The organism is Agreia sp. Leaf335 (genome assembly GCF_001423605.1).
Taxonomy (GTDB): Bacteria; Actinomycetota; Actinomycetes; order Actinomycetales; family Microbacteriaceae; genus Agreia.
In genome coordinates, this window is the sequence record NZ_LMOQ01000002.1 from 284,721 (window position 1) to 340,792 (window position 56,072).

General features: G+C 66.2%; 54 protein-coding genes, 3 tRNA genes, 1 other RNA gene and 1 pseudogene (2 of these 59 cut by a window edge). 17 read left to right on the top strand and 42 right to left on the bottom strand.

All coding sequences use genetic code 11. From position 1 onward, the window contains the following. The 3 genes from ASF79_RS07400 to ASF79_RS07410 all read right to left on the bottom strand — a co-directional run. A protein-coding gene (locus tag ASF79_RS07400) for a bifunctional [glutamine synthetase] adenylyltransferase/[glutamine synthetase]-adenylyl-L-tyrosine phosphorylase (protein WP_055853489.1) crosses the window boundary here: on the bottom strand, window positions 1-1,734 show its 5' portion. Its footprint begins 1,254 nt before the window's first position; 1,734 of the gene's 2,988 nt are visible here — the first part of the coding sequence; the start codon lies at window positions 1,732-1,734; its stop codon lies off the left edge, out of view. Between the two features lie 53 nt (window positions 1,735-1,787). Further along, window positions 1,788-3,125, bottom strand: coding sequence for a glutamine synthetase family protein (locus ASF79_RS07405; RefSeq protein ID WP_044438472.1), 1,338 nt, complete (start codon window positions 3,123-3,125; stop codon window positions 1,788-1,790). A gap of 71 nt (window positions 3,126-3,196) precedes the next feature. Continuing rightward, entirely contained in the window at window positions 3,197-5,107 is a 1,911-nt protein-coding gene (locus tag ASF79_RS07410; RefSeq protein ID WP_055781131.1) for an alpha/beta hydrolase, read from the bottom strand. A gap of 129 nt (window positions 5,108-5,236) precedes the next feature. On the opposite strand from ASF79_RS07410, the gene panB reads away from it, so the two are divergent. Further along, complete coding sequence (panB, locus tag ASF79_RS07415; protein ID WP_055853491.1) at window positions 5,237-6,070, top strand: 3-methyl-2-oxobutanoate hydroxymethyltransferase; 834 nt, start codon at window positions 5,237-5,239, stop codon at window positions 6,068-6,070. 23 nt (window positions 6,071-6,093) lie between these two features. Here the strand turns inward: panB and ASF79_RS07420 are convergent, their stop codons facing one another. Continuing rightward, window positions 6,094-6,282, bottom strand: coding sequence for a hypothetical protein (locus ASF79_RS07420; protein WP_055781124.1), 189 nt, complete (start codon window positions 6,280-6,282; stop codon window positions 6,094-6,096). A gap of 166 nt (window positions 6,283-6,448) precedes the next feature. Here ASF79_RS07420 and ppgK point away from each other — a divergent pair, with 166 nt between their 5' ends. Continuing rightward, entirely contained in the window at window positions 6,449-7,267 is an 819-nt protein-coding gene (gene ppgK / locus ASF79_RS07425; protein ID WP_055781122.1) for a polyphosphate--glucose phosphotransferase, read from the top strand. Window positions 7,268-7,303: 36 nt separating this feature from the next. On the opposite strand, the gene rnpB is transcribed toward ppgK, so the two are convergent. The 3 genes from rnpB to ASF79_RS07435 all read right to left on the bottom strand — a co-directional run bounded on the left by rnpB (window position 7,304) and on the right by ASF79_RS07435 (window position 9,333). Further along, window positions 7,304-7,687, bottom strand: an RNA gene (gene rnpB, locus ASF79_RS10290) — RNase P RNA component class A. A 36-nt stretch (window positions 7,688-7,723) separates the two neighbouring features. Then, window positions 7,724-8,458, bottom strand: coding sequence for a zinc ribbon domain-containing protein (locus ASF79_RS07430; RefSeq protein WP_055853493.1), 735 nt, complete (start codon window positions 8,456-8,458; stop codon window positions 7,724-7,726). Between the two features lie 56 nt (window positions 8,459-8,514). After that, the gene (locus ASF79_RS07435; protein ID WP_442853855.1) at window positions 8,515-9,333 is read right to left on the bottom strand and encodes a Nif3-like dinuclear metal center hexameric protein; all 819 of its coding nucleotides are present in this window, start codon (window positions 9,331-9,333) and stop codon (window positions 8,515-8,517) included. A 127-nt stretch (window positions 9,334-9,460) separates the two neighbouring features. On the opposite strand from ASF79_RS07435, the gene ASF79_RS07440 reads away from it, so the two are divergent. Together ASF79_RS07440 and ASF79_RS07445 are read left to right on the top strand one after the other, a co-directional pair. Further along, window positions 9,461-10,102 carry an SAM-dependent methyltransferase gene (locus ASF79_RS07440; RefSeq protein ID WP_055853495.1) on the top strand — a complete coding sequence of 214 codons (642 nt, stop codon included), beginning with the start codon at window positions 9,461-9,463 and terminating at the stop codon, window positions 10,100-10,102. Between the two features lie 74 nt (window positions 10,103-10,176). Then, the gene (locus tag ASF79_RS07445) at window positions 10,177-10,707 is read left to right on the top strand and encodes a hypothetical protein (protein WP_055853498.1); all 531 of its coding nucleotides are present in this window, start codon (window positions 10,177-10,179) and stop codon (window positions 10,705-10,707) included. Between the two features lie 18 nt (window positions 10,708-10,725). On the opposite strand, the gene ASF79_RS07450 is transcribed toward ASF79_RS07445, so the two are convergent. The 3 genes from ASF79_RS07450 to ASF79_RS07460 all read right to left on the bottom strand — a co-directional run bounded on the left by ASF79_RS07450 (window position 10,726) and on the right by ASF79_RS07460 (window position 12,608). Beyond that, window positions 10,726-10,798: transfer RNA gene (locus ASF79_RS07450), tRNA-Val, on the bottom strand. 74 nt (window positions 10,799-10,872) lie between these two features. Further along, a complete protein-coding gene (locus ASF79_RS07455) occupies window positions 10,873-12,126 on the bottom strand; it encodes an alpha-amylase family glycosyl hydrolase (protein ID WP_055853499.1) in 1,254 nt (417 codons plus the stop codon). 8 nt (window positions 12,127-12,134) lie between these two features. Then, window positions 12,135-12,608 carry a peroxiredoxin gene (locus ASF79_RS07460; RefSeq protein WP_055781107.1) on the bottom strand — a complete coding sequence of 158 codons (474 nt, stop codon included), beginning with the start codon at window positions 12,606-12,608 and terminating at the stop codon, window positions 12,135-12,137. Window positions 12,609-12,848: 240 nt separating this feature from the next. On the opposite strand from ASF79_RS07460, the gene aceE reads away from it, so the two are divergent. The 6 genes from aceE (at window position 12,849) to ASF79_RS07490 (ending at window position 20,590) form a co-directional block, all read left to right on the top strand. Then, window positions 12,849-15,575, top strand: a complete 2,727-nt coding sequence (gene aceE, locus ASF79_RS07465; RefSeq protein ID WP_055781102.1) for a pyruvate dehydrogenase (acetyl-transferring), homodimeric type — start codon at window positions 12,849-12,851, stop codon at window positions 15,573-15,575. Between the two features lie 63 nt (window positions 15,576-15,638). Further along, a complete protein-coding gene (locus tag ASF79_RS07470; protein ID WP_055781100.1) occupies window positions 15,639-16,859 on the top strand; it encodes a PucR family transcriptional regulator in 1,221 nt (406 codons plus the stop codon). 90 nt (window positions 16,860-16,949) lie between these two features. Then, window positions 16,950-17,870, top strand: coding sequence for an ACP S-malonyltransferase (locus ASF79_RS07475; protein WP_055853502.1), 921 nt, complete (start codon window positions 16,950-16,952; stop codon window positions 17,868-17,870). Window positions 17,871-17,905: 35 nt separating this feature from the next. After that, entirely contained in the window at window positions 17,906-18,913 is a 1,008-nt protein-coding gene (locus tag ASF79_RS07480) for a beta-ketoacyl-ACP synthase III (RefSeq protein WP_055781093.1), read from the top strand. An 86-nt stretch (window positions 18,914-18,999) separates the two neighbouring features. Beyond that, the gene (locus ASF79_RS07485) at window positions 19,000-19,248 is read left to right on the top strand and encodes an acyl carrier protein (RefSeq protein ID WP_044438497.1); all 249 of its coding nucleotides are present in this window, start codon (window positions 19,000-19,002) and stop codon (window positions 19,246-19,248) included. A 103-nt stretch (window positions 19,249-19,351) separates the two neighbouring features. Continuing rightward, window positions 19,352-20,590 (top strand): beta-ketoacyl-[acyl-carrier-protein] synthase family protein, encoded by a 1,239-nt coding sequence (locus ASF79_RS07490; RefSeq protein ID WP_055853504.1) that lies wholly within the window; start codon window positions 19,352-19,354, stop codon window positions 20,588-20,590. Between the two features lie 72 nt (window positions 20,591-20,662). On the opposite strand, the gene ASF79_RS07495 is transcribed toward ASF79_RS07490, so the two are convergent. After that, entirely contained in the window at window positions 20,663-21,166 is a 504-nt protein-coding gene (locus ASF79_RS07495; RefSeq protein ID WP_055781089.1) for a DUF3145 domain-containing protein, read from the bottom strand. A gap of 206 nt (window positions 21,167-21,372) precedes the next feature. On the opposite strand from ASF79_RS07495, the gene ASF79_RS07500 reads away from it, so the two are divergent. After that, on the top strand, window positions 21,373-21,924 hold the full coding sequence (locus ASF79_RS07500; RefSeq protein WP_055781088.1) for a PadR family transcriptional regulator: 552 nt from the start codon (window positions 21,373-21,375) through the stop codon (window positions 21,922-21,924). Here the strand turns inward: ASF79_RS07500 and ASF79_RS07505 are convergent. The 4 genes from ASF79_RS07505 to ASF79_RS07520 form a co-directional block, all read right to left on the bottom strand. Beyond that, window positions 21,921-24,209: a transglutaminase TgpA family protein gene (locus ASF79_RS07505; RefSeq protein WP_162239072.1), complete on the bottom strand. Its 2,289-nt coding sequence runs from the start codon at window positions 24,207-24,209 to the stop codon at window positions 21,921-21,923. The two genes, ASF79_RS07500 and ASF79_RS07505, sit on opposite strands and share 4 nt — an antisense overlap. Then, complete coding sequence (locus ASF79_RS07510; protein WP_055853509.1) at window positions 24,206-25,522, bottom strand: DUF58 domain-containing protein; 1,317 nt, start codon at window positions 25,520-25,522, stop codon at window positions 24,206-24,208. The genes ASF79_RS07505 and ASF79_RS07510 overlap by 4 nt, the downstream gene beginning before the upstream one ends. Window positions 25,523-25,537: 15 nt before the next feature. Continuing rightward, window positions 25,538-26,470, bottom strand: coding sequence for an AAA family ATPase (locus tag ASF79_RS07515; RefSeq protein ID WP_082466362.1), 933 nt, complete (start codon window positions 26,468-26,470; stop codon window positions 25,538-25,540). A gap of 163 nt (window positions 26,471-26,633) precedes the next feature. Next, the gene (locus ASF79_RS07520) at window positions 26,634-27,158 is read right to left on the bottom strand and encodes a hypothetical protein (protein WP_055781080.1); all 525 of its coding nucleotides are present in this window, start codon (window positions 27,156-27,158) and stop codon (window positions 26,634-26,636) included. A 253-nt stretch (window positions 27,159-27,411) separates the two neighbouring features. On the opposite strand from ASF79_RS07520, the gene ASF79_RS07525 reads away from it, so the two are divergent. After that, window positions 27,412-28,968: an SPFH domain-containing protein gene (locus ASF79_RS07525; protein WP_055781077.1), complete on the top strand. Its 1,557-nt coding sequence runs from the start codon at window positions 27,412-27,414 to the stop codon at window positions 28,966-28,968. Window positions 28,969-29,040: 72 nt separating this feature from the next. On the opposite strand, the gene ASF79_RS07530 is transcribed toward ASF79_RS07525, so the two are convergent. The 3 genes from ASF79_RS07530 to ASF79_RS07540 form a co-directional block, all read right to left on the bottom strand. Next, a tRNA-Ile gene (locus tag ASF79_RS07530) sits at window positions 29,041-29,114 on the bottom strand. A gap of 55 nt (window positions 29,115-29,169) precedes the next feature. Beyond that, entirely contained in the window at window positions 29,170-30,429 is a 1,260-nt protein-coding gene (locus ASF79_RS07535) for a glycosyltransferase (RefSeq protein WP_442853836.1), read from the bottom strand. 68 nt (window positions 30,430-30,497) lie between these two features. Next, window positions 30,498-31,415, bottom strand: a complete 918-nt coding sequence (locus ASF79_RS07540) for a DMT family transporter (protein WP_055781071.1) — start codon at window positions 31,413-31,415, stop codon at window positions 30,498-30,500. Between the two features lie 42 nt (window positions 31,416-31,457). On the opposite strand from ASF79_RS07540, the gene def reads away from it, so the two are divergent. Further along, the gene (def, locus tag ASF79_RS07545; protein WP_055853511.1) at window positions 31,458-32,024 is read left to right on the top strand and encodes a peptide deformylase; all 567 of its coding nucleotides are present in this window, start codon (window positions 31,458-31,460) and stop codon (window positions 32,022-32,024) included. A gap of 13 nt (window positions 32,025-32,037) precedes the next feature. Here def and ASF79_RS07550 read toward each other — a convergent pair whose 3' ends face one another. From ASF79_RS07550 to ASF79_RS07615, 15 genes and pseudogenes are all read right to left on the bottom strand, one after another. Further along, window positions 32,038-32,343, bottom strand: coding sequence for an AzlD domain-containing protein (locus ASF79_RS07550; RefSeq protein WP_055853513.1), 306 nt, complete (start codon window positions 32,341-32,343; stop codon window positions 32,038-32,040). Then, window positions 32,340-33,065 (bottom strand): AzlC family ABC transporter permease, encoded by a 726-nt coding sequence (locus ASF79_RS07555; RefSeq protein WP_055854568.1) that lies wholly within the window; start codon window positions 33,063-33,065, stop codon window positions 32,340-32,342. The genes ASF79_RS07550 and ASF79_RS07555 overlap by 4 nt, the downstream gene beginning before the upstream one ends. Before the next feature lie 24 nt (window positions 33,066-33,089). Next, complete coding sequence (locus ASF79_RS07560; RefSeq protein ID WP_055781062.1) at window positions 33,090-33,404, bottom strand: hypothetical protein; 315 nt, start codon at window positions 33,402-33,404, stop codon at window positions 33,090-33,092. A gap of 69 nt (window positions 33,405-33,473) precedes the next feature. Continuing rightward, window positions 33,474-33,546 (bottom strand) — tRNA-Asn (locus tag ASF79_RS07565). A gap of 68 nt (window positions 33,547-33,614) precedes the next feature. Continuing rightward, window positions 33,615-33,905 (bottom strand): annotated as a pseudogene (locus tag ASF79_RS07570) (NAD(P)-dependent oxidoreductase); the annotation flags it as partial. Between the two features lie 54 nt (window positions 33,906-33,959). After that, window positions 33,960-34,772, bottom strand: a complete 813-nt coding sequence (locus ASF79_RS07575) for an ATP-binding cassette domain-containing protein (RefSeq protein ID WP_082466269.1) — start codon at window positions 34,770-34,772, stop codon at window positions 33,960-33,962. An 11-nt stretch (window positions 34,773-34,783) separates the two neighbouring features. Continuing rightward, a complete protein-coding gene (locus tag ASF79_RS07580) occupies window positions 34,784-36,508 on the bottom strand; it encodes a dipeptide ABC transporter ATP-binding protein (RefSeq protein ID WP_055853517.1) in 1,725 nt (574 codons plus the stop codon). After that, complete coding sequence (locus ASF79_RS07585; RefSeq protein ID WP_055853519.1) at window positions 36,505-37,566, bottom strand: ABC transporter permease; 1,062 nt, start codon at window positions 37,564-37,566, stop codon at window positions 36,505-36,507. The genes ASF79_RS07580 and ASF79_RS07585 overlap by 4 nt, the downstream gene beginning before the upstream one ends. Window positions 37,567-37,568: 2 nt before the next feature. Beyond that, window positions 37,569-38,669 (bottom strand): ABC transporter permease, encoded by a 1,101-nt coding sequence (locus ASF79_RS07590; protein ID WP_055781047.1) that lies wholly within the window; start codon window positions 38,667-38,669, stop codon window positions 37,569-37,571. A 107-nt stretch (window positions 38,670-38,776) separates the two neighbouring features. Next, window positions 38,777-40,408 carry an ABC transporter substrate-binding protein gene (locus ASF79_RS07595; protein ID WP_055853522.1) on the bottom strand — a complete coding sequence of 544 codons (1,632 nt, stop codon included), beginning with the start codon at window positions 40,406-40,408 and terminating at the stop codon, window positions 38,777-38,779. Window positions 40,409-40,603: 195 nt separating this feature from the next. After that, the gene (dnaG, locus tag ASF79_RS07600) at window positions 40,604-42,499 is read right to left on the bottom strand and encodes a DNA primase (protein WP_055853524.1); all 1,896 of its coding nucleotides are present in this window, start codon (window positions 42,497-42,499) and stop codon (window positions 40,604-40,606) included. After that, complete coding sequence (locus ASF79_RS07605; RefSeq protein WP_055853526.1) at window positions 42,499-43,776, bottom strand: deoxyguanosinetriphosphate triphosphohydrolase; 1,278 nt, start codon at window positions 43,774-43,776, stop codon at window positions 42,499-42,501. The genes dnaG and ASF79_RS07605 overlap by 1 nt, the downstream gene beginning before the upstream one ends. 4 nt (window positions 43,777-43,780) lie before the next feature. Continuing rightward, the gene (gene dusB / locus ASF79_RS07610) at window positions 43,781-44,986 is read right to left on the bottom strand and encodes a tRNA dihydrouridine synthase DusB (RefSeq protein WP_055853527.1); all 1,206 of its coding nucleotides are present in this window, start codon (window positions 44,984-44,986) and stop codon (window positions 43,781-43,783) included. Window positions 44,987-45,053: 67 nt separating this feature from the next. Beyond that, entirely contained in the window at window positions 45,054-45,197 is a 144-nt protein-coding gene (locus ASF79_RS17310) for a hypothetical protein (RefSeq protein WP_156366182.1), read from the bottom strand. Then, window positions 45,194-45,901 carry a DsbA family oxidoreductase gene (locus tag ASF79_RS07615; RefSeq protein WP_082495753.1) on the bottom strand — a complete coding sequence of 236 codons (708 nt, stop codon included), beginning with the start codon at window positions 45,899-45,901 and terminating at the stop codon, window positions 45,194-45,196. The genes ASF79_RS17310 and ASF79_RS07615 overlap by 4 nt, the downstream gene beginning before the upstream one ends. Before the next feature lie 92 nt (window positions 45,902-45,993). Between ASF79_RS07615 and ASF79_RS07620 the strand changes: the two genes are divergently transcribed. Then, window positions 45,994-46,482, top strand: coding sequence for an aminoacyl-tRNA deacylase (locus tag ASF79_RS07620; RefSeq protein ID WP_055854576.1), 489 nt, complete (start codon window positions 45,994-45,996; stop codon window positions 46,480-46,482). Between the two features lie 20 nt (window positions 46,483-46,502). Here ASF79_RS07620 and ASF79_RS07625 read toward each other — a convergent pair whose 3' ends face one another. From ASF79_RS07625 to recO, 3 genes are read right to left on the bottom strand one after another with little or no spacing between them, the layout of a single operon-like run. Further along, window positions 46,503-46,904, bottom strand: a complete 402-nt coding sequence (locus tag ASF79_RS07625) for a hypothetical protein (RefSeq protein ID WP_055781029.1) — start codon at window positions 46,902-46,904, stop codon at window positions 46,503-46,505. A gap of 9 nt (window positions 46,905-46,913) precedes the next feature. Next, window positions 46,914-47,720, bottom strand: a complete 807-nt coding sequence (locus tag ASF79_RS07630; protein ID WP_055853529.1) for an isoprenyl transferase — start codon at window positions 47,718-47,720, stop codon at window positions 46,914-46,916. Continuing rightward, the gene (gene recO, locus ASF79_RS07635; protein ID WP_055781024.1) at window positions 47,717-48,472 is read right to left on the bottom strand and encodes a DNA repair protein RecO; all 756 of its coding nucleotides are present in this window, start codon (window positions 48,470-48,472) and stop codon (window positions 47,717-47,719) included. The genes ASF79_RS07630 and recO overlap by 4 nt, the downstream gene beginning before the upstream one ends. 77 nt (window positions 48,473-48,549) lie before the next feature. Here recO and ASF79_RS07640 point away from each other — a divergent pair, with 77 nt between their 5' ends. After that, complete coding sequence (locus ASF79_RS07640; RefSeq protein ID WP_235480615.1) at window positions 48,550-49,254, top strand: trimeric intracellular cation channel family protein; 705 nt, start codon at window positions 48,550-48,552, stop codon at window positions 49,252-49,254. Window positions 49,255-49,273: 19 nt separating this feature from the next. On the opposite strand, the gene leuA is transcribed toward ASF79_RS07640, so the two are convergent. Continuing rightward, a complete protein-coding gene (gene leuA / locus ASF79_RS07645; protein WP_055853531.1) occupies window positions 49,274-51,040 on the bottom strand; it encodes a 2-isopropylmalate synthase in 1,767 nt (588 codons plus the stop codon). Between the two features lie 205 nt (window positions 51,041-51,245). On the opposite strand from leuA, the gene ASF79_RS07650 reads away from it, so the two are divergent. Continuing rightward, window positions 51,246-52,166 (top strand): TIGR01777 family oxidoreductase, encoded by a 921-nt coding sequence (locus tag ASF79_RS07650; protein ID WP_055853532.1) that lies wholly within the window; start codon window positions 51,246-51,248, stop codon window positions 52,164-52,166. Between the two features lie 7 nt (window positions 52,167-52,173). On the opposite strand, the gene ASF79_RS07655 is transcribed toward ASF79_RS07650, so the two are convergent. Both ASF79_RS07655 and dapB read right to left on the bottom strand, forming a co-directional pair. Further along, window positions 52,174-52,590, bottom strand: coding sequence for a tetratricopeptide repeat protein (locus ASF79_RS07655; protein WP_055854581.1), 417 nt, complete (start codon window positions 52,588-52,590; stop codon window positions 52,174-52,176). Between the two features lie 61 nt (window positions 52,591-52,651). Continuing rightward, the gene (gene dapB / locus ASF79_RS07660; RefSeq protein ID WP_055853534.1) at window positions 52,652-53,401 is read right to left on the bottom strand and encodes a 4-hydroxy-tetrahydrodipicolinate reductase; all 750 of its coding nucleotides are present in this window, start codon (window positions 53,399-53,401) and stop codon (window positions 52,652-52,654) included. A gap of 43 nt (window positions 53,402-53,444) precedes the next feature. Here dapB and ASF79_RS07665 point away from each other — a divergent pair, with 43 nt between their 5' ends. After that, window positions 53,445-53,930, top strand: a complete 486-nt coding sequence (locus ASF79_RS07665; RefSeq protein ID WP_055853536.1) for a GNAT family N-acetyltransferase — start codon at window positions 53,445-53,447, stop codon at window positions 53,928-53,930. Between the two features lie 31 nt (window positions 53,931-53,961). Here the strand turns inward: ASF79_RS07665 and ASF79_RS07670 are convergent, their stop codons facing one another. The 3 genes in view from ASF79_RS07670 to ASF79_RS07680 are tightly spaced (at most 15 nt apart) and all read right to left on the bottom strand, a layout consistent with a single transcriptional unit that may run on beyond the window. Then, window positions 53,962-54,564: a histidine phosphatase family protein gene (locus tag ASF79_RS07670; protein ID WP_055853538.1), complete on the bottom strand. Its 603-nt coding sequence runs from the start codon at window positions 54,562-54,564 to the stop codon at window positions 53,962-53,964. After that, the gene (locus ASF79_RS07675; RefSeq protein ID WP_055853539.1) at window positions 54,561-55,958 is read right to left on the bottom strand and encodes a M16 family metallopeptidase; all 1,398 of its coding nucleotides are present in this window, start codon (window positions 55,956-55,958) and stop codon (window positions 54,561-54,563) included. The genes ASF79_RS07670 and ASF79_RS07675 overlap by 4 nt, the downstream gene beginning before the upstream one ends. A 15-nt stretch (window positions 55,959-55,973) precedes the next feature. Beyond that, a protein-coding gene (locus ASF79_RS07680; RefSeq protein ID WP_055853541.1) for an aldo/keto reductase crosses the window boundary here: on the bottom strand, window positions 55,974-56,072 show its end. It continues 834 nt past the right edge of the window; the window shows 99 of its 933 coding nt (coding positions 835-933); its start codon lies off the right edge, out of view; it ends in the stop codon at window positions 55,974-55,976.

A 56,072-nucleotide genomic window follows, 5' to 3' on the forward strand; every position in this document is an offset into this window, starting at 1 on the left:
GTCGCTGAGACGCCGGAACGCCAGCAGTCCGTAGTCGGGGTCTGCGCCGTCCGCGAACCACTGCAGCATCACGGGCAGAAGATGCCTCTGAATGCTGGCCTTTCGAGAAACCCCGGAGGTCATGGCTTCGATGTGTTTGAGCGCTCCTCGCGGGTCGATGAACCCGATGGCTGCGAGGCGCGCCTCGGCCTGAACGCTCGTGAGAGCCACCTCGTCGGCCGAGAGGCCAGCCACGGCGGCGAGCAACGGGCGATAGAAGAGCCTGACGTGAAGGCTGCGCACACGGTGCTTGATGCCGTTCCACCGCTCGATGAGCTGGGCTGCGGACGGTTCGAGATCGGCGGCGCGCGCGAGCACGCGCTGGCCCAGTTCGTCGCGGGGCATCAGGTGGGTGCGTTTGAGAAAGCGGAGCTGCAGGCGGTGTTCGAGAAGACGAAGGATGCGGTAATCCTCCGCGAACTCGATCTGCTCGGCCCGGCCGATGTAGCCCCGGTCGGCCAGCGCCGTCAGTGCGGCGATCGTACCGGCTTGGTGGATCTCGTCGTCTGTCTGGCCGTGCACCAGCTGCAGGAGCTGAACCGTGAATTCGATGTCTCTGAGCCCGCCCGGCCCGAGCTTGATCTGGTAGTGAACGTCGTCGGACGGGATGTGCTCTGTGACGCGCTCCCGCATCTTCTGCGCCGATTCGACGAAACCCTCTCGTGACGCGCTCGACCAGACGCGCGGCGCGGTGGCCGCGACGTACGTCAGGCCGAGCTCGAGGTCACCGGCGAGTGGCCTGGCCTTGAGCAGCGCCTGGAACTCCCAGCTCTTCGCCCAGCGGTCGTAGTACGCGATGTGCGAGTCGAGCGAGCGCACGAGAGCGCCGTCCTTGCCTTCCGGACGGAGGTTGGGGTCGACCTCCCACAACCCGGGTTCGAGCCCGGACTCGTTGATTCCCCGCATCGTGAGCATGGCCAGTCTCGTGGCGATCTCGATCGCGCGCTCGGGCGGCAGTTCGCTGTCGACCCGCGCCTCGCCGACGAAGATCACGTCGACGTCGCTCACGTAGTTGAGCTCGCGCGCTCCGGCCTTGCCCATTCCGATGATGGCGAGCCGGGTGTCGGCCACGCTTTCGCGCTCGAAGCACCAGAGACCGAGTCCCTTGGTCGACAGGGTCGTGCGTGCAACGCTCAGCGACGCTTCGAGGGCGGCCGCGGCCAGGTCGGCGAGCACCGCGGCGATGCGGTCGAGCCCCGCGACCGGGTCGACCTGCTCGAGGTCGTACGCGGCCACTCGGGCCAGCAGAGACCGATAACGCACGCGGAGCGCTGTCCACCCGTCCTCCCCCGACGACGACGCAAAGCCGTCGTGCGATCCGACCGCGTCGAGCAGAGCCGTACGAGCCTCTTCGGCCGTGGGCAGCACCAGGCGCGGATCGGCGAGGACGGAGAGTTCAGCAGGATGACGGGAGAAGAAGTCTCCGAGCCCCTTCGACGCACCGAGCACGCGCACGAGACGCACCCGATAGCGCTCCTCAGCAAGAATCGCCGAGACATGCTCGGGAGAGCGGCGGAGGAGGATAGCCAGCAGTGACAACGCCTGGTCCGGATCCGCGGCAGCGGGGATGGCGGCGATCAGGTCGTCGACGTCGAGGCTCGCCAGCGAGGCGACGACACGCAGTTGTTCGTCTGCCCACTCAAGATCTGCGAAGCCCATTCGGGCCAGGTAACTAAGTGATCTCGATTCGCGCATGATCCTCCGGACGAGGGATGCGACGACCCCGTCGCATCCCTCGTGCGTCTCGGTTAGAGCATCTCCAGATTGCTCTTGAGCTCGAATGGCGTCACCTGTGCACGGTAGGCCTGCCATTCCTGACGCTTGTTGCGCAGCACGTAGTCGAAGACGTGCTCCCCCAGTGTCTCTGCAACGAGCTCCGAGCCTTCCATCAACGTGATGGCGCGGTCGAGGCTCGCGGGCAGCGGGTTGTACCCCAGAGCGCGACGCTCGGCCTCGCTGAGGCTCCACACGTTGTCTTCCGCCTCCGGCGGCAGTTCGTAGCCTTCCTCGATGCCCTTCATACCCGCGGCGAGAAGCAGCGAGTACGCGAGATACGGGTTGGCGGCCGAGTCGATGGCGCGGTACTCGATGCGCGAGCTCTGGCCCTTGTTGGGCTTGTAAAGCGGAACGCGCACGAGCGCGGAGCGGTTGTTGTGACCCCAGCAGACGAAGCTCGGGGCTTCGTCTCCGCCCCAGAGCCGCTTGTACGAGTTGACGAACTGATTGGTGACGGCCGTGATCTCGGGCGCGTGGTGCAGCAGTCCGGCGATGAACTGGCGGCCGATCTTCGACAGCTGGTACTCGGCTCCGGCCTCGTAGAAGGCGTTGCCGTCTCCTTCGAAGAGCGAGAGGTGGGTGTGCATGCCCGAACCGGGATGACCTGCGAGTGGCTTCGGCATGAACGTGGCGTAGACGCCCTGCTCGATGGCGACCTCTTTGATCACGGTGCGGAACGTCATGATGTTGTCGGCCGTGGTCAGCGCGTCGGCGTAGCGCAGGTCGATCTCGTTCTGACCGGGACCAGCCTCGTGGTGGCTGAACTCGACGGAGATGCCGAGGTCCTCGAGCATGCGGACCGACCGGCGTCGGAAGTCGTGCGCCGTGCCTCCGGGCACGTTGTCGAAGTACCCGGCCGAGTCCACGGGCTCGGGGCCCGCGGCGCCGTACTGCGACGACTTCAGCAGGTAGAACTCGATCTCCGGATGCGTGTAGAACGTGAATCCGCGGTCCGCGGCTTTCGCCAGGGTGCGCTTCAGGACGTTGCGAGGATCGGCGACGGCCGGCAAGCCGTCCGGTGTCGTGATGTCGCAGAACATGCGCGCGGTCGGGTCGATCTCGCCCCGCCACGGAAGGATCTGGAACGTCGTGGGATCGGGATGAGCCAGAACATCGGCCTCATACGATCTCGTCAGGCCCTCGATCGCGGAGCCGTCGAACCCGAGACCCTCGGTGAAGGCTCCCTCGACCTCGGCGGGTGCGATCGCTACTGACTTCAGAGTTCCGACCACGTCGGTGAACCAGAGCCTGATGAACTTGATGCCACGTTCCTCAATGGTGCGAAGAACGAAGTCACGCTGCTTATCCATCTATGGGGACTCTCTTTCGAACGGGGTCTTTCAACCAGTTACAGGTTAGTGCACGCCCTCGATCCGGCGGGTCAGCTGGGAACGAGCACGATCCAGGCGAACCAGGCGAGCATGCCGAGCCAGACGATCACTGCGGCCGAGGCGAGGAGTGCCGCACCTCTGCTGCCGAGCTTCCAGACGACGATCAGTGCGAAGAGGCCGACGGCGAGCAGGATCCCGAGGTAGGGGAAGTACGACGGAACGCCGACGAGCGCCAGGGCGGGCTGCGTAGCCGTGGCCGAGGCCATGCCGAGAGCGAGGATGCCGCCGAAGATCAGACCGGAGACGGGCGAGATTCCCGAGGCGATGAGCAGGCCGAGTCGTTCGCGCTGGATGCCGCGCACGATCAGGGTGATGACCCATCCGATGAACCAGAGCGCGCAGAACCCGAAGAAGATGATCGGGATCAGCAACTCGAACCAGTTCACCTCGTCGACGGCGCGCACGACCGACGCGGCGCGGGAGGTCTCGTGGATGGATGACGCCGTCACGAAGGGGATCGTCGCGTCGTCGTGGTCGCATACCGTCGAGACGTCTTCTCCGGGCTTGTCGAGCCAGGCGACAGCGGTCTTGGCGGCGCAGTCGCTCGTGTCGAGCACTTCGTGGCCGGCGCCGGTGAACGAGACGAACTGGCTTCCGGCGATGGATGCGGCGGCGGCCTGAGCGGTCGCTGCGGACGAGATCGGATCATTCGATCCGGCGAGGATGAGGGTGGGTTGCGTGAACGTCGGGGGCACGCGCAGCTCCGTGCCCGCGGGCGTGATGCCGGCCTGCGCGCACACGGCATCGGTGAGCGAGTAGGTCACGAGCAGCGGCGGATCCACGGGCACGACGGGTTCTTCGCCCTCGGCCGGAGCGGCGGCCTCGGGCGCAACGGGATCGGGCGACCAGTTCGCCTTCTGATCGAGACAGGTCGAGGTCAGGTACTGGCCCCAGTCGACGGTGCCCACAGCATCGGCACCCAGAGCGACAAAGGGAGCGAGCGCGCCGGTGTCGCCCGCCTCGAGCCGATCGAACAGGAGTGGCAGGGTGCTGGCGACCGCGGGGTCGGTCAGGAGCTGCTGCACCAGGCTCACGAAGTCGTTGCCCTCGAGTTCGACGAAGCGCTGCCTGTCGGTGAACGGGTTCGTGACGGGGCCCTTGAACGGATCGTCATCGAGATCCGATGCAATCTGGGCGACCGTTGCCGCGTAGTCGGTGCCCTCGACGTCGGAGCGAGTGGACAGCTCACCGAGCGACGCCGTGAGCGCGGCGTAGGCCTCGCCCTTGATGTCGGCCGCTGCGGGGCTGTACGAGTCGAGGAGTACGGCGTCGCTTCCGGCCGCGTCGAGCCCGGCCACGGCCGTCATCACCTTCGACGACCAATCCGAACCGAACAGGGTCCAGGTCGGGATCTCGAGCTTGTTCCGCAGATCGACTACGTCTGCCGCAGTCTGGGCGATGGTGTAGCCGTTCGGGTCTCCCCCGGCGTCGATGAAGTCGGCCAGACAGTCGGAGAGTTCGAGTCCCACGGCGGTGCCCTCCGCCTCGACCGTGTCATCGGTCGAGGTGAAAGACTCGACCCACGCGTTCGTCGCTCCGGGGCAGTCCAGGTTCGGCGTGGATGCGGAGCCGCCGCGCTGTTCGAGCACGACGACGTCTCTGTGGGCCCCGAACCCGAGGTCGCGCGACAGGTGCTGGCCCACCGACGCAGCCGACTCACCGAGTCCGGGCGCCATGACGACGATGGGTGTGCCCGTGGCTTCTGCGCTGGCCGGTATGACGGCGTAGGGGATGTCGATGGTTCGACTGGCAGGGTTCAGCCGGTTCTCCGGAACCGTCAGCACGCCGCACTCGGCGTCGCCGCTCGACGGCTTCGGACACCCATCGTCTGCTGCCGCGTTCGCGACACCAGGCGCGCTCAGGGCGAGCAGCACACCCGCCACAAGGGCGATGGACGGCATTCGCAGCCGACTTGATCTTTTCACTTCACATCACCGTCACTATCGAGTCAGGCACACGATACCGTGATCGCTCGCCTCGGCCAGCAGCGCCCCGCAGGGTGTTTCACTCTGCGTCGATAGACTGGCCCGATGTCAGAGACGCCGCCGTCCGTGCCCCCTTCTGCTCCGAAGCGCGTGCGCACGCGCCATTTCCAGAACGCTAAATCGAGCGGAACCCCGATCACCGGACTGACGAGCTACGACCAGCTGTCTGCCCGAATATTCGACGAGGCCGGCATCGACTTCCTCCTCGTCGGCGACTCCGCCGGCAACACGGTCTTCGGCTACGACACGACCCTTCCGGTCACCGTCGATGAGCTGATTCCGTTGACCCGCGCCGTCGCGCTGGCCGTGCAGAGGGCCTTCGTCGTCGCCGACATGCCGTTCGGCTCCTACGAGAGCGGCCCCCTCGAGGCGCTGCACACGGCGGTGCGCTTTATGAAAGAGACGCACGCCCATGCCGTGAAACTCGAGGGAGGCGTGCGCAGCGTCGAGCAGATCCGACGCATCGTCGGCGCCGGGATTCCGGTGATGGCGCACATCGGCTTCACCCCCCAGAGCGAGCACGGGCTGGGCGGTCACATCATCCAGGGTCGCGGTGAGGGACTGGACCAGCTGATGGCGGATGCCCTCGCCGTCGAGGAGGCCGGCGCCTTCGCCGTCGTCCTCGAAATGGTGCCGGCGGAGGCTGCGCGTCTGGTCACCGAGAGGCTGCGCATTCCCACCATCGGAGTGGGTGCGGGGCCGCATGTCGATGGCCAGCTTCTGGTCTGGACCGACTTCGCGGGGTTCTCGACGGGCCGCATCCCGAAGTTCGTGAAGCAATACGCCGATCTTCGAGGGGTTCTGACCGACGCCGTCACCCGGTTCCGATCAGACGTCGCAGACCGAAGCTACCCCGGTCCAGAGAACTCCTACGAGTGATCGGCAGCGACGAGCACGCTGGTTCAGCGCTGCTCGTCGGCCTCTTCTTCGGCCCACTTCGCGCTGTTGGCACGAAGCTTCTCGAGGGCGTGCGAGGCCTCCGCCTCGGTAGCGAACGGTCCGACCCGGTCGACGACCGAGGACTCGTAGCCATGCTCCACCTTGCCGGTCTTCATGTTGTACCAGTACTGCTTCGAGGCGTCTTCCGACATGTCAACTCCCGGGATCTCGCACAGACCTTCGACGATCGGCGCTTCGGCTACGTCAAATCCTAGGCCCAGTTCCGCGAACGCCGCAGGGGCTCGTCTGCCCTAGGCTCGATAGGAAACGCAGAGGCGCGCCCGACGCGTCGACGGTGATAGTTCGAGGAGACCGACCATGAGCACCCCAACCGCATCCGACGTGGCCATCGGCATCGACATCGGTGGCACCGGCATCAAAGGGGCGATCGTCGATCTCTCTTCAGGCGAGTTGCTGAGTGACCGCGTCAAGCTCTCCACCCCCGAGGGCGGCAAGCCGAAAGACATCGTGGGCACGGTCACGAAGATCCTCGAGAAGCTGACGGATGCACCCGACGATGCGCCCATCGGAATCTGCTTCCCCGCGGTCGTGCGGAACGGACGCACGATGTCGGCCGCCAACGTCTCGAAGAAGTGGATCGGCCTCGAGGCAGAAAAACTCTTCGAAGACGCCCTCGGCCGAGACATCTTCTTCGTCAACGACGCGGATGCCGCGGGGTACGCCGAGGTGCGATTCGGCGCGGCGCGAGACCGGTCGGGTCTGGTCATGATGACGACGCTCGGCACCGGAATCGGCACGGCGATCATCTACAACGGGGTGCTCGTGCCGAACGCCGAGCTCGGCCATCTGCAGATCGACGGGGGCGACTACGAGCTGAAGGCCGCCTACTCCGCCAAGGAGCGCGAGGACCTGTCGTGGTCGAAGTGGACCGAACGCCTGCAGAAGTACTATTCCGAGCTCGAGAAGCTGCTCTCCCCCGACCTCTTCATTGTGGGCGGCGGCGTCTCGAAAAACTATCAGGAGTTCCTTCCCCTGCTCGACCTGACGACCGAGATCGTGCCGGCCGTTCTGCGCAACAACGCGGGCATCCTCGGGGCGGCAGCCCTCGCTGCCCAGCCCCGCGTGGTCGCGGGCTCCGACGACGCGCCCACCGAGCATCCGGCCGCCGAGCTCTGAGCCCTTCGGCGCTCTGCGCCGCGGGTGGCCGGGGTGTGAATGGGCCGGCCGTACGCCGGGTTCTGTCCGCATCAGCGTTGCCGCCGACCCGTGACGGCCATCTATCTCGGGACTACGTTGCCGCAGCCCTCTAGCGGTCTACCCGGGAACTCGACGAGCAGTCTCGAGCGTTCCCTGTCTGACCTTGCTCCGGGCGAGGTTTACCAAGCAGGCCAGGTCACCCTGGCCTCTGGTGGTCTCTTACACCACCGTTTCACCCTTACCGCAGGCGTGAGCCTGAGGCGGTCTACTTTCTGTGGCACTGTCTCGCGGGTTGCCCCGGGTGGGTGTTACCCACCGCCCTGCTCTGTGGAGCCCGGACGTTCCTCGGCAGCCGAGCATCCGAAGATGTGCGACTGACGCGACCGTCTCACCGACCCATTCGTGTGGAAGTCTACGGCAGAACGCCGCAGCAGATCACAGGCCGGACTCCTCCGTACGCACCAGGATGCAGTTGCTGTCGGGGTCGAGGACCACGTCGTCGGGAGCGGCCGCTCTGATGACCGCGAGATCGGACTCGTGGAGCTTGACGTGACTTCCGCCGGAGACGCCGCGGGTCAGCAGCGCCGCACCTATGCCGTAGCGCGAACGCTGCTTGTCGTACAGGGCGACGAGCTCGGCACTGATCGCAGAGGCGATGCGGGCCCGGCGTTCGGTCACCTGCGCGATCTCGGCGTTGATCTGCTCGAGCTTGTCGTCGCGGTCTGCGGTCAGCTCCTTCTCTGTCACCAGGAGCTCGTCGAGGCGGGCGGATGCGGCCTGAAAACGACCGTCGATCTCCTCCTGGCGCTCCATGACGGTGAGTTCGATGTCTTCGAGGTCGGACTGGCGCTTCAGCAGCGAGGCCAATTCGTGTTCGAGACCCTGGATGTCTTTCGGTGACGAGCTGATCGCGAGCCGCTCACGGTCGCGGGCGATGCGTGCCGCCACGACCTCGATATCGGACTCGACACGACCGATCTCGACCTTGGTGTCTTCGAGTTCGCCGCGAATGGACGCGGAGAGCGCTCGAGAACGGGCGACGTCTTTCGCCAGCTCTGCGAGTGCGAGCGACTGCGGAAGCGTCTTGGCGGTGTGCGCGAGCTGGTCGAGTCGCGTGTCTGCAGCCTGCAGATCGAGAAGTGCTCTCTGCTCGGTGATCGGTGCCTTCATGGGTGCCTTCCTTGGCTGAGCGTGGTGGGTGCCGTGAGACGGCGAGGCGGATGAGACTATTGGGTGACGACGAAGTCCCACGGGTCGGTGCGAAGCTCGCTGACCGTGAACGTGGCATGGGGCAGTTCGGCAGCGAGCGCTGACGAGGCGGAGTCGAGCCACAGCCACTCGCTGGCCCAGTGCGACACATCGATGAGAGCGGGGCCCGCCGACAGCATCGATTGCTGCCTCGATTCCGATGCGGGATGGTGTCGCAGGTCGCTCGTGATGTAGACATCGGCCGAGGCCACGGAGGGGTCGGCCAGCAGGGAGTCGCCGGCGCCCGCACAGAGGGCCACCCGAGAGATCTGCTGCTCGTAGGCTCCCGACACCCGGATGCCCGTGGCGGTCGCCGGGAGAATCTCGCCGAGGGCGAGGGCCAGCCGACCGAGGGTCGTGGGCTCGGCCAGGTCTCCGACGCGGCCGAGGCCGGTACCGGAGCGCTCGCCGGCCACGATGGGCGTGGACTCGACGAGTCCGAGACGCTTGGCGAGAACCGACGAGGTGCCGTCGTCGACGATGTCGGCGTTCGTGTGGGCGGCGACCAGCCCGCATCCGGAGCGGATGAGACGCGTGAGCAGGGCGCCCTTGTAGCGATCGGTGGCGACCGACGTGACACCGCGCAGCAGAAGCGGGTGATGCACGTAGAGCACGTCGGCGCCGAGCTCGATCGCCTCATCGACGGTCTCGGCCACGGCGTCGACGGCCAGGTGAACGCGCATGGCAGGCTGCATCGCGTCTCCGGTGCTTGTTCCCGGTCGATCCCAGTCTTCGGCGAACCGTGTCGGCCAGAGTCGTTCGACCGCGGCCTCGAAATCCTGGAGCGTGTGCATCACCCGCCCAGCCTACCGGCGGGGTGCCTGTGTGAATCCGGCACTCGTGCGGATCGAGACCCGAGGCATCCGTCTTGCCGAAGCTGCATGCCGAGTTGCGCCGCGGATGCGCTCGACCCATCGTTGTGTCATGACCGATCACGAGCAGCAGTCGCCGGCGTCTTTCTGGGAGTCGCGTTACCGGGAGTCCGACAGGACCTGGAGCGGGCGAGCCAACGTCGCGCTGGAGCGTGAGGCCGGCGGGCTGGCCCCGGGTCGAGCCCTCGACCTGGGCAGCGGCGAGGGTGGCGACGCGCTGTGGCTGGCGTCACGCGGGTGGAGCGTGACCGCCGTGGACATCTCTCCGACGGCGCTTGCGAGAGGGCGCTCTGCGGCCGAGTCCGCAGGGCTCGGTGATCGCATCTCGTGGGTGGAGGCGGATCTGGCGGCGTGGGCTCCGGAGGGCGAGTACGACCTCGTGTCGGCGCACTTTCTGCACTCCCCCGTCGAGCTTCCGCGCGACGAGATCCTTCGGCGCGCCGCCTCGGCCGTCGCTGTCTCCGGGGTCTTGCTCATCGTCGGCCATGGCGCCTTCCCGCCGTGGTCGGCGCACCGGCACGAAGGTCCTCCGCTGCCCGGGCCCGATGAGGTGCTGAAGAGTCTCGCGTTGCCCAAGTCGGAGTGGACCGTGCTGACGAGTGCCCTGGTCGACCGCGACGCCCGATCTCCGTCGGGTGACACGGTGGTCATGACCGACGCAGTACTCATGTTGAGACGCACTGTCTCAGTGTGACGCGGTGTCGTGACGTCTCGCTGTCGGGGGCTCTCGCTATCGTCGATGGCAGGGGCGAATAACAGGAGAGCACCATGATGAACGACGCGCAGTCCGTAGCCGAATTGGTGCGATGGGCGGCTGAGAATGCGGCGCACCTCGCGTGGCAGCGGGTCGACGAGCAGTCGATCGAATTCGATGTCGCGGCACCGTTCTCCGTACGCCTCGTGGCCGTCTCGGGCACGTGGCAGCTCGTGACGGTGTCGGGTCAGGGTGCCCGAACCACATCGCTGGGGGCTCTCGACATGCCGTTCGACGATGTTCTCGAGTCGCTGCGCGATCGCCTCTACGGCACGGCTACCGACGAGTTCGACGACACCGATCGATCGGGCGGTCAGGCCCTCGCGCAGGTGCTTCGAACCTCGTCAGACGAGCAGCGCGACCGCATCTGGTGCGCTCGGGCGGCCACCCTGCTCGCCGGGCACGCCATCAAAGACGGCTACGGGCTGCAGGCGCGCATGAGGTTGGAAGAGGCGGCCTCGCTCTTCGCGGCGGCGGGCGATATCGATGCCGAGAGCCGCATGCTGCAGACGCTGGCATCGCTTCCCGAGCTGCTGCGGGCGTGAGGCCCGGTCTGCGAGGGGTGGGCCCTACCGGGCTCGAACCGATGACATCCACGGTGTAAACGTGGCGCTCTACCAACTGAGCTAAAGGCCCCTGCATCACGAGAAATCGCTCTCTCGTGCGGTGAACAGATTACACGCTCGCGGCGCAAAGCCGGAATCCGAGAGTCAGTCCGCGAGCAGGTAGCCGTGGGCCGGCACCGCGATTCCGCGCAGGGCGACCTCGGCATCCGTCAGATTGAGCGCCAGCGTCGCGCGGCCCTCGCCGGAGCGTGCCGTCGCCTCGAGCAGAAGAGTCTCGTTCGCCAGTTCGAGCACCTCGACGCGCGCGTCGTGCAGCCACGCGTGCTGTCGCCGGAACGCGATCAGGCGCTGATGCAACTCGAAGACCTCGTTGCGCTGCCACTCAGGTGCCCCACGATCGGCCCGCGGCCTCACGGCGTCGTCTCCCCCGGCCCTGTCTTCTTTCTCGCCGGTCAAACCGCGCTCGTCGCCGTAGTAGACGCTCGGAACGCCGGGCAGGAAGAACAGCAGGGCGTGCGCGAGCTGTGAATGTCGCCCGTCGGAGACGAGCGATGCGATGCGGGTGACGTCGTGGTTGCCGACGAAGGTGAGCGGCGCGAAACGCTCCACGAATTCCTGGTGCCGCTCGAGCGACCACGCCAGTTCGAAGAAGTTCTTCTCGTTCAGCGAGTTCCAGACTGCCTTCCACAGCTCGTACTGAGTCACCGAGTCCATGCCGGACTGGTCGACGATCGAGGCGTAGTCGCCGTGGATGACCTCCCCCACGATCCACACGTCGGGGTGCGTCGAGCGGACCGCGTCGAGGATCGGCCGCCAGGCATCCGGTGCCACGGCGTACGCCGCGTCGAGCCGCCAGCCGTCGGCGCCGCGGTCGAGCCAGTGCCGCATGACGCCCGTCACGTAGTCGGCGGCGGGCGGATGCGCGAGGTCGAGTTCGACGAGGTGGCCGTGGCCCTCGAAGACGGCGGGCTTCAGTTCGCCGTCTGACGCTTGATCGGCGTCGAGACGGAACCACGCCGCCTCGGCCGAGCCGGGGCCGGCTGCGACCGCCGCCTGCCAGAGCGGGTTGCTGCGGGCGACATGGTTGAACACGCCGTCGAGCAGGAGTCGGATTCCCCGCTCTCGGCACGCCGCGACCAGAGCATCGAAGTCGCCGACGTCGCCAAGTCTCGGATCGATCGATAGATGGTCGATCGTGTCGTAGCCGTGGGTCTCGGAGTCGAAGATCGGACCGAGCGCGAGCCCGTTCGCACCGAGGTCGACGATGTCGTCGAGCCACGGAACGATATCGCCGAGTCGATGCTCAGCGGGGGCGTGCGGATTCGACGTGGTGTCAGCGCCGACGAAGCCCAATGGGTAGATGTGCCACCAGATGACGTGCTCTGTCCATGCGGGCATGCGTCGACTCAGGCCGCGACAGAACGCATCTCGTCGAGAGCTGCCCTGTATGCCTCGATCGAACGAGCCTCTCCGGGGGCGGTGATGAAGCTCTCGCGGATGATGCCGTCGATGTCGATGAGGAAGGTCGCGCGATTCGCGAAGCCCTTGCCGTCGAGGAACACCCCGTACTCCTTCGCCACGGCACCGTGCGGCCAGAAGTCGGCCAGCAGCGTGAAGTCGTAGCCCTGCACCTCAGCCCACGACCGCAGGGCCGACTTCGAGTCGACCGAGATGCCGAGAAGCTCGACGTCGTTGTCCTTGAACAGGTTGAGGTTCTCTTCGAGCGCGCAGAGTTCGCTCGTGCAGGTTCCGGAGAATGCGAGAGGGAAGAAGACGAGAGCCACGGCCTTCTTGCCGCGGAACTGGCTCAACCGGATTCTCTCGCCGAACTGGTTGGCGAGGTCGAAATCGGGAGCGCGGGTGTCGTTCTCCAAAGCCATGATTGTTCTGATTCCTTTCGCGAGCGGGGATGGACGCCGTGTAGGCCCGACCTGGGTGCCCGTTCGCTGAACGTCGCCGATCCTACGCCTGATCCCGGGGAGTACCAACCGGGTCGCGGCCAGAGTGCCCGGAACATTCACTAGGCTGGAGGATGGCGCGCATCCCGACGCTCGGACACGAATCCGGGCACGGCTCGCACCGGCACTAGAAAATCTGTCACCCACAGAAAGAGGTCGACGTTGACTGTCAACGACCAGGACCCGTACTCGGTTAGCTCGACCGATTCCGATCCCGAAGAAACCGCGGAGTGGAACGAGTCACTCGACCAGCTGGTTGCGGCTCACGGCCACGGGCGTGCGCGCGAGATCATGCTGAGCTTGCTCAAGCGAAGCAAAGAACTGCACCTCGGTGTGCCGATGGTTCCCACCACCGACTACATCAACACGATCGCTTCTGAGAACGAACCCGACTTCCCGGGCAACGAGGAGATCGAGCGCCGTTACCGCGCGTGGATCCGGTGGAACGCCGCCGTGCTCGTGCACCGTGCGCAGCGCCCCGGCATCGCCGTCGGCGGCCACATCTCGACCTACGCGTCGAGCGCCGCCCTCTACGAGGTCGGTTTCAACCACTTCTTCCGTGGCCAGGACCACGCGTCCGGCGGAGACCAGATCTTCGTCCAGGGCCACGCCTCCCCCGGAACTTACGCCCGAGCCTTCCTCGAGGGTCGCCTGGGCGAGAACCAGCTCGACGGCTTCCGCCAGGAGAAGTCCCACGTGGGCGGCGGACTCTCGTCGTACCCGCACCCGCGTCTGATGCCCGACTTCTGGCAGTTCCCCACGGTCTCGATGGGTCTCGGCCCGATCAACGCCATCTACCAGGCCCAGTTGGCCAAGTACGTCACCAACCGCGGCATCAAGGATGCATCGGACCAGCAGGTCTGGGCGTTCCTCGGCGACGGTGAGATGGACGAGGTCGAGAGCCGCGGACAGCTGCAGGTCGCCGCGAACGAGGGCCTCGACAACCTCAACTTCGTGATCAACTGCAACCTGCAGCGCCTCGACGGCCCTGTGCGAGGCAACGGCAAGATCATCCAGGAGCTCGAGAGCTTCTTCCGTGGTGCAGGCTGGAACGTCATCAAGGTCATCTGGGGCCGCGAGTGGGACTCGCTGCTCGCCAACGACACCGACGGTGCGTTGCTGAACCTCATGAACACCACGCCGGATGGCGACTTCCAGACGTACAAGACAGAAGACGGCGCCTACGTGCGCGAGAACTTCTTCGGTCGCGACCCCCGCGCTCTCAAGCTCGTCGAGAACTACACCGATGACGACGTGTGGAACCTCAAGCGCGGTGGACACGACTACCGCAAGGTGTACGCGGCGTTCAAGGCTGCGGCCGAGCACAAGGGCCAGCCCACCGTCATCCTCGCCCACACGATCAAGGGCTACGGCCTGGGCAAGAGCTTCGAGGGCCGCAACGCGACCCACCAGATGAAGAAGATGACGCTCGACAACCTCAAGGCGTTCCGCGACGAGCTCCGGATTCCGATCACCGACGCTCAGCTCGAGGAGAACCCCTACCTTCCGCCGTACTTCAAGCCGGCCGAGGGTGACGAGGCCATCGAGTACCTGCACGAGCGTCGACGCGAACTCGGAGGCTATCTGCCCGAGCGTCGTTCGAAGTACGAGCAGTTCGATCTGCCTGACGACTCCGCCTACCAGACCCTCAAGAAGGGATCGGGAACGCAGGAGATCGCCACGACCATGGCGTTCGTGCGCCTGCTCAAAGACCTGACCCGCTCCAAGGGCTTCGGTCACCGCATCGTGCCGATCATTCCCGACGAGGCCCGCACCTTCGGTCTCGACGCGTTCTTCCCCACCTCGAAGATCTACAACCCGAACGGACAGAACTACACCTCGGTCGACCGCGATCTGCTGCTCGCCTACAAGGAGAGCCCGCAGGGAACGATCATCCACGTGGGTATCAACGAGGCCGGCGCGCTGGCCGCGTTCACGGCTGTCGGCACCTCGTATTCCACCCACGGTGAACCGCTCATCCCGGTCTACGTCTTCTACTCGATGTTCGGATTCCAGCGCACGGGTGACGCCCTGTGGGCTGCCGGTGACCAGATGGCCCGCGGCTTCGTCATCGGCGCGACCGCCGGACGCACCACGCTCACGGGTGAGGGACTGCAGCACGCCGACGGACACTCCCTGCTGCTGGCATCGACCAACCCCGCCGTCGTCTCGTACGACGCCGCCTACGGTTACGAGATCAACCACATCGTGCGCGACGGACTCGAGCGCATGTACGGCGGCTCGCACAGCGACCCGAACGTCATGTACTACCTGACGGTCTACAACGAGCCCCACGTGCAGCCGGCCGAGCCCGAGGGACTCGACGTCGACGGTGTCCTCCGCGGCATCTACAAGCTGAAGAACGGCACCGTCGAGGGTCCGAAGGCGAACATCCTCGCCTCCGGCGTCGCGGTTCCGTGGGCTCTCGAGGCGCAGCAGCTGCTGGCCGACGACTGGGGCGTCTCCGCCGACGTGTGGAGTGTCACCTCGTGGACCGAGCTCCGTCGCGATGGGCTGAAGGCCGAGGAGCACAACTTCCTCAACCCGAACGCTCCCAAGCAGACGGCCTACGTCACGACGAAGCTGGCCGACGCTGCCGGTCCGTTCGTCGCGGTGACCGACTACATGCACGCTGTGCCGGATCAGATCAGGCAGTTCGTGCCCGGTGAGTACGCGACCCTCGGTGCCGACGACTTCGGTTTCTCGGACACGCGGCCCGCGGCTCGTCGCTTCTTCAAGATCGACGGCCCGTCTGTCGTGGTGCGCACCCTCGAGCAGCTCGCTGCCAAGGGCGAGGTCGACGCCTCGGCGCCTGCCTGGGCCATCGAGAAGTACCGTCTGTACGACGTGACAGCCGGAACGTCGGGTTCCGCCGGCGGAGAGAGCTGACGCCCGCGCAACGGCCGACGCGTTCGATGATCAGATCAGGCGCCCGGATCGAAGAGACCGAGCATGGCCAAGAGTAAGGCGGAGACGCTCGCGTGGCTCCGCACCATCTCGGGTGAGCTCGCGACAGCGACGATCAAGCGCCTCGACGCGACGCTGCCCTGGTACGGCGACATGCCGCCAGGGCGGCGCAGCGCCGTCGGACTCGTCGCGCAGGCAGGTATCAAGTCGTTCATCCAGTGGTACGAGGACCCCTCGACCACCACGTGGATCGCATCGGACGTCTTCGGTTCGGCGCCCCGCGAGCTTCTGCGCTCGGTCACGCTGCAGCAGACGCTGCAGCTGATCCGGGTGGTCGTCGAAGTCGTCGAAGACCGGGTCAAGGGTGCCGATGCTTCGCTGCGCGAGGCCATCCTGCTCTATTCCCGCGAGATCGCCTTCGCGTCGGCCGACGTCTACGCTCGCGCCGCCGAGGCGCGCGGGCTCTGGGACGCGCGACTCGAGGCCCTGGTCGTCGATTCGATTCTGAGCGGCGAATACGACGACGAGCTGCCCTCGCGCATCGCGGCTCTGGGGTGGCATGGCCACGGCGAGGTGAGCGTCCTCGTCGGCACGACTCCTCGCGTCCTCGATGTCGACCAGCTGCGCCGCACGGCACGACACCTCCAGGCAGACGTTCTGATCGGGGTGCAGGGAAACCGCCTCGTCCTCGTCATCGGACGTTCGATTCCCGCCCCCGGCAGCGCCACCCCTGCGAGCGAGGCCGCAGAGATGGACGAGCCCAGTGCGGAGCCCACCCTCAGCTTCATGGACATCGCTCGCGCGCTGGAACCGGGATTCGGACCCGGCCATCTCGTCCTCGGACACGAGGTGCCGAGCCTGGTCGACGCATCCCGAAGCGCGAAAGCGGCCCTGGCCGGTTTTGCGGTCGCTCGGGCATGGCGCAACGCGCCCAGGCCCACCCTGGCCGACGACCTGCTGCCGGAACGTGCCCTCGCAGGCGACCCGTTGGCCCGGTCTACCTTGGTCAATCGCGTCTATCGTCCACTACAAGACCAGTCGCCGGAGCTGATGGCGACGCTGTGGTGCTACCTCGACAACGGCCGCTCGCTCGAAGCCACGGCGCGGGAGCTCTACGTTCACCCCAACACGGTGCGATACCGCCTCAAGCGCGTGTCCCAGGTCATCGGATGGGATGCCACCGGTGCGCGCGAGGCGCTCATCCTGCAGTCGGCGCTCATCCTCGGAACGATGCACGACCACGATGGCGGCGCCACACGACGGTGACGCGGCCCTGTACCCTTTCGACAGCAGTTCTCGCCATTGTTGGTGGGAAATGCACACACCTTTGATCTCAACTCTTGGGAGGATGATCTAGTGATCGTCATCGTCTGCCCCGGCCAGGGTTCTCAAACCCCCGGCTTCCTCTCTCCCTGGCTCGATGTTCCGGGGTATCGCGAACACCTCGACGAGCTGGGATCCGCTTCCGGCCTCGACCTTGTGGCCCACGGTACGACGAGCGATGCCGACACGATTCGTGACACCGCCGTCGCCCAGCCGCTGATCGTGGCCGCCGGCATCCTGACCCTTCGTGCTCTGCTCGCCGACGGTCGCATCGACCGCATCGGCGGCATCGCGGGTCACTCGGTCGGCGAGATCACCGCGGCAGCAGGCGCCGGTGTGCTCACCGAGACGGATGCGATGGCTTTCGTTCGTCAGCGCGGGCTCGCGATGGCGTCGGCCGCTGCAGAGACGCCGACAGGTATGAGCGCGGTCATCGGTGCCGACGAGCAGGAGCTGCTCGCCCGCCTCGACGATCTCGGGCTTCAGCCCGCGAACTTCAACGGCGGTGGCCAGATCGTCGTGGCGGGCGCGCCAGACGCCCTCGCGGCCCTCGCCGCAGAACCACCGGCGAAAGCCCGTGTCATCCCCCTGCAGGTCGCCGGCGCGTTCCACACGCGCTACATGACGCCCGCCGTCGCGACGCTCAGCGAGGTCGCCTCGCGACTCGATGTGAACGACCCCACGACCACCCTCTGGACGAATAAGGACGGCAGCATCGTGACCAGCGGTCGCGAGTTCGTCGAGCTGCTCGTCGGTCAGGTCTCCTCCCCCGTCCGGTGGGATCTCGACATGGAGGCCTTCGCGAACGCGGGGGTCACCGGCATCATCGAAGTCGCTCCCGCCGGCGCCTTGACCGGCCTCGCCAAGCGCGGCCTCCGAGGTGTACCCGCCGTCGCGGTCAAGACTCCCGACGACCTCGAGGCGGCGTTCGCGCTCCTCGACGGCGACGCGTGACCCCGACACCCGATTCCCCACACCCGGAGACTTCCATGAAGCACGCCCCACTCAAGCAGAATCGCGGCAGCGAGTTCACCCGCATCCACAGCGTCGGCGCGGCCCGAGGCGAGAATGTCGTACCGAACGACGACCTTGTCGGACCGATCGACTCGTCAGACGAGTGGATCAGGCAGCGCACCGGGATCATCGAGCGTCGTCGTGCCGGCAAAGATGTGCTGGCTGTCGACCTGGCCACGACGGCCGCTCTCGAGGCGATCGAGCGTGCGGGCATCGATCCGCAGCAGATCGGTGCCGTCATCGTGGCGACCATCAGCAACCCTGTCGTGACGCCGTCGATCTCGTCGCTGCTGGCGGAGCGCATCGGTGCGAACCCCGCCGCCGCGTACGACATCGAGGCCGCGTGCGCCGGATACACCTACGGAATCGCCCAGGCGGACTCCCTCATCCGCTCAGGTCTCGCAGAGTACGTACTCGTCGTCGGGGCCGAGAAGCTCTCCGAGTTCATCGATCCGGCAGACCGATCCATCTCGTTCCTTCTCGGTGACGGAGCGGGTGCCGCCATCGTGGGCCCCAGTGACTTCGCCGGCATCTCCCCCAGTATCTGGGGCTCCGACGGCTCGAAGTGGGACACGATCTACATGACCGGAACCCACGCGCAGTTCCGCGATGGAGAGATCGACACCTGGCCCACCATGCGTCAAGAGGGCGCCACTGTCTTCCGCTGGGCCGTCTGGGAGATGGCGAAGGTTGCCCAGCGCGCCCTGGATGCCGCCGGCATTACGAGCGAGGACCTCGCCGCGTTCATCCCGCACCAGGCGAATATGCGCATCGTCGACGAGTTCGCAAAGCAGCTGAAGCTTCCCGAGTCCGTCGCCATCGCACGCGACATCGCGACCACGGGCAACACCTCGGCCGCGTCCATCCCTCTTGCTACCCACCGACTGCTCGAAGAGAACCCCGAGCTCTCCGGCGGCCTCGCCCTGCAGATCGGCTTCGGAGCCGGCCTGGTGTTCGGAGCGCAGGTCGTCGTTCTGCCCTAGCCACCACGTCGCGTTGCTTAGCGAAGAACGCGCACGGCCTGACCTAAACTAAGTGACGGTCAATTCAACCCTCAAGGAGAAACACAATGGCATTGTCCACCGAAGAAGTGCTGGCCGGCCTGGCCGAACTCATCAACGACGAGACCGGTATCGCCACCGACACGGTCGAGATGGACAAGTCGTTCACTGACGACCTGGACATCGACTCGATCTCGATGATGACGATCGTCGTCAACGCTGAAGAGAAGTTCGACGTGAAGATCCCCGACGAAGAGGTCAAGAACCTCAAGACCGTCGGAGACGCCGTCACGTTCATCGTCGCGGCACAGGACTAACACTCCCGCTGCAGCGCAGACGACAGGCCCGGGCATCACGCCCGGGCCCGTCGTCCACGCACCGAATACTGCCCACGATTGACCACGTGCTAGAGAGTTTTCCATGAGTTCCAAACGAATCGTCGTCACCGGAATCGGTGCGACCTCCCCCCTCGGCGGCACCGCCCGCGACACGTGGGCAGCGCTTCTCTCCGGAGCGTCAGGCGCCACCACCCTCGAGCAGGAGTGGGTAGCGAAGTGGGAGATCCCGATCACGTTCGCCGCACAGGCGAAGGTTCCCTCGAGCGAGGTGCTCGAGCGCATCGAGACCAAGCGCCTCGACCCGTCGAGCCAGTTCGCGCTCACGGCCGCCCGCGAAGCCTGGGCTGATGCCGGCTCCCCAGACGTCGTGCCCGAGCGCTTCGGCGTGGACTGGGCGACGGGAATCGGCGGCGTCTGGACGCTTCTCGACGCCTGGGACACGCTGCGCGAGCGAGGCCCCCGCAGAGTCCTGCCGATGACCGTCCCCATGCTGATGCCGAACGGCCCCGCCGCCGCCATCGAAATGAGTCTGGGCGCGCGAGCCGGTGCTCGCACCGTCGTCTCCGCCTGCGCATCCAGCACAGAGTCGATCGCCAACGCCTACGACCACCTGCAGGCCGGCTACGCCGACATCATTATCGCTGGCGGATCCGAAGCGGCCATCCACCCGCTTCCCATCGCGTCGTTCGCAGCTATGCAGGCCCTCTCCAAGCGCAATGACGACCCAGCAACGGCCTCGCGTCCCTACGACGTGACCCGTGACGGTTTCGTGCTCGGCGAAGGCGGAGCAGCCATCGTTCTCGAGACCGAGGAACACGCCCTCGCCCGCGGTGCCCGCATCTACGCCGAGGTAATCGGCGGAGCGGTCACGAGCGACGCGTACCACATCACCGCCCCCGATCCCGAGGGGTCGGCTGCGGCCCGCGCCATGATCGCGGCCGTCGAGGGGTTCGGATACTCACTCTCCGACGTCGCACACATCAACGCTCACGCCACATCGACGCCCGTCGGCGACATCGCGGAGTACAAAGCGCTCCGTCATGTGTTCGGCGACTCGCTTGCGGGCATCCCCGTCTCCGCGACCAAAGCATCCACCGGTCACCTTCTCGGTGGCGCCGGCGGAATCGAGGCGATCTTCACGATTCTGGCGCTGCACGAGCGCACGGCGCCGCCCACGATCAACCTCACCGAACAAGACCCTGAGATCGACATGGACGTTGTCACCGCGCCGCGCACTCTGCCCGAGGGCGATCTCGTGGCCATCAGCAACTCGTTCGGTTTCGGTGGCCACAACGCGGTCGTGGCCTTCAAGACCGCCTGACGCGCGAACGTTTGTCGTTCGGTCCCCTCGCTTCACCCGACCACGTCGGCGGAGGCAAGGGGACCGAACTGGTTAACCGACGGAGTGGAGCCACACCACGGGAGAGAAATCGCTCTCGTGGCGGAAGGGCTCCAGCTCGTCGTCCCATGCCTGTCCTAAGGCCAGGCGGAGCTCGCGGTGCAGCTCGAGTGCGTCGGTTCCGGCGTTCTCCATGGCCGCGCGAACGCGGTCCTCTGGAATGACCGTGTTTCCGGCGCTGTCGGTCTGCGCGTAGAAGATGCCGAGGTCAGGCGTGTGCACCCAGCGACCGCCGTCGGAGCCGGCGGCGGGATCTTCGGTGACCTCGTAGCGGAGGTGTTCCCAGCCTCGGAGCGCGGAGGCGATCGCCGCGCCCGTCCCTGCGGGGCCTTCCCAATAGAACTCGGTGCGCTGCGAACCGCGAAGCACCGGCTGCTCTCGCCAGGTGAAGTTGACGGCACGACCGATAGCGCGACCTGCGGCCCACTCGACGTGGGGGCAGAGCGCGCGAGGGGCGGAATGAACGAAGATCATTCCGTGTGCGACGGGTGCCACCATTGTTTTCTCCATTTCGTGAGGTACGTCTTCCCCAACGACCTGTGAAATGGAACTGTGGCGGCACTGATATGAAGTTGTTCTTGCATTATGCACGACGCAGCTGCGTACTGCCAGATGAATTGCCGCGGGCGTGAGCGGCGAGCCGACGCTGGATGTCTGGGAGCCTCGGACATACTGAGTAGACAATTACTGTGTTGGAGTGCGTTATGTCGGTGAGGTCGGGAATCCTCGCGGTGTTGAGCCTCGGTACGGCCTATGGCTCCCAGGTGCACGGCGAGGTCGAAACGCGCATGCACAGAGTCGGCTCCATCAACGTCGGTCAGATCTACTCGACCCTCGACAGACTTCAAGCGCAGGGCTCCGTGGTCAACGCCGGCATGACGGGCGACGGACTGCCTCTTTACGCTCTCACTCCTCAGGGTCGCCACGAGGTGTCCTCCTGGCTGATCGAGGCCGATGCCCGCGCCGGATGGACGGACTTCGTCGGTCATGTGCTTCTCGTGGCGTCTCTTCCCGACGCGCCGGTCGGCGCTCTGATCGACGCGTATCGACAGGTGCACACGCGCCCCACTCCGTCGGCAGACGGCGACGAGGGGCCTCTCGACGACCTCGGCGTCAGAAGCGGTGAGATCCTGTCGGCCGCGGCGCTGGCGTGGCTCGACGAGGTGCAGGATGTGCTGACGCGGGTCGACTGCACGCGTCCGCTGGGCAGCTTTCGTCCGCGACGGGGCCGTCGTCCGCGCCGCGAGGACGGCTAGGACGCCCGGTCTGAGCGCACGAAGAGCGACGCGGGCAACAGGCGGGCTCGTCGGCGTGTCGACTGTTCCGCCTCATCGCGGATCGAATTCTCGATGGAGATCAACCACTCTCTGATCTGCGCTCGCTCGAGTCCTCCCGCGGGAGCGCCGCGGGAATCCGCATACTGCTCGCGTTCGACGGCACGACGTAACGCGTCCACCTGTGCACGAGGAATGCGGCGCAGCGCGAGCAGCCTTTGAGCGAATTCACCCGGGGTGTCTCCGCGCGACACCTCGATGCCGAAGTCGCGTGCGAAGTCCTGGAGTTCCCACCACGCTCGTGTCGCCGGTGCATGCGACCGGCTGAGCGACTCGAGAAGACGTCGCCTTCGCCACGCTCTGATCGTCGCCGGAACGAGGCCCGCCAGGCACACGCCGACCGCGACGGCCAAGACGGTCAACCACCCCCGCAGTTGCGCCGACGATCGGGTATCTGCCGTTGATGATTGAGCCGCCGGGTCGGTGTCGTCGCGGGCTTGCGCGGTGGGAGTGGTCTCAGACGCCTCGGGTGCTGGAGCGGTGGATTGCGGCGTCTGTTGGGCGAATGCCGGCACGGAGTACGCGGGAACGGAGATCCCGAGGCTCGGTGTCGGCTCGAACGGCAACCACCCGATGCCCTCGAAGTACAGTTCCGGCCAGGAATGCAGCTGGTCGGTGAGCACCTCGTATTGGGCTTCTCCGTCTACATAGCTGGACGCGGCCGAGCTGGGAAAGTATCCGATGGCGATGCGAGACGGGATTCCGAGCACGCGCGCCATCGTGGCCATCGATGCGGCGAAGTGCACGCAATAGCCGCTCTTGACCTCGAGGAAGGCCGCCAGCGCTTCGGCGTTCGTGCCGTCGAAGGACTCGTCGACGGGTGTGTCGACGGAGTAGGTGAATTGCCCCGAGGTGAAGTAGGACTGCAGCGCCACCGCCCGGTCGTAGTTGGTCGTGGCTCCGCCAGCGACATCGTTGGCTACCTCGGTGACGATGGCCGGAAGATCGGGGGGAAGCGCAAGCAGCGGGCTCAGACTCGGCGGGATCGTGCTGCCGGCGGCGGCCAGCTGCTCGGCCGTGGGCACGAGAGTCAAACTGTCGACCGAGTAGTCGTCTCCCCTGCTGTCGTTGCGGCTGTCGGGGAGAGAGACGACGCCCGTATCGGGGTCGGCAGTCCAGCCACGGCCCGCGTTGTTGAGCGCCGTCGCCGGATAGGGAAGGGGTAGCCACTCGCTCCGCAGCCCCTCGATCGATACGTCGGTGGTGACCGTCGAGGTCTCCACCTCGTCTGCCAGGCCGCTCGGACGCGCCAGCCGCTCGAACAAGCCGTCCGACGAGTCGTTCGGCTGCCAGGTTCCCGTCGAGAAGTCGTTCAGGTCGACCATCTTGAGGTAGAGGGGCTTGTCGGACGTGGTCGTGTAGCGCAGCGACACGATCGGCGTGGTGCGCCGAAGATCTCGTCCGAGCTGAATCACGGGGTCGACGCCCGCGCCGTAGACGGAGGGCAGGCGTCCGGAGTTCCTGGAGTCTGCGAATGCCTGGGCGGTCAGCCCTGGCGTCACAGACGGAATGATGAGGGCACACACGACGGCAGCGGCACCGAGAGCCAGCGCGGTTGCAGGAGAACGTCCGGCGCGGCTCACCGAACGGCCCTCGGGTCTGCCCTTGCCGTCGACTCGAGCCGCAATCCAGAGCAGGAGGAGGAATGAAGCCGTGGTCGCGATGAATCGGACCACGTCGACGTCGCGCGCCTGAACCGCCGAGGGCACTGCGAACAGCGTCAGCGCGAGGAGGCCGACGAAGGCGGGAAAGCGCACGACGACGGCCGCGTCTGCCACGATGGCCAGAAGGCCGCATGCCATGCAGATCAACTGCATGAGAGACGAGACGGGGTCGGCGGGAATCGTCTGTACCTGGATCTGGCCACCGGCGTCGGTGAAGCCCTGAATGAGCACGTCGATGGTCGCCGGTGTGGGAATGATGCCGGCGATCGCGGTGCCGGGCGCAAAGACCCATTGGCTGACGAGAATCCACACGACGAGTGCCGCGAGGATTCCGAGCGCAGGTCTCAGCCCCGAGGCTCGAACGGCCCAGGATGCGCCGACACAGACGGCGGCCATAGCCATGGCGGCGAACCACCATTCGGCTCCTTGGATGATGGGCGCGAGCCCCGCGAGCGGTATTCCTATCGTGAGGAGCACGGCGAGTGACACCATCCACGAGCCCCGTTGCCGCCGACGTCGGTCGAGGCGAGTGCGGGGGCTCATCGTACGATCCTCGCGCTGTCGAACTCCCATGCCGCAGACGGCGGCACCGCGGGCGACACGAGTCGAGCGGTCCATCCAGCGCGGGTCAGCCGCTCGCTGAGCAGCTGAGCCCATTCGGGCGCCGATTCGGAGGACCCGATCGCGACAGGATGCACGATGAAGGCGTGCGCTGCCGAACTCGCCGTCGCCGCCTGGGCGAGTGCATCGATCGACTGACTGTCGACGTCTCCGAGCACGGCGAAGAGCGGCGGCAACTCGCCTGAGATTCGCCCGGCATCCGCAACGATGTCCCGAGCGGCCAGGGGCGGACGTCCCGAGTCGAGCTGGGCGTAGGCGCCCAGGAGAAGCAGATCTGCTGGTGAATCGTCGGCACGCTCGCCGGTGTGCGGTGTCGCGGAGTCCGGCGACTCCACGAGCACGACGCGGTACCCCTCGTGAAGGAGATGCACACCGATCGACACGGCCATCGACACCGCCCACTCGAACGTGTCCGACTGCGTTTCGGCGGCTGTGACGCGCCGGAAATTCGGAAAGCTCTCGGCACGGGTGTCGAGGACGACGACAGCCTCGTGGTCGGTGTGCTGGTCGTCTTGCCTCACCATCAGCTCGGAGTGCCGCGCCGTGGCCGGCCAGTGCACGCGTCGAATGCTGTCGCCCGTCTGGTATTTGCGGGCTATCACGTCTTGTTCGCCGCTCGCCGACGGGCGTCTCGATTGCATGGCTTGCCCGTCGCCGCTCGGGAGGCGGAATGATCCACGGGAGAGGGCCTCCACGCCCGGAGTGACGGTGAGTGTGTCGGAACCGCCCACGCTGAAGCGCCTGGTCGCGAGGCCGAAGGGGTCGCTGAATCGGATGGAGAGCGGACCGATCGCATGCCTGCCTCTACGAGGGGAATCGATGAGATAGCGCAGAGTCGTCAGACGCGGTGTGTCGGTTTCGAGCGAGCGGAATGCAGGGAGGGGTGGCAGCGTGGCTGTCGGACTCTGGCCGAGCGGTGCGGCTGCCTCGTCGTGCCAGAGCGCGCCGGGGGTGGGAACGATGCCCCAATTCTGCACCGAGAGGATGACCTCGCAGTCGGTACCCGCACTGGCCGTCTCAGGCGAGAAGCGCCGAACGACGGTGAGCTTGGGCTGGCGCACGGAGACGAGCATCAGGGAGAGAAGGGGTAGGGCCAAGGAGGCAGAGGCGGCGAAGGCGATCTCGCGCTGACCGAGCATCGGCGCGAGCGCGAACAGTGCAACGGAGGCGGCGAGAAAGCCCCATCCGCGAATCGTCAGGGTGGGCCACCGTAGTCCATGACGAGAACCGTTCATGCGAACGCGCATCGATCAGAGCGACCTGGCGGCGACGAGTGGCACCGGCGTCGACTGCACGATCCTGATCAAGGTCTCCTCGATCGCATCGACGCTGCTGCGATGGTCGGTCACCGACTTGCGTGTGGGAACGATGCGATGCCCCAATACGGGAACCACGAGCGCGTCGATGTCGTCGGGGAGGACGAAGTCCCGACCCTCGAGTGCCGCCGCGACTTTCGCCGCGCGCACGAGATGCAGAGTGGCTCGAGGGCTCGCTCCCAATCGCACCTCGGGATCGCGACGCGTCGCCTGCGCGATGTTCACCACGTATTGTTCGACGGCCCGAGAGACGAACACCTCGCGGGCGCACCGGGTCATCGCCAGAAGTTCGTCGCGGTCGACGACGGCGTCGATATCGTCGAGAGGGCTCTGCAACTCGCGATTGTGCAGCATGGCGAGTTCCGCCTCGGCGTCGGGGTATCCCATGGAGATCCGTGCCATGAATCGGTCGCGTTGCGCCTCGGGCAGCGCGAATGTCCCCTCCATCTCGATGGGGTTCTGGGTGGCGACGACGCTGAAGGGCGTATCGAGGCGGTGAGTCACTCCGTCGACGGAGACCTGCCGCTCCTCCATGCATTCGAGCAGGGCCGACTGTGTCTTGGGGGAGGCTCGGTTGATCTCGTCGGCGATCACGATATTGGCGAACACGGCGCCCGGTTTGAACTCGAAGCGATTCGCCTGCTGGTTGAAGATCGACACTCCCGTGACATCCGAGGGAAGCAGGTCGGGGGTGAACTGGATGCGACTGACGGACGCGCTGACCGAGCGAGCGAGGGCCTTGGCCAGAGTCGTCTTGCCCACGCCCGGAACATCTTCCACGAGGAGGTGTCCCTCGGCGAGGAGCACGATGAGCGACAACGTGGCGACATCGGTCTTGCCGTTGATCACTGCTTCGAGATTGGCCATGATCGAGCCGGAGAGCCGAGCGAACTCGTCGAGGTCGATATCGGCTGAGCTACGGGCGCTGGGCTGGGTGTTCGAATCGGGCAACAGGAAACTCCCTCGTTTCGCTCGATTCTAACCGCGGAAAATGAGGGAGTTCCCTGCCGGTTGCAAATTGCCGATCAGGTCAGGAGCGGTGAGCCGGATGGCCTGTCGTCAGATATTTCGCGCCCTCGTCCGGGTCGGTCAGCCACTCGGTGAACAGCATCACCATGTCGTCTCGGATCTGCACCTCACCCAGATCCGGGTGATCGATAAGAGCGGTGGTGACAAGACCCTCTTCTACGGGGAGGTAGCTCGACGCCCCTCGCCGGTACGCGGCCTGGGCCGACTGCAGATGCACAGCGAACGAGGGGCCGTAGTCTTCTCCGTCTCGGAAGACGCCCTGCGCCCAGGCGATGAGGTCGAAATCGGTCTTCGCGTCCCACGGACAGTTGCGGAGTGTCTTGTCGGTTTCCGAGAAGTAGCGGTACTTCAGTTCACCGTCGATCACCCAGTAGTTGGCATTGGCGATTCCGATGCCGATCGTCAGACTCGGCGTCTCGGGATCGAGCAACCGATAGGTGCTGATGTACGTGACGGATGCCGGCATGGGCGACTGCAGTGCGCGGGGAATGGGCGCGGGGATGCGAATCTCGAACGAACTGAACACGAGGCTCCTCCCCGGCGCGTGGCTGAATCGACTCTAACGCGTGCGCTGCACCCCATGAAACATGAGCGGCGTGCCGTGGGAGCCTCATCGAGCGCTGTGCTGCCGTTCCGAAACCGACCACCTGATGGCCCATGTCGATCCGCCCATCCCGACGACACGCCATCCTGCCTTTTCTGGCAGGGTGGAGCCGGAATGACTGCGCGTCCGCTGCGGCATCCGAGACCGTCCCTGCCAGGGATCCAGAGAGGTACCTATGGACAACGCCGAAATCGTCGGAATCCTCGTCATCGCCGGGATTGCACTCGTCGTCGCTGTCGTGGTGGTTCTCGTGCTGTTGCTGTTTGCACGCAGCTGGATCAAAGTGGCTCGAGCGGACGAGGCCCTTGTCATCTCGGGCCGAAAGCAGAAAGTTCAGCTCGCCGTCTTGAGCGCCGACGGTTCGAGCCGCGACGAGATGTCCGAGTCGCCCGTTACGGTCATCGTCAACGGTAAGTCGCTCGTCAACCCGATCACTCAGCGCCACGAGATCATCTCGCTTCGCTCTCGTCAGGTCTCCTTGAACGCTGAGGCCCAATCGCTCGACAGCGTGACGTTGAACGTCGACGGTGTGGCCATCGTGAAGATCGGATCCGATCCCCTGCTGGTGCGACGCGCGGCTGAGCGCTTCGCCTCGCAGGACGCCGCGATCGAGCAGTTCACCACCGAGCAGCTGGAAGGCGCGCTGCGTGGAATCGTCGCGACCCTGTCGGTTGTCGAACTCATGCGAGAGCGAAAGAAGTTCTCGGATCAGATCGCGGCCGACGTGTCTCAGGAGCTCGCTGAGCAGGGACTGATCCTGGACTCGTTCCAGATCAAGGGCATCACCGACAAGGTCGGCTACATCCAGTCGCTCGGCGCTCCGGAGATCCAGGCGAAACGCCAGGCTGCAGAGATCTCGCAGACCAACGCCGATCGGGCCATCAACCAGAAGAACATCGCCAACAAGGAGGCCAACCTCGTCGAGCAGACCGGCCTCGACACCAACACGGCCAACTCCAATGCCGGCATCGGCCGCGCTCGGGCCGAGGCGGAACAGGCCGAGAACCTCGCCCGCGAGCAGGCGCAGCAGGCCGTTCTCCAGCAGCAGGCAGAGAACCGTCAAGCCCAATTGGATGCCGACGTGAAGCGTGTCGCCGATGCTCAGCGATACGAGGCGGAGACACGTGCGCAGGCAGACCTGTATACCCGCGAGCGGGCAGCAGAGGCTGCGGCCATCGAGCAGGTCAAGCAGGCAGAAGCGCGTACCCGTATCGCCGAGCAGCAGGCGCAGGCAGACAAGGCCCGAGCCGACGGTGAGGCAGCGGCCGCGGTCGCCAAGGCGACCGGTGAGGCGAGTGCCCTTCGTGCACAGGCCGAGGCGGAGTCCGAGGCGCGGCGCCTGCGCGCCAATGCCGAGGCTGACGCCATCCGAGCTGAAGGTGACGCCCGCGCTGGTGCACTCGAAGCGGAAGCCAAGGCCATCGCCTCGAATCAGGAGGCCTTCCTCTCGCAGCGCGTTCTCGACGTGCTGCCGTCGATCATGGCCGAGTTCGCGAAGGGATACTCGGCGATAGGAAGCGTGTCGATCGTCGGCGGGTCGAGCGACGACGGAGCCTCGAATCTCGTCGGCGCGGACAGTGCGAAAGCATTGAAGTCGGTCTTCGACACCGTCAGCGCGGCGACGGGTCTCGATCTCGCGTCGATCCTTCAGGGACAGGCTGTCGGGCGAGGCATCGGCGAGGGCATGGCCGCGACCGCTCCCCCGACCCCCGCCGCGCCAAGCGCGCAGTGAGCAGCGACGCCGGGTGAAAGAAGGGCCGTCCCGCATACGCGGGGCGGCCCCCTGCTCAGACTTCTCGCGGGGTAGGGCGTGTGGGACTTGAACCCACGACCGACGGATTATGAGTCCGCTGCTCTAACCGGCTGAGCTAACGCCCCCTGCGGCCCGTGCGTCTGACGAGCTCAGACCGGATACCGACTCACCACATTACCGCTATTCGTGCGACGCACTCGGCGAGACGATGAGCGGGTCTGTGACGACCTCTCCTCGGTAGAGCTTCTCGAATGTGCTCAGGGTGCGCTGGATGTCGTGGGCGGCGATGAGGCGAAGCGATGCGTTCTTGAAGACATCGAGTTCGTCTTGAGGGAGCGTGAGGATGTCGGTGAGCCGGTCGGCCATCTGCTGCGCGTCGCCGGGAGCGAACAGGTGTCCGTTCTCTCCGTCGCGCACGAGATGGGGAAGGGCCATCGCATCGGCGGCCACGACCGGCAAGCCCGACGCCATCGCCTCCATCGTCGCGATGCTCTGCAATTCGGCGATGGAGGGCATGGCGAAGACGGTCGCACGCGTGTAGGCGTCGCGTAGTTCCTGCTCGGTGACGTACCCCGTGAAGGTGACGCGATCTGCGATACCCAGGGTGACGGCCATCGACTCGAGGCTCTTCTTCAGATCGCCACCGCCGACGATCTCCAACTGCGCGTCGAGATCTGCGGGCAGCAACGTCATGGCCTTCAACAGCACGTCGATCTGCTTCTCGCCGGTGACTCGGCCGACGAAGAGGATCCGGTTCTTCGGACGGACCGTGAAATCGGGCGTGTAGTTGTCGGCGTTGATTCCGCAGGAGATCGAGTAGACGTTGGTGAGCCCGGTGGACTTCTCGAGGAACTCGGCCGCCCGTCTCGTCGGCGTCGTGATCGCGCTGGCTCTGCCGAAGGTGCGCTTGGCCGCCTTCCATGCGAGCCCTACTGCCCAGTCCTGCCACGACTTCGGCAACAGGGTGAACTCGAGGAGGTTCTCGGGCATGAAGTGGTTGGTACCCACGATATGGATGTTGCGCTTCTCGGCCTCGATCGACAGTCCGCGACCCACGATGATGTGCGACTGGAAGTGCACGACGTCGGGCTTGACCGCGTCGAGGATCTTGGCGCTGTTCTGGTTGATGACCCAGGGCAACGCGAAGCGGAGCCAGTCATGCGGGTACCAGCGCCAGCTGCGCAGGCGATGCACGGTGATGGCGTGACCGTCGTACGTCTCGGTCCAGGTGCCGTGCTTCTTGGATGCCGCTGGAGCCACGACGTGGACGTCGTGCCCCCGGGACGCCATGCCCGACGCGAGACGCTCGGAGAATCGAGCGGATCCGTTGACGTCGGGAGAGAAGGTGTCGGCACCGATGACGATGCGAAGGGGCCGTTCGGAGGAAGCCGTCGACGGCACCTCCGCCGAGGCGGGACGTGGGTCGGAGGAATCTGACACGGAATGAACCTTCTGTTGAGAGACGGGGAGGTACGAGGCCCTGAGCGGGGCTCGGAGGACAAACTACCTTAGCGCTCGATCTGCGGGTGGTAGCGGGCGAGCCCGAAGACCCCGACGATGGCGATCGCGCCGGTGATGACGTAGCCGATCATTGCCCACCACGGCGCCTGAGCCGCCTCGCCGAGCACGAGGATGCCGATGGCGACGGCGATGAGTGGATCGACGACGGTGAGGCCGGCGACGACGAGATCGGGCGGACCCGAGGAATAGGCCGTCTGCACGAAGTAGCCGCCGAGGGCGAATGCGGCGACGAGTCCGGCGACACAGACGAGCGTGAGCCACTCGAAGTCGCCCTGCTGTAACCGCTTGATGACGACCTTCGCGAGGGTCGCCACGAACCCGTAGAGCACGCCAGCGCCGATGATGTAGCCGATCGCCCGGACTCTGCGGCGGAACACGATGAAGCCTGCGCCGAAGACCAGCAGAACGACCGCAAGGATCACGAGGATGACGGTGAGTTGGACCTCGGTGATTGGGCGATCCCGAGCCGTGAACGCCGCCAGCACCACGAACAGGAACACGCCCCCGACGCACAGCACGATCGACAGGATCGACTTACGGTCGAGATTGACCTTGCTGAGCCTGGCGTTGAGGAAGGCGGTCATGACGAGCGCGACGACGCCGAGCGGCTGCACGACGATGATGGGAGAGAAGCCGAGGCTCGTGAGTTGGAAGACGACAGCGAGTCCGAGCATCAGGGTGCCGAAGACCCAGGACGGCCGCGAGAGCAACGACCACAGCTGGGCCAGATTCAGGCCGCTCGAGCCGGAGAGATTGGTCTTCGCTTCGACCTTGGCCACTCCGCGAGACTGGAACTGCGCGCCGAGGCTCAGGAAGACGGCACCGACGATCGCGATCGGAATGCCGATGAACTGAGCCGGATCGAGAGCGAACTGGTCCTGAATGTCGGTGAGTTCGGGAGGCACCCCCCGAGATTACCCTGACGACCGCGCCGATAGGCTTAGCGAATGGCTGTTCTCCCGATTCGAATCTCTGGAGACCCCGTTCTCCACTCCCCCGCATCTGACGTCACGGTCTTCGACGACACACTGCGCCAGCTGGTCGCCGACATGTTCGAGACGATGGATGCCGCGCCCGGCGTCGGCCTGGCCGCGCCGCAGGTCGGTGTGCCGCTGCGGCTCTTCACCTACGGGTGGGTCGACGACGACGATGTGGAGCACCGCGGTGTCGCCATCAACCCGGTTCTGCTGATCAGTCCGCCGCCCGTCGCCGAGAGCGACGAGGATTCCGACGCCGAAGGGTGTCTCTCGTTTCCCGGCGAGCGCTTCCCGCTCGTGCGGTCGACGGACGCTCTGCTGCGTGCCGTCGATCTCGATCAGAAGCCGTTCGAGATCGCCGCGAGCGGGTGGCTCGCCCGCATCTTCCAGCACGAGTTCGATCACCTGGGCGGCATCCTGTACGTCGACCGTCTCGAGTTCATCTACGGACGACGAGCCTCGAAGATCGCGCGCAAGCGAGGCTGGACCGAGCCCGGCCGCAGCTGGATGCCCGGGGTCGACGACCTCGACGCGTAACGAGGCCGCGGCGTCAGCTGAGGGCCCGGATGCCGGCCGCGACGGCGGCCGCTGCGACGACCACCACGATGAATGGCACGCGCAGGGCGAAGAGGACGGCGGCCACGAGGACCGCGGGTACTCGAGCGTCGAGCTGAAGCTGCTGCCCCTGGGCGAAGGTCTGCAGCGAGATGAGTGCCGCCAGCAGGGCGACCGTGAGCAGGTCGACCATGCGCGCCGGTGTGGGGCGCTCGATGAGACGCGCCGGCACGAGATAGCCGAGGCTCTTCAAGCCGAAGCAGATGATCGAGGCCAGAAGCACGATGTGCCAAGCTGTCATGACTTCTCCCCCGTCCGGTTGCCAGACGTGCGCTGTCCCGATCCGAGCCAGTTCGTCGCTCCGATTACCACGGCGACCAGGGCGGCGACGAGAACGGGTAGCCCCGGCATCAGAACCGGCGTCAGGATCGCGGCCACGAACCCTGCAGCCACGGCCACGGCCTGAGCCTGCAGCTTGGCCAACCGCGGCCAGAGGAGGCCGAGGAACGCGGCGGCGGCGGCCGCGTCGAGTCCGTAGGCACTGACATCGCCGAGCAGGTCGCCGATCACGGCGCCGAGGAGGGTGGTGAGGTTCCAGCCGACGTAGACGACGAGTCCCGTCGCCCAGAAGCCGATTCTCTGGGCACGCAGCGAGCCCTGAGCGCTCGAGACGGCCGTCGACTCGTCGATCGTCAGATGGGCTGCAGCCGCCCGGCGTAGAAAGCCTCGTCCGATGACGGGCGACATCCGGATCGCGTAGACGGAATTCCGCGAGCCGAGCAGTGCGGCCGACGCGACGGCCGATGGCCACGCGGACAGACCGCCGGAGGCGAGAACACCCACAAGGGCGAATTGGGAGCCGCCCGTGAACATCACCAGGCTCAAGATCATCGTCTGCCAGATGTCCAAGCCGGCACCCACCGTGGCGAGCGCGCCGAACGAGACTCCGTAGGCCGCCGTCGGCAATCCGACGGCGAGGGCGGCACGGTAGGCGCGTGTGTCGTCAGCGCTTCTGACGCCCACGTGGCTGCGCGGACGAGGCGACACTCAGTACGACGACGCGTCGCGGAGCTCGATGGCCGCCGCGCGCTTGTACAGTCTGGAGCTCCTGACGGTGAGAAGAACGCCGAGCACGATCGGCACGCCGAGCATCAGCATGAGGGCGATGATCCTTCCGGCGATCTCGGCCCCGTTCACCTCGCTGGCGTTCTGAGACGACGACACTGCAGACCCGGCGACGGAGCCCAGGACCACGATGAGGAAGACGACCCAGGTGACGATCGCCCCGACCATGAAACGCCGTGCACGACGCCGGAGCGTGAGGGGATTCTCGGACACGGCCGATGTGAAGGAATCGCTCATCGTTCTATTTTATGGGCGCTCGGGAACGAAAAAAGGCCACCAGGGGTGGAGCCCGTGGTGGCCTTTTCGCTCCCCGACTTGGACTCGAACCAAGAACCTGCCGGTTAACAGCCGGCTGCTCTGCCAATTGAGCTATCGAGGATTGCTGGAAACAGCGTAGTTACACTATCACCTATTCGGCGATGCCTTTGTCACGCTCATCGACCTCCATCAGTATCCCACACCTGGATCGACCACTCCGTCAACACCCCCGCCGCCGAGGAACGCCCGGGTGTTGTCGAACACCCTCCGAGCCAGAAGAGGCCGGGTCACGGCAGGAGTATCCGCGCTGTGCGGCGTGATGATGAGATTCGGGGCGATCCAGGCGATACTGCCGCTCTGACGTGCATCGACGAGGGCGTCGGTGACGACGAGAGCACCGTGACCGATGTTGACGACGACGGCGGAATTCTTCATCGCATCGAACTGGGCCCGGCCGACGAGTCCGCGCGTGTCGTCGGTGAGGGCGGCGGCGGCGAAAGGCCAGGGTGAGCATCTCGCGGTGTTATCCGGCGGTCACCGTTGGTCGCCGGAGACGGTGCGGGCGAGCCCCTGTACGTAGGGGTGGTGAGGATCCTCGAGCACCTCGTCGATCGTGCCGAGCCCCACGACCATGCCCTCGTGGAGCACGGCGATGCGGTCCACCGAGCGACGAAGTACATCGAGGTCGTGGCTGATGATGATGGCGCTGGCCCCACGGTCGCGCTGGAGCGAGGCGATGACATCGACCACCTGTCCGCGAACGGAGACGTCGATGCCTGCGGTCGGCTCGTCGGCGACCAGGAACACCGGATCCATGACCAGGGCCCGGGCGACCGCCACTCGCTGTCGCTGTCCGCTGGAGAGCTCGTGCGGCAGCATGTTGAGCATTCCGACGGGCAGCAGCAGGCTGTCGAGGAGCGTCGCCGCGCGAAGCCCGGCGTCGTTGGCATCGAAGTGCTTGTCGCGCAGAAAGAGCGGCTCGGCGATGATCTCGGCGACCGTCATGTTCGAGGTCAAGGTAGACCCGGCATCCTGCGCGAGATGGCCGATGCCGAACGTGAGTCTGCTGAGTTTGCGCCCCCGGGTGCGTTTGAGGTCGTAGCCGAGCACGGAGAGGGCCCCGCCGACGATGCGAGGCGCACCGTCTCGAGACGGCGCCAACGCGGCCGAGCCGGAGATCACCGAGGCGATCGTCGACTTGCCTGACCCACTCGATCCCACCAGGCCGATGATCTCGCCCGGGTCGACATTCAGCGTGAAGCCCTTGACCGCGGTGTGCGCGGAGCTGACGCTGTGTGCCGGATATTCGATCGTGACGTCAGACGCCGTCATTATCCGTTCGCTCATGGATACCGACCCTAGCCGTCGACCGCCTGAAGTCGGTGGAGCGCCTCGCGCCTCGTCTGCTGTTCGACCGGATCCGGAACGGGAAGCGACGCCAGAAGCCTCTGCGTGTAGGGGTGACGCGGAGAGCCCAGCACCTCGGCGCCCGTTCCCTCCTCGACGAGTTCACCCTTGTAGAGCACCGCTATGCGGTCGGCGAGCATGTCGACGACCGCGAGGTCGTGACTGATGAAGAGCGACGCGAATCCGAACTCCCTCTGCAACTCGGTGAAGAGCTCGAGTACCCGGGCCTGCACCGAGACGTCGAGAGCGCTGGTGGGCTCGTCGGCGATCAGCAGCTTCGGACGCAACGCGATCGACCGTGCCAGGCTCGCTCGTTGCCTCTGACCACCGCTGAGCTCGTGCGGGTACCGATCGCCGAATGCGCTGGGCAACTGCACGGCCTCGAGCAACTCGTCGACCTGCGCGCGAGCGTCGCGGGTGTCTGCCGCCCGACCGTGCACGACCAACGGCTCGGCCACGCACTCCGCGATGGTGAGCAGAGGATTGAAGCTCGACGCCGGGTCTTGGAACACGAAGCCGATGTCGACCCGGGCACTACGGAAGGAGCGTTCCTTGATGCCGAGCATCTCGCGTCCGAGCACGTTGAGCGAACCTCCTGTGACCTTCGAGAGGCCGGCGATCGCGCGGCCGATCGTGGTCTTTCCCGACCCCGACTCCCCCACGAGACCCAGGACTTCTCCCTCTCTGATCTCGAAGGAGACGCCGTTCACGGCACGGAAACCACCGCGGCCGAGGCGCCCGGGGTACTCGATGACCAGGTCGCGAGCGGCCACCACGGGCGTGCTCGAGGACGCCCGATCCAGACGCTCCTGAGTTCGGACGGCAGCACGGGCCTCTCCTTGCCCGATGTGCGGAACAGCGGCGAGAAGTTGCTTCGTGTAGTCGGCCTGGGGTGAGGCGAACAGGGTGCGCGAATCAGCTTCTTCGACGACCTTGCCCTGATACATCACGACGACTCGATCGGCGAGGTCGGCGACCACGCCCATGTTGTGCGTGATCAGCACGATCGCGGTGTCGAACTCGTCGCGCAGGCGGCGCAGCAGATCGAGGATCTCCGCCTGCACGGTCACGTCGAGCGCTGTCGTGGGCTCGTCGGCGACGATGAGGCCCGGATTCAGAACCAGAGCCATGGCGATGACCACACGCTGCTTCTGGCCGCCCGAGAACTGGTGCGGGTAGTAGTTGACCCGGGTCTCGGGGTCGGGGATGCCTACCCGACGCAGGATGTCGATGGCCTGCTTCTTGGCATCGGCGCGCGACACGGAACCGTGCGCTCGGATGCCTTCGGCGATCTGCCAGCCGACGGTGTAGACGGGGTTGAGGGCGGTCGACGGTTCCTGGAACACCATCGCGACGTCTTCGCCGCGGAGACCGCGCAGAGTGCCGGAGTTGGCTCCGACGATGTCGGTGGTGCGGCTGCGGTCGCGGCTGCGTAGGAGGATCGACCCCGACGAGGTTGCCGTCGCCGGCACGAGGCCGAGGATCGACTTCGCGGTCACGCTCTTGCCGCTGCCGCTCTCGCCCACGATCGCGACGATCTCTCTCGGGCGAACGGCGATCGACACACCGTCGACGGCGCGTACAGCACCGCCGTCGGTGGCAAAGGTCACGCGCAGATCGACGATGGAGACGATGTCCGACTGGTCGACGGACGGCTCGCTGGGGACTGCACTCATGAGACGCGCTCCTCGTCGTTCGTTGTCGCTCTGTCGTCGGCGACCACCGCCTGGCCGGTCGCTGCTGCACCGTGCGGTGCCGCTCCGTTGTCCGGAGCCGGCGCGCCGGTGTCGAGCGCCGCGCGGCGTCCGCGGAGGCGCGGGTCGGCGAGGTCGTTCAGGCTCTCGCCGAGAAGGGTGATGCCCAATACGGCGAGCACGATGGCGAGACCGGGGAATAGGGAGGTCCACCAGATTCCGCTCGTGACGTCGGAGAGGGACTTGTTGAGGTCGTAGCCCCATTCGGCGGCGGCCGTGGGCTCGATACCGAAGCCGAGGAAGCCGAGGCCGGCGAGTGTCAGGAGGGCCTCCGACGAGTTGAGGGTCAGGAGAAGAGGAAGCGAGCGGGTGGCGTTGCGCAGCACATGACGGAAGATGATGCGCGGCGCGCGCGTACCGATCACCTTGGCGGACTCGACGTAGGCCTCGCTCTTGATGCGCACCGTCTCGGCCCTGATCACGCGGAAATACTGCGGAATGAAGACGACGGTGATCGAGATCGACGCCGCCAGGATGCCTCCGAAGAGGTTGCTCTGACCGCCCGAGATCACGATCGACATGACGATGGCGAGCAGGAGCGAGGGGAAGGCGTAGATGGCGTCGCAGACGACGACCAGTACCCGGTCGAGCCAGCCTCCGATGTAGCCGGACACGAGTCCGAGGAAGATGCCGGCGAAGATCGAGAGGATGACCGAGACGACGATCGTGAGGATCGCGGTCTGGGCACCCCAAATCACCCGGGAGAGTACGTCGTAGCCGCCGACCGTCGTGCCCAGCAGATGCTCGGCGTTCGGTGCCTGCTGGGCGCCGAACGGGGTGCCGTCGGCACGCAGTTGGGCGAACCCATAGGGCGCGAGCAGCGGGGCAAGCACCGCGGTGATCACGAAGACGCCCGTGATGACGACGCCCGCGATCAGCATGCCGCGCTGCAGGCCGATGCTGGAGCGCACCTCGGCGAACAGCGGGATGCGCGACGAGAGACTGCGACGCGGGCGGGGACGAGTGGTTGTGGTCGTCACGACTAGTACCTGACTCTCGGGTCGATCAGCGCGGCGATGATGTCCACGATGAAGTTGGTGACGGCGACGATCACGGCCAGGAGGGCGACGATGCCCTGCACGGCGACGAAGTCACGTGCCTGGAGGTATTGGGCCAGCTGGAAGCCGAGCCCCTTCCATTCGAATGTCGTCTCGGTCAACACCGCGCCGCCGAGCAGCAGTGCGATCTGCAGGCCGATGACGGTGATGATCGGAATGAGAGCGGGGCGATACGCGTGCTTGCGCACCAGCCGGAATTCCGTGACTCCGCGCGACCGAGCGGAGTCGACGTAGTCGGTTCCGAGGGTGCCGATGAGGTTGGTGCGCACGAGCCTCAGGAACACGCCCGCGGTGAGAAGGCCGAGAGCGACCCCGGGAAGCACAGCGTGCGAGAGCACATCGCCGATCACATCGGGGTTGCCCGTCTGGATCGCGTCGATGAGATAGATGCCCGTCTTCGACTGCAGGAACTGCATCTGCAGCTCGGCGCCGGTGGAGGCGCGCCCCGCGACCGGGAGGATCTGGAACCAGACGGCGAACACGAGCTTGAGCAGGAGACCCGCGAAGAAGACCGGGGTCGCGTAGCAGAGGATCGCGAAGATACGCAGGAACGCGTCGGGCGCGCGGTCGCGGAACGAGGCGGCGACCATGCCGAGCGGGATTCCGACGATGAACGCCACGATCAACGCGTAGAACGCGAGTTCGAGCGTCGCGCCGCCATAGGTCAGCAGCACCTGGGTGACGGGGCGGTTGTCGCTGAGGGTATTGCCGAAGTTGCCGGTGAAGATGTTGCCGAGGTACTCGAGGTATTGCACGATGAGCGGGCGGTCGTAGCCCGCTTCATGGATGCGCTCCTGCAGCTGGGGACCGGTCAGCTTGCCGCCCAGGGCGGCCGTGATCGGGTCTCCGGTCGTGCGCATGAGCAGGAAGACGAGGGTGACGAGGATGAACACCGTCGGGATGATGAGCAGGAAGCGCACGAGGATGTAGCGGCCGAGGCCTCCCCCACCCGACGACGAGCTTCGCCGGAGTACGGCCGGGGGTGCGGCGGATGCCGGATCCGGAGAGCTGAGTTCTGCAGTCACGTGCGATGTCCTTCGGTAAAAACGACGGGTGACGTGACTCAGGGGCGAGGCGCCTGCGCGCCTCGCCCCTGAGCCACAATGCTAGACAGACTCTAGCCTGTGGCCGATCAGCCCTTGGTCAGGGCTCCGTAGCGGAACTTGAACGACGCGTCGAGCGTGTCCTTCGTTCCCTCGACGGTCGTTCCGGTGACCGCCACCTGGGCGCCCTGCAGGTACGGAACCGTCGAGAGGTCCGCAGCGACGGCATCCTGGATCTGTTCGATCAGGGCCGTGCGCTCCGCGGGGTCGGTCGTGACGGCCTGCTTGAGGATCAGGTCGTTGACGGCCGGGTTGTCGTAGTGGTTGGCCAGGAAGTTCTCGGTCAGGAAGAACGGCGTCAGGTAGTTGTCGGCGTCGGAGTAGTCCGGGAACCAGCCGAGTTGGTACGACGGGTACACGTCGGTCGTGCGGTCCTTCGAGTACTGCACCCATTCGGTCGTCTCGAGGTTGACCGTGAAGAGACCGGTCGACTCGAGCTGATCCTTGATGAGCGCGTACTCGTCGCCCGAGGAGGGGCCGTAGTGGTCGTTGCTGTACTGCAGCGACAGCTCGACCGGGCCGGTGATGCCCGCGGCGGCGAGAGTGGACTTGGCCTTATCGGCATCCGGGCCACCGTTTCCGTCGCCGTAGGGTGCCTTGAGCGACTCGGTCGCGCCCGTCAGACCTGCGGGAACGTAGGAGTAGAGCGGAGTGTACGTGCCCTTGTAGACCTGGTCGGCGATCTCATCGCGGTCGATGAGGTCGGCCACGGCCTGGCGCACAGCCAGGGCCTTGGCCGGGTCGGCCTCGGGCGTCTTGGCCCCGAACGGCTGCGTGTCGAAGTTGAAGACGATGTAGCGGATCTCGCCGCCGGGTCCGTCGACGACCTTGACCTTGTCGTTGCCCTTCAGGTCGTCGATGTCGGTCGCGGAGAGGCTACGGAAGGCCACATCGATGTTGCCCTCCTGGATGTCGAGCTTGAGGTTCGACGAGTCGGCGTAGTACTTGACGTTGACCTGGTCGGTCTTCGCCTTGCCCAGAACGCCGTCGTAGCCCGCGAACGCCTTGTACGAGATCAAGTTGTTGAAGTCGTAGCTGGCGATTTCGTACTGGCCGGCGAATGCCTTGCCCTTGACGATGTCCTCGTCACTGGTGAGCTCCGTGGCCGAGAAGACGTCTTCGTCGACGATGGGACCGGCGGGGCTCGACAGGATCTGCGGGAAGACCTGGTCGTCGGCCGACTTGAGGGTGAAGACGACCGTGGTGTCGTCGGGTGCCGCGACCGAGTCGAGGTTGTACAGGAGCGACGCAGGGCCGTTCTCATCGTTGATGGCAAGCTGGCGATCGAACGAGAACTTCACGTCAGAGGAGGTGAGGTCGTTGCCGTTGGCGAACTTCAGTCCGGGCTTCAGCTTGACGGTGTACTCGGTGGGCGCGGTGAACTCCGCCGACTCCGCGATGTCCGGCTTGACATCCGGGGTGCCGTAGGGCGTGTTCATCAGGAAGGGGAACACCTGGTTCATGACGGCGAAGGAGCCGTTGTCGTACGACCCGGCCGGATCGAGCACCGTGACCTTGTCGGTGGTACCGATGGTGATGGCGCTGCCGCCCGTGCTGCCGCCGTTCGAGCCGCCGGAGCACCCGGCGAGCACGAGGGCCACCGCTGCTGTTCCGGCGAGCGACGCGACGACTCGAGCCGTGCGTGTGGATGCGGATCTCATATCCGTCTACCTCTCTGGAGTGATGTTTCAGACACAGGTGCACCCCCTTATCGGGGCATACCGTGATTGCTGTACCCCAGTCATACCGCAGCGGACGAACTGTCACCAAGCTGACAGGGAGCGGTGAGGAACATGTTTACCGGATCGAAACAAGCCGGTTCCTGCCTCGCAGGAGCGCTTGGCTGCCATCGTCGGCTATTCGCGCAGTGCTCGCCTGTCGGCTTCGACCTGCATGAGCTGACGCTGCAGCGAACGGTGCTCTTCGGGCTGGGCGGTCGCATCGGTGCGCTGGAACTGCCCGAGCAACTCCTCTTTGCGACGCACCAGATCGCGTTCGATGAGCGAGAGCACCACCTGTTGCAGGTACACGTCGAGTTCGCGTTCGGGGCGTTCGGGCACGGGCGCGACGGCGAGCTGCGCGACGAGCGTCTTCACGGGATCGGGGACGGTCTCCTGGATGATCGATGCCCACTCGGGCTTGTCGAAGGAGTTGAGTCTCATGGCCACGGCGTCGCGTACTGCGGCCAATGCTCCGTTGCTGAACGCCACCGCCGTTCCGCGCGCCAGCAGGTCTTTGCCGACGCTGTTCGGGAACTGCAGCATCGCCATCAACGCGTCGCGCTCGAGTCGGGTTGCCGTTGTGCTCGGCAGACTGGTCAGGGAGATGGCCACGGGCGGCGCGACCTCGAGGGAGGTGATGGATGCCGGCCCGCCCTCGGCGGCCGGGGCCAACCGCGGCGACTCGAGCTGTCGCGACGCGGCGTGCTCGCTCGACCTTCCCGCGGCGTCCACTGCCCGCCCCACCTCGCCGAGGTCCATGCCGAGCAGACGCGCGAGCTCGCGAGCGTATCCGGGTCGGATGGAGGGATCTCGGATGTCGGCGACGACCGGAGCCGCTGCCCGCAGCGCGGCGACGCGGCCCTCGACCGTGTTGAGGTCGAAGGTCGAGAGGCGCTGCTTGATCACGAACTCGAACATCGGCTTTTTGCCCGTGACGAGACGACGCACCGCGTCGTCTCCTCGACCGAGCCGCAGGTCGCAGGGATCGAGCCCGTCGGGGGCCACGGCCACGTAGGTCTGCGCGGCGAAGCGGTGCTCCTCGCTGAAGGCACGCAGCACGGCTTTCTGGCCGGCGGCATCCGGGTCGAACGTGAAGATGACCTCGCCGAGCCCTGCCGTATCGTCGGAGAGCACGCGGCGCATGACCTTGATGTGGTCGACACCGAACGAGGTGCCGCAGGTGGCGACCGCGGTCGTGACCCCGGCGAGGTGGCAGGCCATCACGTCGGTGTACCCCTCGACGATCACGACCTGGTGGCTCCGAGCGATGTCGCGCTTGGCCAGGTCGAGCCCGTAGAGCACCTGCGACTTGTGATACACGAGCGTCTCTGGCGTGTTCAGGTACTTGGGGCCCTTGTCGTCGTCGAGCAGGCGCCGCGCACCGAAGCCGACTGTCTGACCCGTCTGATCGCGGATCGGCCAGATGAGCCGCCCGCGAAACCTGTCGTAGCTGCCCTTCTCGCCCGTGCTGGTGAGGCCCGCCGCCGTGAGCTCGTCGGACGTGAACCCCTTGGAGCGGAGGTGCTTGCCGAGGATGTCCCAACCTTTGGGTGCGAAGCCGACACCGAAGCGCTGCGCCGCCGACGCGTCGAAGCCCCGCTCGCCGAGGAACCGCCTGCCGACCTCTGCCTCGGGCGTCATGAGCTGCTCGATGAAGAACTCCCTGGCAGCGTCGTTGGCCGCCAGGAGTCGTGCCCGGCTGGAGTAGTCAGACGGGGCTCCCCCGTCTTCGTAGTGCAGCTCGAATCCGATGCGCGCGGCCATGCGCTCGACGGCCTCGCTGAACGAGACGTGATCCATCTTCTGCAGAAAGGTGAAGACGTCACCGCCTTCGCCGCAACCGAAGCAGTGGTAGTACCCCACCTGTGGGCGAACGTGGAAGCTCGGGCTGCGTTCGTCGTGGAACGGGCAGAGCCCCTTCATCGATCCCACGCCGGCACTCTTCAGCGTGACGTACTCTCCCACGACGTCGCCCAGATTGATGCGCGACCTGACCTCGTCGATGTCGCGCCTCAGAATCAGTCCAGCCATCAGCCCAGCAGTCCCCTGCTCCAGGCGATCGCCGACTGATCGGTGAGGCTGGCCACCTGATCGACCACGACGCGCTTGCGCGCCGCGTCATCGGATGCTTCGCGCCAGTCGGCCGCGAACGCCACCTCGAGCGCACCCTCGCCGAGACGGAAGAGCTCGGTAGCGAGGGAGGTCAGGATGCCGCGCTGTTCGACGTAGAGCGGCTGGCGGGAGTCGCTGGCCATCACGTAGGCGGCGACGATGCCTTTCAGCACCGCGATCTGCGCCTCCACTGGCCGGGGAACGACGACGCGTCCGCCGAAACGGGCGAGTGCCTCTGCGGGGTATGCCTCACGGGTAGCGGCCGTCGATCGGCCGGCGAACCTGCCGATCAGCTGGCTGGTGAGATTCTTCAATCGACCCTGGGCCAGCCGAGATCCGTCCCAGCCGTCGAGCCAGATCTCAAGGGAGGTGAGCTCGTCGAAGGCGGCGGTCAATTCGTCGCGGCTGAAGTCGTCGCCCACCCACGACGAGATCGCCGACACCAGATCGTCGTGATCGGCCCGCGCGCCCAGGGCACCCACGTCGATGTACCCGGTCAGCACGGCGTCTTCGAAGTCGTGCACCGAGTAGGCGATGTCGTCGGAGAGGTCCATGACCTGGGCCTCGATGCACTTCTGGCCCGCGGGTGCACCCTGGCGAAGCCACCGGAAGGCGGCATCGTCTTCGGGATACACACCGTACTTCGCGCGACCGCTGGGGTCGCCGATCGCGTCGTCGATCGTCCACGGGTATTTGCAGCTCGCGTCGAGGCTGGCCCGGGTGAGGTTGAGTCCGGCGCTCGTGCCGTCGGCGTAGATGACTTTCGGCTCGAGTCGCGTGAGAATGCGCAGGCTCTGCGCATTGCCCTCGAAGCCGCCGATGTCGGCTGCCCACTCTGCGAGGGCGCGCTCGCCGTTGTGGCCGAAGGGCGGATGCCCCAGGTCGTGGGCGAGACACGCCGTGTCGACCACGTCGGGGTCGAGCCCGAGACTCGTGGCGAGCTCGCGACCCACCTGGGCCACCTCGAGCGAATGCGTGAGGCGGTTGCGGGCGAAGTCGAGGTCGGCCGGCGAGAGCACCTGCGTCTTCGCGGCGAGTCGGCGGAAGGCGCTCGAATGCAGGATGCGTGCGCGGTCGCGCGCGAAATCGCTGCGGCGCGACGAGTGCTGCTCGGCGACGATGCGTTCGCTGTCGCGCGGTTCGTACCCCGCGGGGAGAACGGCCGGCGCGGTGGCGATGTCGGAGGTGGTCGGCATGGCTCTATCCACCGCTGTGGTGCAGTTCGGCGCTCGCCAGTTCGGCGCGCTCGGGCAGATCGAGTTCGCGGGAATCGAGCCACTTGTCGGGCAGCGACGGCCGTTTCGGTGAACCCGCCCGACCTCGCGGACCCTCTGCGTCGATGCCCGGGTAGGGCAGCGAGCCGTCGAGCGTCGCGAGAACGGCGTCCATCTCTGCGAGCGATTTCACCATGCTGAGGCTCGCGCGAACCTCGTGGCCCACCGGATACCCCTTGAAGTACCAGGCGACGTGCTTGCGGATATCGCGGCAGGCACGGTCTTCGTCTTCGAAGAACTCCGAGAGCAGCTCGGTGTGCCGACGGATCGCCCCGGCCACCTCTCCGAGCGTCGGCGCGGCGCGCGACTCACGAGCGACGGATGCGTCGAGGCGGCCGCTGCGAACCCGGAACGCGTCGGCGAGATCGCCGAAGAGCCAGGGACGACCGAGGCACCCTCGCCCGACGACGACGCCGTCGCATCCGGTCTCGTCGACCATGCGGATGGCGTCGTCGGCCGACCAGATGTCGCCGTTGCCGAGCACCGGGATGCTCGTGATCGTCTCTTTGAGCTTCGTGATCGCCGACCAGTCGGCCTGGCCCGAGTAGAAGTCTGCTGCCGTGCGCGCGTGCAGCGCGATGGATTTCACGCCCGCGCCCTCCGCGGCCTTGGCCGCCTCGAGGTACGTGAGGTGATCGTCGTCGATGCCTTTGCGCATCTTGACCGTGACCGGAATGTCGCCGGCTGCGTCTACTGCCTCTTCGACGATCTGCCGGAAGAGCCCCAGCTTCCAGGGCAGGGCGGAGCCGCCGCCCTTGCGGGTCACCTTCGCCACCGGGCATCCGAAGTTCATGTCGATGTGGTCGGCGAGATTCTCCTCCACCAGCATGGTGACGGCCTGGCGCATCGTAGCAGGGTCGACGCCGTAGAGCTGGATGGAGCGCAGCGTCTCGGACGGGTGATGGCGGATGAGTCGCATGGACTCGGGGGTGCGCTCGACGAGCGCGCGGCTCGTGATCATCTCACTGACGTAGAGCCCTGCGCCGTACTCGCGGCAGAGCCGTCGGTACGCGGTGTTGGTGATGCCGGCCATCGGCGCGAGCACGACGGGTACGTCGAGCTCTATCGGCCCGATGCGGAGGGCGGAAGCCGGAGTGACGGCCGTATCGGCCGGTGCGAGGGAGGAATTCATGACTCGTCGATTCTCCCAGACATTTGAGGGGGCGGGGTCAGGCGCGGTGACGACTGTGGACGAGGGCTCAGGTCGGGTCGATGACGCAGACGCCGTCGACGCACACCGCGCCGGATGCGCCGACCATGCGCAGACCTGGCGCATCCGGCGTGGCCAGCGTCGACGTCGTCGTGGCCTCGGTCGAGTCGCCGGCTTCGGCGGCCGACGTCATGCCTGCACCGATTCTGCGGAGCCGTCGCGCTCGTGCGCCACCTGACCGAACACCTCGACGAAGGTGGTCGCGTCCTGTGCGCCCGACACACCGTACTTGCCATCGATCACGAAGAAGGGCACGCCCTGGATTCCGTACTCCTGAGCCTGACGCTGATCGGCGCGGACGGCGGCCAGGTACTCCCCCGATTCGAGCGATCGCACGACGTCGTCTCGATCGAGTCCGATCTCTGCGGCGAGGTCGGCCAGGTCGTCTACGCGGCCGACGTTGCGGCCCTCTTCGAAGTAGGCCTTCAGGAGTCTCTCCTTGGCCTGCAGCTGGAGACCCTTCGACTTCGCGTAGTGGATGAGCTCGTGCGCCTTCACCGTGTTGGCGTGCTGCAGGGCGTCGTAGTCGTAGTGCAGCCCGACGTCTTCGGCGATGCCCACGACGCGAGTGAGCATCTGCCTGGCCTGTTCGGCCGGAATGCCCTTGTGCTGGGAGAGGAACTCGACCTCGTCGCCGTCGAAGTCGACGGGCGTATCGGGCGAGAGCTCGAAGCTGTGGTACTCGATCTCGACCGCAGGGGTACCGGGCTGCGTCGCGAACGCCTCGACTCCGGCCTCGAGCTTGCGCTTGCCGATGTAGCACCAGGGGCACGCGATGTCACTCCAGACATCGACTTTGATGGACGCGGGGGCAGCGGGGGTCTGAAGATCGGTCACGGTGGGTCGAACGGATGCCCGTGGTCGGCTATTCCCGAAAGGTCGGTCGCCGGCCCGGAAGATTTCGCCCGGCCCTGTGGTTGACTCCGTTCATGACGACTTCAGGGCGCGACCGGGTGATCGACGATGCGGCTCGCCGCGGAATCCTTGTGGAGATCGTCGAACGCCCGCCGGCCAGCAGCCTCGAAGAGGCCGCGGCGGGGCTCGGCCTCGATCCGGCGGGGATCGTGAAGACCCTCGTCGTGAAACGGCACGACGGAGATTTCGTGTTCGCCCTGGTTCCCGGAGACCGGCAGATCAGCTGGGCGAAGCTGAGAGCCCTCGTGAACGTGAACAAGCTGTCGATGCCGCACCAAGACGTCGCCCGAGATGCCACGGGTTACGAGCGCGGCACGATCACGCCGCTGGGGAGCACGACGGCCTGGCCCGTGTTCGCCGACGAGCGCATCGTCGGCCGACGGATCGCCCTCGGCGCCGGCGAGCACGGCCTGTCGGCTTTCGTCGACGCAGACCAGCTTCTGGATTCCTACGGCGCGACGATCGCGGACATCACCGACGAACTGAAGCCCCGCGACGCCTGATAGCCACCGCCGGCCGACCGCTAGCGGGCCAGCGACACGACGTGGCGTGCGTACTCGACGCGGCCGAAGACATCCGGCGCTGTCGCCGTGCTGAATACCGGCACGTTGCTCTGGTACTGCAGCTGACCGTTGCGAGCGGTCACCTGCACGAATCCCGTCATACGGGATTCGCGGGCCAGCAGGAAGAGAAGACTCAGGATGAACACGAAGAAGAAGCCCACGATCGCCAAGACGATCGCCCAGGTCGGTGTCTTCTGTTCCACTCGGGTGAAATCGGAGACGAAGAACTCGGTGCCGACGAGCGGAACAGTCCCGGCAGGAGTGACCAACCAGCTGCTGGTGACAGCGATCTCTCCGATGACGACCAGCGGAGGTTCTGATTGTGCGGCGGGGTGGGAATCGACAGGGGTGAGATCCGACATAGCCGAAGCTTAGAGGGCGGGCGCGCTCGGCGAGTCGACGGCTCCGCCGAAGCGGCGCGACCGACCCGTGTAGTGCTCGATGGCCTGCCACAGATCGACCCGCGTGAAGTCCGGCCAGAGGGTGTCGAGGAAGACCATCTCGGCGTAGGCGGACTGCCACAGCTGGAAGTTGCTGGTGCGCTGCTCGCCCGAGCTGCGCACGAACAGGTCGACATCGGGCAGATCGGGCAGGTAGAGGTGCTTCTGGATCGTCTTCTCGCTGATGCCCGAGGGCTTCAGACGGCCGGCGCGCACGTCTTCGGCGATGGCGGTGACCGCATCCACGATCTCGTTGCGACCGCCGTAATTGACGCACATGCTCAACGTCATCGTGCTGTTGGTCGCGGTCATCTGCTCTGCGAGCTGCAGATCCTTGATGACGCTCGCCCATAGTCTCGGCTTGCGACCGGCCCAGCGGATGCGCACGCCCCACTCATCGAGCTGATCGCGGCGGCGATGCAGTACCTCGCGATTGAAGCCCATGAGGAATCGCACCTCATCGGGTGAGCGCTTCCAGTTCTCGGTCGAGAATGCGTAGACGCTCAGATGCTTGACGCCGATCTGGATGGCGCCGGCGACCACGTCGAGCAGTGCCGCCTCGCCGGCGCGGTGTCCCTCCACCCGGGTCAGACCGCGGGAGTTGGCCCAGCGCCCGTTGCCATCCATCACCACGGCGACGTGGCCGGGCACCTGCGCCCGTGGGATCTCGGGCGGGTACACGCCCGTCCAATCGAGGGGTCGGAACTCGGGAACGTCCGATGCGCGGGATCTGGTCATGACACGGCCTCCTGGCGTCGTTTCTGGGCCGAGCGGTCGACGTGCTCGAGAGAGCGCAGGCCGCGCTCCAGATGCCACTGCGTGTAGGCCGAGACGACTCCGCTCGCTTTGGAGCGCGATGCCTGATCGGCGGCATCGGCCCGAGCCCAGTCCCCGGTCAGCAACGCGCTGAGCAGACCGATCGTCTGCTCGTCGAGGCGCACGGTTCCCGGAGGGGCGACGGAGTCGCTGACGACACCTCCGAGTTGCACGACGAATGCGGAGTGCGGCCCGGGCTCGCCGGTCACGGCGCAGTCGTGGAAGCTCGGCGCCCATCCTGCCATCGAGAGGGCGCGCAAGAGATAGGAATCGAGGGTGAGGCTGGCGCCGTGTTCGCCGCGTGACAGAGAACGGAGTGCGCCGACCAGCAGGAGGTACTGCGGGAGTCCGGCTTCGGCCTCGCTCAGCTTGTCGGCCGTCTCGACCATGGCGCTGGCCGCGGTGTAGCTCGCGTAGTCGGCGGTGATGGCTGCGCCGTAAGAGGAGATCGTCTCGGCCTGGGTGACCGTATCGAGCGACCGGCCCTCGTAGAACTGAACGTCGGCGACCATGAACGGCTCGAGCCGGGCACCGAATTTCGAGCCCGTGCGACGGACCCCGCGGGCCACGGCCCGCACCTTGCCGTGCTGTCGAGTGAGCATGGTGACGATACGGTCTGCCTCGCCCAGCTTGTGGGTTCGCAGCACGACGCAGTCGTCACGGTAAACAGGCACGATCCATTATCGACCCTCGGTCAGGGGATTGCCCGGCGCACGCGCGGTCGTGGTACACCTTGAAGGTGTCTGATGCCGTGGCCTTCTCCATCCCCCTCTGGTCGGATTTGCTGGCCGTGGGCATCGGTAGTCTGCAGGGCGCGATGTTCGCCTCGCAGTTCCGGGATCGCCGGCTGGATCTGCTCGGCGTCGCCATCATCGGCGTGGCGACGGGCCTCGGGGGCGGGCTTCTTCGCGACATCTTCCTCGTGGTGCCGCTCGTCGCCCTGCACACGAACTGGTACCTGAGCGTCGCCGTCCTCTCCGCACTCTTCGGCATGCTGCTGGTGCGCCTCTTCGAGCGGCTCGACACCGTGATCACCATTCTCGATGCGCTGACCATCGGCCTCTTCGGCGCCATCGGAACCACCAAAGCGCTCTCGCTGGGTCTGCCCGTGATCCCCTCGATCTTCGTGGGAGTCGTCTCCGCGGTCGGCGGCTCGGTCGTTCGGGATGTTCTTCTCGCGATGCCGATCGCGCTGATGCACGTCGGGTCGCTCTACGCTGTCGCTGCGGGAGCAGGCTCGGCGGTCCTCGTCGCATTCTGGGCCGGAGGCATGGACATCACCGTCGCCGCCGTGATCTGCGTCATCGTCACGACGGTGGTGCGCCTGCTGGCCGTGCGCTACGGATGGAGCCTGCCCGAGCAACGCGCCATCCGCAGGATGCCCAGGATCTCGCGCGCGGCTCTGCGTCCACGCTGGCCCCGGCTCCGCCGAACGGCGAAGCCGGGGCAGCGCTGACGATCGGCCCCGTTCGCGATCAGACCGCGGCGAGCTCGCGATCAGAATCAGAGACCCGGATGGCGCGGTTCACGGCGCTGACGACGGCCTTCAGAGACGCCGTCGAGATGTCGGCGTCGATGCCGACGCCCCACAGCCTCGAGCCGTTGACCTGCAGTTCGACATAGGCGGCGGCCAGGGCATCGCCCGACGCGCTGAGGGCGTGCTCGACGTAGTCGTAGAGCTTGACCTCCACACCCTGCTCGCTCAGGACGTTGAGGAACGCGGCGATGGGTCCGTTCCCCGACGCCGCCGTGTCGAGGGTTTCTTCGCCGATGCGCAGCTCGACCTGCAGAGAGACGCTTCCCGACATGTCGCTGGCCGTGCGGGTGCGAGCAAGTTCGAATCGGCCCCACTTCGCTTCGGAGCGCTCCGCGGGAGCGGGCAGGTACTCGTCTTGGAAGATCGCCCAGATCTGGTCGCTCGTGACCTCGCCGCCCTCGGCGTCGGTCTTGGTCTGCACGACGCCCGAGAATTCGATCTGCAGTTTGCGCGGCAGATCGAGCGCGTGATCGTTCTTCAGCAGGTACGCGACGCCGCCCTTGCCCGACTGCGAGTTGACACGGATGACTGCCTCGTAGCTGCGCCCCAGATCTTTGGGATCGACGGGGAGGTACGGCACTGCCCAGACCAGCTCGTCGACGTCCTTGCCCTGAGCGGCAGCATCGACCGCCATGGCCTCGAAGCCCTTCTTGATGGCGTCCTGATGCGAGCCGCTGAATGCGGTGTAGACCAGGTCGCCTGCCCAGGGGCTGCGCTCGGGCACCTTCAGCTGGTTGCAGTACTCGGCGGTGCGCCGGATCTCGTCGAGGTCGGAGAAGTCGATCTGCGGATCGATGCCCTGCGTGAACAGGTTGATGCCCAGCGCGACCAGGTCGACATTGCCGGTGCGCTCTCCGTTGCCGAAGAGGCATCCCTCGATACGGTCGGCGCCCGCCATGTAGCCCAGCTCGGCGGCGGCGATCGCCGTACCTCGGTCGTTGTGAGGGTGCAGCGAGAGCACGATGTTCTCTCGGTGGGCTAGCCGGCGGCTCATCCACTCGATCGAGTCGGCGTAGACGTTCGGCGTCGCCATCTCGACGGTCGCCGGCAGGTTGATCATGACCTTCCGGTCTGCGGTCGGCTCGAAGATCTCGATGACCTGGTTGCAGACATCCAGCGCGAACTCCAGCTCCGTGCCGGTGAAGCTCTCGGGAGAGTATTCGTAGTAGACGGTCGTCTCGGGAATCGTGTTCTCGTACTGGCGGCAGAGCCGAGCCCCGGCCGTGGCGATGTCGATGATTCCCTGCCGGTCACTGCGGAAGACGACGTCGCGCTGCAGGATGGACGTGGAGTTGTAGAGGTGCACGATGGCCTGCTTCGCGCCGGCGATCGACTCGTAGGTGCGGGCGATGAGGTGCTCACGCGCCTGAGTCAGCACCTGGATGGTGACGTCTTCGGGAATCGCGTCTTCGTCGATGAGGCTGCGCACGAAGTCGAAGTCGGTCTGGCTGGCGCTAGGAAACCCGACCTCGATCTCCTTGTAGCCCATGCGCACCAGCAGGTCGAACATCACGCGTTTGCGCTCGGGACTCATCGGATCGATGAGAGCCTGATTGCCGTCGCGCAGATCGACCGCGCACCATCGCGGTGCCTCGGTGATGCGCTTGTCCGGCCAGGTTCGGTCGGGCAGATCGACGACGATCTGCTCGTGGAAGGGACGGTACTTGTGGATCGGCATGGCCGATGCAGTTTGATTGTTCTTCACGGTCTTGTTCCTCAAATGTCTTCGGATTGTCAGCCAATGACGAACTCCGCGACGAGGAAGGCCTGAGACTAGGACTCGTCGCGGCAGCTAAGAAGGAGCAGACCGAACAGCATGGTGCAACGGTAGCACCGTTTGCCGGTGGCGACGATGACTTCTGGGACTGACCATCCGGTGCGGTTAGGCTGAAACAAAAGGGAGAGGCCGAATGCCTGAACAGCAGACCATCGTCATCGCCGGCGCCTCCGGCATGATCGGCACCGAATTGACCCGCCAGCTCGAGGCTGCAGGTCACCTGGTGATCCGGCTCGTTCGGCGGCCGACGCACCACCCGAAGGAACGGCAGTGGGATCCGGAGGTGTCGTGGCTGAATGTCGCCACGGTCGACGCAGCCGATGTCATCGTGAACCTGTCCGGCGCATCCATCTCTCGGCTGCCCTGGACCCTGCCGTACAAAAAGCAGATCCTCTCGTCGCGCATTCAGGCGACGAGCACCATCACAGCAGCGATCGCGAAGTCCTCGTCTCCCCCAGTGACGTTGGTGAACGGCTCTGCTGTCGGCTACTACGGAGATCGGCCGGGCGAGATCCTGACCGAGACATCTGCCCAGGGCGACGGCTTTCTGGCGAAGGTCGTCGACGCGTGGGAACGTGCCGCCGCCAAGGCGTCGCCCAACACGCGGGTGGTCATGGCCAGGACTGGCCTCGTGCTCGGCAACGGCGGGGCGCTGAAGCCTCTGGAGATCCTGGCGCGTCTCGGGGTAGCCGGTCCCCTCGGGTCGGGCAAACAGGTCTGGCCGTGGATCAGCCTGCGCGACGAGGCTGCCGCGATCGCACACCTCGCTCTGAACTCGTCGCTCTCCGGTCCCGTGAACTTGGCGGCCCCTCGCCCTGTGAGCGCCACGGAACTCACGGAGACTCTCGCCCGCTCGCTCAACCGCCCGTTCTGGCTTCCCGCACCGAGTTGGGCAATCAAGGCAGCCCTGGCCGACGCGGGCAAGGAGCTGCTGCTGTCAGATCAGAACGTCTCATCGCAGCTGCTCGTCGCAGACGGCTTCGCTTTCCGCGATCAGAACGTCGACGACGGCCTGAGCGCCGCACTGTCGGCGCCGCACCGTATGGCTCGCTGAGACCTGCTCAGATCGCCTGCCGGTTCAGCGCGATGGCACGGCGTAGCGCGGCGCGCGCGCGGCGCCGGTCGCCGCTGGCATCGTAGGCGAGGCCGAGCCTGAACCAGGCGCGCCAGCTCTCGGGGGCGGCGTCGACCTCGGCTCTGTATCGGTCGAACTCGGCGTCTGCAGCTGCCCTGTCGGGCCGACCGCTTGGCCTCTTGGGGAGGCTGTCTTCGGGCAGCGACTGGTCGGCCTCGAGATCTTTGACCAGGCGTTCGGTGCGGATGCCGAAGAGAAGCTCGCGCATCAGCGCCCAGGCGGCGATCAGCGGAAGAACGATGAGCGCGATTCCCAGCCCGATGGCGACGGGCTCCCCCGTCGCAACCAGGCGTACCGAGCGGTCGACCACGAGAATCAGATAGAGCGCCAGGAGAACCGCCATCGACCAGGCGGCGATGCGGCCCTTCACGGCGCCACTGTCTCGACGACGTCGCCGGCGCGACTCATCGCTCGCCCGCGTCGGGGTTGAGGTCGACGAGCTTGTCGAGCCCGACGATGACACCCCTGGCCTGCGTTGCTGCGCGGAGGGCGATCACGATGCCCGCCTCGTAGGCGCTCGGTGAGAGCGTCTCGTGGCTGATGGTGAGCACCTCGCCGACGCCGCCGAGAATGACGTCTTGTTTCGCCACGACCCCCTGCAGGCGCAGACTGTGGATCGGAACGCTCGCGACCTGCTGGCCTCGGGCGCGCTGGTCGGTGTGCGGAGCCGAGACCGGGCCGAGTGGGCCGCGGGCCGCGGCGATCAACTCGGCCGTTCTCACCGAGGTTCCCGAGGGAGAGTCGATCTTGGTGGCGTGGTGTGCCTCGACGATCTCGATCGAGTCGTAGAAGCGCGCGGCCATCGCCGCGAACGAACTCGCGAGCACCGATCCGACGGAGAAGTTCGGAATGATCACGGCGCCCAGTTCAGGGTTGTCGACCAGGCGTCGCTCCAGAGCCCGGATGCGATCGGCAGACCATCCGGAGGTACCGACCAGGACGGGGATCTCGTTCGTGAGCGCGAAATCGACGATCGAATGAGACACGGCGGGTACCGTGACATCGACAACGAGGTCGGCCCCGATCATCTCGGACAGATCCCCCGACGATCCGATCCGCGCGAAGATCTCGAACCCCTCGGTCTCGTCGACGATTCGTGAGAAGAGCTGCCCCATGCGGCCGGATGCGCCGACGACGGCGACCTTCGTAGTCATGGCTCCAATCTACCAACGTCGGTGTCTCCCTTAGCCTTGAGCCATGGATATGCGCGAGGCCCGAACGGATTCGCCGGCGGCCCACAGACTGCTGATCGACTACTTCACTTGGCGCGCCAGCGAGTTCCCTCCGACACAGGGGACGTACACGATCAGCCATCCCGACCCGACCGCGTTCGTCGCGCCGGATGGCGCCTTTCTTGTGGCCGTCGACGACGATGACGAGCCCGTGGGCTGCGGCGGTATTCGTCGCATCCCGCGTGACGAGGCGGGTCGAGTGCGGTTCGAGGTGAAGCACCTCTGGCTCGCTCCCAACAGTCGTGGCAAGGGTCTGGCCACCGCGATGATGGACGAGCTGGAGTCGCGCGCACGGGAATTCGGTGCTGATCTCATGGTGCTCGACACGCACCACACCCTCACCGGGGCTGCGCGCCTTTACGCCTCGCGGTCGTACCTTCCCGTCGACGCGTACAACGAGAATCCGAATGCCACCGTCTGGTACCGGAAAGACCTGAGGCTATCCGCTTAGATCGTTCCGGCTCGGATAGAGGAGCTCGAGGTCAGTACGGCTGCGCTTCGGGCAGACCCGTGCGCAGCTCGACCGGCAGGTGTCCCAGGTCGTTGTGCGTGACGAGCTCGGGCAGGCGTCCGGCCTTCACCGTGATGATGGTGAGGCCGCAATTGGCCTGATTCACGCCCACCCATCGCCAATCCGGCGCGCCCATCGCCTCTCTCACGAGCCAGCCGATGACGAAGTTGTGCGTGATCAAGAGGTCGTTCGTGGCCTCGCGGGTCGGCGACAGGAACTCGGCGACCGCGTCGGCCATCTGCGCCCTGCCGGCGTCGACCTGTTCGATCGTCACCGAGTTGAAGAACGGCTGGAACGAGTGCGGCATCTGGGGCGAGTAGCCGGTGGGAACGCAGTCGAAGAGCAGCGCCGTCGGCTCTGGCTGCAGCGCCGGCAGATGCGCTGCCATGATGGTGGCCGTATCCTCTGCACGCTGCAGGGGCGAGTGCCACACGTTCGTGAACGGCACACCGCCGAGGCGCTCCGCAATCAGTCGCGCCTGGCGCTGACCGCGCGGAGACAGCGGGCCGTCGTCCATGCCGTACTCGGCGTCCTGCTGTTCGCCATGTCGAACGAGATACAGCGTGCGGGTCATGAGCTCGCTCCCGTCAGAGTCGGGCCGAGACGGTCGAAAGCGTTCTCCGAGATGGCGCCGACGGCAGAGATGGAGAACGGCCGGGATGCGATGTCGCGAGCGAGCTCCTGCACATCCCGTGGCGTGACTCGGTCGAGACGCCGCAGTGCCTCGTCGAGATCGACGAACTCGCCTTGGGTGATCTCGGCGCGCCCGAGCCGCGACATCCGGGTGTCGGAGTCTTCGAGAGCCAGGGCTGCGGAGCCCGACAGCTGGCCGTGTGCACGCCGCAGCTCCTCGTCGGTGATGCCGTCGTGGGCGAGGAGCTGGAGCTGCTCGATCATCAGTTCTGCGACGTCGCCCACCCGAGCCGGAGTGCATCCGGCGTTCATACCGAAGAGACCGGCATCGGAGTACGACGGAGCGAACGAGTACACGGAGTATGCCAGACCCCGCTTCTCGCGGATCTCCTGGAACAGTCTCGACGACATTCCGCCGCCGAACACCGATCCCAGCACGCTGAGCGCGGAGCGGCGTTCGTCGCCAGCCGTGAACCCGGAGGTTCCGACGATCAGACTCGCCTGCTCGTTCGGACGCTGCACCACGACCAGAGGTGCGCCGCGGTGGATCTGGACTCCGGCGGATTCTCGTCGCGCGACGGGTTCGGCCGAGCGTTCCAGATTCCAGCCCGCGGCGGTCAGCGCTGCAGTGACCCGCGCGACGAGTTCGTCGTGGTCGACCGCACCGGCCGCGGTGATCACGAGATCCTGGGGGCGATAGTTCTCGAGGTAGTGCTGCCACACGGCGTCACGCGTGACCTCGCGAATAGTGTCGGCGCTGCCACCTACAGGGCGTCCGAGCGGATGGTCGCCGAGCACCGCTTCGAAGAACCGCTCCCCCGCGACGTCGGACGGGTCGTCGGATGCCTCGGCGAGCTCTTCGAGGATCACGCCGCGCTCGGTCTCGAACTCGCCGCGCTCGATCAACGATGATGTGAGCATGTCGGCGATCACGTCGACCGCCATCGGCAGGTCTTTGTCGCGGACCTTGGCGTAGTAACAGGTGTATTCCTTGCTCGTCGCGGCGTTGTGCTCGCCGCCCACGGCATCGAATGCCACCGCGATATCGAGGGCCGATCTCGTCGGTGTTCCTTTGAACAGCAGGTGCTCGAGAAAGTGCGTGGATCCGTAGCGCGAGGGAAGAGCCGGCGCGGCCGCCGTGGCGAGCACGCTGCCGAGTTCGTCACGAGAACCGACGGCGACCCAGTACCCGACGGTCGCACTCTGTGCACCGGGCATCTTCTCCGTGAGGATACGCACGCCGGACGGGAGGATCGTGCGGCGGACCAGAGACCCCCCAGACGCTTCGACGCGGAGTTCGGGCAGGTTGAGAGGGAGGGGCACGGCGTTGTTCATCGGGCCCAGCCTATGTCACTCCGATGCGCGATCGAGGGCGTTCAGCTGGTGCGGCTCGAGAACCAGATCGGCGGATGCGACGAGTTCGGCGACCTGTTTCGCCGACGCCGCCCG

Coding starts and splice junctions, on each gene's coding strand:
- ASF79_RS07480 (WP_055781093.1), top strand. CDS start 17,906: ATGAAGCACGCCCCACTCAAGCAGAATCGCGGCAGCGAGTTCACCCGC.
- ASF79_RS07625 (WP_055781029.1), bottom strand. CDS start 46,904: ATGTCGGATCTCACCCCTGTCGATTCCCACCCCGCCGCACAATCAGAA.
- ASF79_RS07445 (WP_055853498.1), top strand. CDS start 10,177: ATGATGAACGACGCGCAGTCCGTAGCCGAATTGGTGCGATGGGCGGCT.
- ASF79_RS07630 (WP_055853529.1), bottom strand. CDS start 47,720: ATGACCAGATCCCGCGCATCGGACGTTCCCGAGTTCCGACCCCTCGAT.
- panB (WP_055853491.1), top strand. CDS start 5,237: ATGTCAGAGACGCCGCCGTCCGTGCCCCCTTCTGCTCCGAAGCGCGTG.
- ASF79_RS07655 (WP_055854581.1), bottom strand. CDS start 52,590: ATGGCGGTTCTCCTGGCGCTCTATCTGATTCTCGTGGTCGACCGCTCG.
- ASF79_RS07620 (WP_055854576.1), top strand. CDS start 45,994: ATGACGACTTCAGGGCGCGACCGGGTGATCGACGATGCGGCTCGCCGC.
- def (WP_055853511.1), top strand. CDS start 31,458: ATGGCTGTTCTCCCGATTCGAATCTCTGGAGACCCCGTTCTCCACTCC.
- ASF79_RS07605 (WP_055853526.1), bottom strand. CDS start 43,776: ATGCCGACCACCTCCGACATCGCCACCGCGCCGGCCGTTCTCCCCGCG.
- ASF79_RS07500 (WP_055781088.1), top strand. CDS start 21,373: ATGTCGGTGAGGTCGGGAATCCTCGCGGTGTTGAGCCTCGGTACGGCC.
- ASF79_RS07560 (WP_055781062.1), bottom strand. CDS start 33,404: ATGAGCGATTCCTTCACATCGGCCGTGTCCGAGAATCCCCTCACGCTC.
- ASF79_RS07460 (WP_055781107.1), bottom strand. CDS start 12,608: ATGGCTTTGGAGAACGACACCCGCGCTCCCGATTTCGACCTCGCCAAC.
- dnaG (WP_055853524.1), bottom strand. CDS start 42,499: ATGGCTGGACTGATTCTGAGGCGCGACATCGACGAGGTCAGGTCGCGC.
- ASF79_RS07410 (WP_055781131.1), bottom strand. CDS start 5,107: ATGCCGTCCATCGCCCTTGTGGCGGGTGTGCTGCTCGCCCTGAGCGCG.
- ASF79_RS07650 (WP_055853532.1), top strand. CDS start 51,246: ATGCCTGAACAGCAGACCATCGTCATCGCCGGCGCCTCCGGCATGATC.
- ASF79_RS07505 (WP_162239072.1), bottom strand. CDS start 24,209: ATGAGCCCCCGCACTCGCCTCGACCGACGTCGGCGGCAACGGGGCTCG.
- ASF79_RS07420 (WP_055781124.1), bottom strand. CDS start 6,282: ATGTCGGAAGACGCCTCGAAGCAGTACTGGTACAACATGAAGACCGGC.
- ASF79_RS07405 (WP_044438472.1), bottom strand. CDS start 3,125: ATGGATAAGCAGCGTGACTTCGTTCTTCGCACCATTGAGGAACGTGGC.
- dusB (WP_055853527.1), bottom strand. CDS start 44,986: ATGAATTCCTCCCTCGCACCGGCCGATACGGCCGTCACTCCGGCTTCC.
- ASF79_RS07430 (WP_055853493.1), bottom strand. CDS start 8,458: ATGAAGGCACCGATCACCGAGCAGAGAGCACTTCTCGATCTGCAGGCT.
- ASF79_RS07470 (WP_055781100.1), top strand. CDS start 15,639: ATGGCCAAGAGTAAGGCGGAGACGCTCGCGTGGCTCCGCACCATCTCG.
- ASF79_RS07525 (WP_055781077.1), top strand. CDS start 27,412: ATGGACAACGCCGAAATCGTCGGAATCCTCGTCATCGCCGGGATTGCA.
- ASF79_RS07510 (WP_055853509.1), bottom strand. CDS start 25,522: ATGAACGGTTCTCGTCATGGACTACGGTGGCCCACCCTGACGATTCGC.
- ASF79_RS17310 (WP_156366182.1), bottom strand. CDS start 45,197: ATGACGTCGGCCGCCGAAGCCGGCGACTCGACCGAGGCCACGACGACG.
- ASF79_RS07440 (WP_055853495.1), top strand. CDS start 9,461: ATGACCGATCACGAGCAGCAGTCGCCGGCGTCTTTCTGGGAGTCGCGT.
- ASF79_RS07485 (WP_044438497.1), top strand. CDS start 19,000: ATGGCATTGTCCACCGAAGAAGTGCTGGCCGGCCTGGCCGAACTCATC.
- ASF79_RS07515 (WP_082466362.1), bottom strand. CDS start 26,470: ATGGCCAATCTCGAAGCAGTGATCAACGGCAAGACCGATGTCGCCACG.
- ASF79_RS07575 (WP_082466269.1), bottom strand. CDS start 34,772: ATGAGCGAACGGATAATGACGGCGTCTGACGTCACGATCGAATATCCG.
- ASF79_RS07580 (WP_055853517.1), bottom strand. CDS start 36,508: ATGAGTGCAGTCCCCAGCGAGCCGTCCGTCGACCAGTCGGACATCGTC.
- ASF79_RS07455 (WP_055853499.1), bottom strand. CDS start 12,126: ATGCCCGCATGGACAGAGCACGTCATCTGGTGGCACATCTACCCATTG.
- ASF79_RS07495 (WP_055781089.1), bottom strand. CDS start 21,166: ATGGTGGCACCCGTCGCACACGGAATGATCTTCGTTCATTCCGCCCCT.
- dapB (WP_055853534.1), bottom strand. CDS start 53,401: ATGACTACGAAGGTCGCCGTCGTCGGCGCATCCGGCCGCATGGGGCAG.
- ppgK (WP_055781122.1), top strand. CDS start 6,449: ATGAGCACCCCAACCGCATCCGACGTGGCCATCGGCATCGACATCGGT.
- ASF79_RS07550 (WP_055853513.1), bottom strand. CDS start 32,343: ATGACAGCTTGGCACATCGTGCTTCTGGCCTCGATCATCTGCTTCGGC.
- ASF79_RS07670 (WP_055853538.1), bottom strand. CDS start 54,564: ATGACCCGCACGCTGTATCTCGTTCGACATGGCGAACAGCAGGACGCC.
- ASF79_RS07675 (WP_055853539.1), bottom strand. CDS start 55,958: ATGAACAACGCCGTGCCCCTCCCTCTCAACCTGCCCGAACTCCGCGTC.
- ASF79_RS07665 (WP_055853536.1), top strand. CDS start 53,445: ATGGATATGCGCGAGGCCCGAACGGATTCGCCGGCGGCCCACAGACTG.
- ASF79_RS07490 (WP_055853504.1), top strand. CDS start 19,352: ATGAGTTCCAAACGAATCGTCGTCACCGGAATCGGTGCGACCTCCCCC.
- ASF79_RS07595 (WP_055853522.1), bottom strand. CDS start 40,408: ATGAGATCCGCATCCACACGCACGGCTCGAGTCGTCGCGTCGCTCGCC.